64 protein-coding genes, 1 pseudogene and 1 riboswitch (1 of these 66 cut by a window edge) are annotated in these 56,103 nt (G+C 38.2%); of the genes and pseudogenes, 41 read left to right on the forward strand and 24 right to left on the reverse strand.

Going from position 1 to position 56,103, the window contains the following annotated elements:
- The 5 genes from MMB68_RS24090 to MMB68_RS24110 all read left to right on the forward strand — a co-directional run.
- A protein-coding gene (locus tag MMB68_RS24090; protein ID WP_028412593.1) for a glycerol-3-phosphate responsive antiterminator crosses the window boundary here: on the forward strand, positions 1-420 show its 3' portion. 135 nt of this gene lie to the left of the window's left edge; 420 of the gene's 555 nt are visible here — the last part of the coding sequence; the start codon falls outside the window, past its left edge; it ends in the stop codon at positions 418-420.
- Positions 421-599: 179 nt separating this feature from the next.
- Entirely contained in the window at positions 600-1,427 is an 828-nt protein-coding gene (locus tag MMB68_RS24095; RefSeq protein WP_028412592.1) for an MIP/aquaporin family protein, read from the forward strand.
- Between the two features lie 67 nt (positions 1,428-1,494).
- Entirely contained in the window at positions 1,495-2,985 is a 1,491-nt protein-coding gene (gene glpK, locus MMB68_RS24100) for a glycerol kinase GlpK (RefSeq protein ID WP_269871630.1), read from the forward strand.
- A gap of 186 nt (positions 2,986-3,171) precedes the next feature.
- Entirely contained in the window at positions 3,172-4,851 is a 1,680-nt protein-coding gene (locus tag MMB68_RS24105) for a glycerol-3-phosphate dehydrogenase/oxidase (protein WP_269871629.1), read from the forward strand.
- A 165-nt stretch (positions 4,852-5,016) separates the two neighbouring features.
- Positions 5,017-6,771 carry a phospho-sugar mutase gene (locus MMB68_RS24110; protein ID WP_221785171.1) on the forward strand — a complete coding sequence of 585 codons (1,755 nt, stop codon included), beginning with the start codon at positions 5,017-5,019 and terminating at the stop codon, positions 6,769-6,771.
- Positions 6,772-6,805: 34 nt separating this feature from the next.
- Here MMB68_RS24110 and MMB68_RS24115 read toward each other — a convergent pair whose 3' ends face one another.
- Both MMB68_RS24115 and MMB68_RS24120 read right to left on the reverse strand, forming a co-directional pair.
- Complete coding sequence (locus MMB68_RS24115) at positions 6,806-7,414, reverse strand: biotin transporter BioY (protein ID WP_221785170.1); 609 nt, start codon at positions 7,412-7,414, stop codon at positions 6,806-6,808.
- A 210-nt stretch (positions 7,415-7,624) separates the two neighbouring features.
- Positions 7,625-7,876, reverse strand: coding sequence for a YhdB family protein (locus MMB68_RS24120; RefSeq protein WP_013055267.1), 252 nt, complete (start codon positions 7,874-7,876; stop codon positions 7,625-7,627).
- A gap of 321 nt (positions 7,877-8,197) precedes the next feature.
- Between MMB68_RS24120 and MMB68_RS24125 the strand changes: the two genes are divergently transcribed.
- The 3 genes from MMB68_RS24125 to MMB68_RS24135 all read left to right on the forward strand — a co-directional run bounded on the left by MMB68_RS24125 (position 8,198) and on the right by MMB68_RS24135 (position 10,561).
- A complete protein-coding gene (locus MMB68_RS24125; protein ID WP_013055269.1) occupies positions 8,198-9,607 on the forward strand; it encodes a SpoVR family protein in 1,410 nt (469 codons plus the stop codon).
- 126 nt (positions 9,608-9,733) lie between these two features.
- Entirely contained in the window at positions 9,734-10,063 is a 330-nt protein-coding gene (locus MMB68_RS24130; protein ID WP_264408858.1) for an antibiotic biosynthesis monooxygenase family protein, read from the forward strand.
- Positions 10,064-10,129: 66 nt separating this feature from the next.
- Positions 10,130-10,561, forward strand: a complete 432-nt coding sequence (locus tag MMB68_RS24135) for an Rrf2 family transcriptional regulator (protein ID WP_013081642.1) — start codon at positions 10,130-10,132, stop codon at positions 10,559-10,561.
- Positions 10,562-10,613: 52 nt separating this feature from the next.
- Here MMB68_RS24135 and MMB68_RS24140 read toward each other — a convergent pair whose 3' ends face one another.
- Entirely contained in the window at positions 10,614-11,609 is a 996-nt protein-coding gene (locus MMB68_RS24140; protein WP_221785166.1) for an NADPH:quinone oxidoreductase family protein, read from the reverse strand.
- A 179-nt stretch (positions 11,610-11,788) separates the two neighbouring features.
- On the opposite strand from MMB68_RS24140, the gene MMB68_RS24145 reads away from it, so the two are divergent.
- Positions 11,789-12,733, forward strand: a complete 945-nt coding sequence (locus MMB68_RS24145) for a nucleoside hydrolase (protein WP_221785165.1) — start codon at positions 11,789-11,791, stop codon at positions 12,731-12,733.
- A gap of 33 nt (positions 12,734-12,766) precedes the next feature.
- Here MMB68_RS24145 and MMB68_RS24150 read toward each other — a convergent pair whose 3' ends face one another.
- From MMB68_RS24150 to MMB68_RS24160, 3 genes are read right to left on the reverse strand one after another with little or no spacing between them, the layout of a single operon-like run.
- Positions 12,767-13,501 carry an amino acid ABC transporter ATP-binding protein gene (locus MMB68_RS24150; protein ID WP_221785164.1) on the reverse strand — a complete coding sequence of 245 codons (735 nt, stop codon included), beginning with the start codon at positions 13,499-13,501 and terminating at the stop codon, positions 12,767-12,769.
- 30 nt (positions 13,502-13,531) lie between these two features.
- Complete coding sequence (locus MMB68_RS24155; protein WP_277549447.1) at positions 13,532-14,236, reverse strand: amino acid ABC transporter permease; 705 nt, start codon at positions 14,234-14,236, stop codon at positions 13,532-13,534.
- Positions 14,220-15,041, reverse strand: coding sequence for an amino acid ABC transporter substrate-binding protein (locus MMB68_RS24160; protein ID WP_269871628.1), 822 nt, complete (start codon positions 15,039-15,041; stop codon positions 14,220-14,222). Before MMB68_RS24160 ends, MMB68_RS24155 begins: the two co-directional genes overlap by 17 nt.
- A gap of 341 nt (positions 15,042-15,382) precedes the next feature.
- Here MMB68_RS24160 and MMB68_RS24165 point away from each other — a divergent pair, with 341 nt between their 5' ends.
- The 9 genes from MMB68_RS24165 (at position 15,383) to thiD (ending at position 21,371) form a co-directional block, all read left to right on the forward strand.
- Positions 15,383-15,781 (forward strand): fluoride efflux transporter FluC, encoded by a 399-nt coding sequence (locus MMB68_RS24165; RefSeq protein WP_269871627.1) that lies wholly within the window; start codon positions 15,383-15,385, stop codon positions 15,779-15,781.
- Entirely contained in the window at positions 15,782-16,171 is a 390-nt protein-coding gene (crcB, locus tag MMB68_RS24170; protein WP_269871626.1) for a fluoride efflux transporter CrcB, read from the forward strand.
- 47 nt (positions 16,172-16,218) lie between these two features.
- A complete protein-coding gene (locus tag MMB68_RS24175; protein ID WP_013055279.1) occupies positions 16,219-16,434 on the forward strand; it encodes a hypothetical protein in 216 nt (71 codons plus the stop codon).
- A 158-nt stretch (positions 16,435-16,592) separates the two neighbouring features.
- A riboswitch (TPP riboswitch) is annotated at positions 16,593-16,694 on the forward strand.
- A 121-nt stretch (positions 16,695-16,815) separates the two neighbouring features.
- Positions 16,816-17,439: a thiamine phosphate synthase gene (locus MMB68_RS24180; protein ID WP_221785207.1), complete on the forward strand. Its 624-nt coding sequence runs from the start codon at positions 16,816-16,818 to the stop codon at positions 17,437-17,439.
- Entirely contained in the window at positions 17,423-18,550 is a 1,128-nt protein-coding gene (gene thiO / locus MMB68_RS24185) for a glycine oxidase ThiO (protein ID WP_221785163.1), read from the forward strand. Before MMB68_RS24180 ends, thiO begins: the two co-directional genes overlap by 17 nt.
- Positions 18,547-18,750 carry a sulfur carrier protein ThiS gene (gene thiS / locus MMB68_RS24190; RefSeq protein ID WP_028410259.1) on the forward strand — a complete coding sequence of 68 codons (204 nt, stop codon included), beginning with the start codon at positions 18,547-18,549 and terminating at the stop codon, positions 18,748-18,750. The genes thiO and thiS overlap by 4 nt, the downstream gene beginning before the upstream one ends.
- A 5-nt stretch (positions 18,751-18,755) precedes the next feature.
- Positions 18,756-19,523 (forward strand): thiazole synthase, encoded by a 768-nt coding sequence (locus tag MMB68_RS24195; protein ID WP_013055283.1) that lies wholly within the window; start codon positions 18,756-18,758, stop codon positions 19,521-19,523.
- On the forward strand, positions 19,520-20,539 hold the full coding sequence (locus MMB68_RS24200; RefSeq protein WP_221785162.1) for a thiazole biosynthesis adenylyltransferase ThiF: 1,020 nt from the start codon (positions 19,520-19,522) through the stop codon (positions 20,537-20,539). Before MMB68_RS24195 ends, MMB68_RS24200 begins: the two co-directional genes overlap by 4 nt.
- Before the next feature lie 22 nt (positions 20,540-20,561).
- Entirely contained in the window at positions 20,562-21,371 is an 810-nt protein-coding gene (gene thiD / locus MMB68_RS24205) for a bifunctional hydroxymethylpyrimidine kinase/phosphomethylpyrimidine kinase (RefSeq protein ID WP_269871625.1), read from the forward strand.
- A 30-nt stretch (positions 21,372-21,401) separates the two neighbouring features.
- Here thiD and gpmA read toward each other — a convergent pair whose 3' ends face one another.
- Entirely contained in the window at positions 21,402-22,127 is a 726-nt protein-coding gene (gene gpmA, locus MMB68_RS24210; protein ID WP_264408861.1) for a 2,3-diphosphoglycerate-dependent phosphoglycerate mutase, read from the reverse strand.
- Between the two features lie 181 nt (positions 22,128-22,308).
- Between gpmA and MMB68_RS24215 the strand changes: the two genes are divergently transcribed.
- Complete coding sequence (locus MMB68_RS24215) at positions 22,309-22,506, forward strand: hypothetical protein (protein WP_050689457.1); 198 nt, start codon at positions 22,309-22,311, stop codon at positions 22,504-22,506.
- A 38-nt stretch (positions 22,507-22,544) separates the two neighbouring features.
- On the opposite strand, the gene MMB68_RS24220 is transcribed toward MMB68_RS24215, so the two are convergent.
- Positions 22,545-23,165 carry an NAD(P)-dependent oxidoreductase gene (locus MMB68_RS24220; RefSeq protein WP_221785160.1) on the reverse strand — a complete coding sequence of 207 codons (621 nt, stop codon included), beginning with the start codon at positions 23,163-23,165 and terminating at the stop codon, positions 22,545-22,547.
- 185 nt (positions 23,166-23,350) lie between these two features.
- On the opposite strand from MMB68_RS24220, the gene MMB68_RS24225 reads away from it, so the two are divergent.
- Complete coding sequence (locus MMB68_RS24225) at positions 23,351-24,616, forward strand: hemolysin family protein (RefSeq protein WP_221812719.1); 1,266 nt, start codon at positions 23,351-23,353, stop codon at positions 24,614-24,616.
- A gap of 65 nt (positions 24,617-24,681) precedes the next feature.
- Here the strand turns inward: MMB68_RS24225 and MMB68_RS24230 are convergent, their stop codons facing one another.
- Positions 24,682-24,900 (reverse strand): alpha/beta-type small acid-soluble spore protein, encoded by a 219-nt coding sequence (locus MMB68_RS24230; protein WP_013055290.1) that lies wholly within the window; start codon positions 24,898-24,900, stop codon positions 24,682-24,684.
- A 371-nt stretch (positions 24,901-25,271) separates the two neighbouring features.
- On the opposite strand from MMB68_RS24230, the gene MMB68_RS24235 reads away from it, so the two are divergent.
- Complete coding sequence (locus MMB68_RS24235) at positions 25,272-25,436, forward strand: hypothetical protein (protein ID WP_013055291.1); 165 nt, start codon at positions 25,272-25,274, stop codon at positions 25,434-25,436.
- A 25-nt stretch (positions 25,437-25,461) separates the two neighbouring features.
- On the opposite strand, the gene MMB68_RS24240 is transcribed toward MMB68_RS24235, so the two are convergent.
- The 7 genes from MMB68_RS24240 to MMB68_RS24270 all read right to left on the reverse strand — a co-directional run bounded on the left by MMB68_RS24240 (position 25,462) and on the right by MMB68_RS24270 (position 32,851).
- Positions 25,462-26,571, reverse strand: coding sequence for an ABC transporter ATP-binding protein (locus MMB68_RS24240; protein WP_013055292.1), 1,110 nt, complete (start codon positions 26,569-26,571; stop codon positions 25,462-25,464).
- A gap of 138 nt (positions 26,572-26,709) precedes the next feature.
- Positions 26,710-27,612, reverse strand: coding sequence for a PucR family transcriptional regulator (locus tag MMB68_RS24245; RefSeq protein ID WP_269871624.1), 903 nt, complete (start codon positions 27,610-27,612; stop codon positions 26,710-26,712).
- 29 nt (positions 27,613-27,641) lie between these two features.
- On the reverse strand, positions 27,642-27,851 hold the full coding sequence (locus MMB68_RS24250) for a YheE family protein (protein ID WP_013055294.1): 210 nt from the start codon (positions 27,849-27,851) through the stop codon (positions 27,642-27,644).
- A 66-nt stretch (positions 27,852-27,917) separates the two neighbouring features.
- A complete protein-coding gene (locus MMB68_RS24255; protein ID WP_221785156.1) occupies positions 27,918-29,078 on the reverse strand; it encodes a YheC/YheD family endospore coat-associated protein in 1,161 nt (386 codons plus the stop codon).
- Complete coding sequence (locus tag MMB68_RS24260) at positions 29,075-30,424, reverse strand: YheC/YheD family endospore coat-associated protein (RefSeq protein WP_221785155.1); 1,350 nt, start codon at positions 30,422-30,424, stop codon at positions 29,075-29,077. Before MMB68_RS24260 ends, MMB68_RS24255 begins: the two co-directional genes overlap by 4 nt.
- Before the next feature lie 4 nt (positions 30,425-30,428).
- Positions 30,429-31,508: a YheC/YheD family endospore coat-associated protein gene (locus MMB68_RS24265; RefSeq protein ID WP_221785154.1), complete on the reverse strand. Its 1,080-nt coding sequence runs from the start codon at positions 31,506-31,508 to the stop codon at positions 30,429-30,431.
- Positions 31,505-32,851: a YheC/YheD family endospore coat-associated protein gene (locus MMB68_RS24270; RefSeq protein ID WP_221785153.1), complete on the reverse strand. Its 1,347-nt coding sequence runs from the start codon at positions 32,849-32,851 to the stop codon at positions 31,505-31,507. Before MMB68_RS24270 ends, MMB68_RS24265 begins: the two co-directional genes overlap by 4 nt.
- 187 nt (positions 32,852-33,038) lie before the next feature.
- On the opposite strand from MMB68_RS24270, the gene MMB68_RS24275 reads away from it, so the two are divergent.
- The 6 genes from MMB68_RS24275 (at position 33,039) to MMB68_RS24300 (ending at position 39,312) form a co-directional block, all read left to right on the forward strand.
- Positions 33,039-33,389, forward strand: a complete 351-nt coding sequence (locus MMB68_RS24275; protein ID WP_013055299.1) for a YlbF/YmcA family competence regulator — start codon at positions 33,039-33,041, stop codon at positions 33,387-33,389.
- Positions 33,390-33,568: 179 nt separating this feature from the next.
- On the forward strand, positions 33,569-34,447 hold the full coding sequence (locus tag MMB68_RS24280) for a Cof-type HAD-IIB family hydrolase (RefSeq protein WP_013055300.1): 879 nt from the start codon (positions 33,569-33,571) through the stop codon (positions 34,445-34,447).
- 442 nt (positions 34,448-34,889) lie between these two features.
- Positions 34,890-36,389 carry a coproporphyrinogen III oxidase gene (locus MMB68_RS24285; protein ID WP_264408865.1) on the forward strand — a complete coding sequence of 500 codons (1,500 nt, stop codon included), beginning with the start codon at positions 34,890-34,892 and terminating at the stop codon, positions 36,387-36,389.
- A 115-nt stretch (positions 36,390-36,504) separates the two neighbouring features.
- A complete protein-coding gene (locus MMB68_RS24290; RefSeq protein ID WP_269871623.1) occupies positions 36,505-38,118 on the forward strand; it encodes a long-chain fatty acid--CoA ligase in 1,614 nt (537 codons plus the stop codon).
- Between the two features lie 5 nt (positions 38,119-38,123).
- Positions 38,124-38,927, forward strand: coding sequence for an enoyl-CoA hydratase (locus tag MMB68_RS24295; protein ID WP_013055304.1), 804 nt, complete (start codon positions 38,124-38,126; stop codon positions 38,925-38,927).
- 112 nt (positions 38,928-39,039) lie between these two features.
- Entirely contained in the window at positions 39,040-39,312 is a 273-nt protein-coding gene (locus tag MMB68_RS24300) for an HU family DNA-binding protein (protein WP_013055305.1), read from the forward strand.
- A 40-nt stretch (positions 39,313-39,352) separates the two neighbouring features.
- Here MMB68_RS24300 and MMB68_RS24305 read toward each other — a convergent pair whose 3' ends face one another.
- Positions 39,353-39,538 (reverse strand): YhzD family protein, encoded by a 186-nt coding sequence (locus MMB68_RS24305; protein ID WP_269871622.1) that lies wholly within the window; start codon positions 39,536-39,538, stop codon positions 39,353-39,355.
- Between the two features lie 141 nt (positions 39,539-39,679).
- Here MMB68_RS24305 and MMB68_RS24310 point away from each other — a divergent pair, with 141 nt between their 5' ends.
- The 5 genes and pseudogenes from MMB68_RS24310 to MMB68_RS24330 all read left to right on the forward strand — a co-directional run bounded on the left by MMB68_RS24310 (position 39,680) and on the right by MMB68_RS24330 (position 43,508).
- Positions 39,680-40,579 carry an ABC transporter ATP-binding protein gene (locus MMB68_RS24310; protein WP_029320779.1) on the forward strand — a complete coding sequence of 300 codons (900 nt, stop codon included), beginning with the start codon at positions 39,680-39,682 and terminating at the stop codon, positions 40,577-40,579.
- Positions 40,572-41,825, forward strand: coding sequence for an ABC transporter permease (locus MMB68_RS24315; RefSeq protein ID WP_221785149.1), 1,254 nt, complete (start codon positions 40,572-40,574; stop codon positions 41,823-41,825). The genes MMB68_RS24310 and MMB68_RS24315 overlap by 8 nt, the downstream gene beginning before the upstream one ends.
- 148 nt (positions 41,826-41,973) lie before the next feature.
- A pseudogene (locus MMB68_RS24320) lies at positions 41,974-42,187 on the forward strand (hypothetical protein).
- A 131-nt stretch (positions 42,188-42,318) separates the two neighbouring features.
- Positions 42,319-43,260: a 3'-5' exoribonuclease YhaM gene (gene yhaM, locus MMB68_RS24325; protein ID WP_013055309.1), complete on the forward strand. Its 942-nt coding sequence runs from the start codon at positions 42,319-42,321 to the stop codon at positions 43,258-43,260.
- Between the two features lie 65 nt (positions 43,261-43,325).
- Positions 43,326-43,508, forward strand: a complete 183-nt coding sequence (locus tag MMB68_RS24330) for a sporulation YhaL family protein (RefSeq protein ID WP_013055310.1) — start codon at positions 43,326-43,328, stop codon at positions 43,506-43,508.
- A gap of 42 nt (positions 43,509-43,550) precedes the next feature.
- On the opposite strand, the gene MMB68_RS24335 is transcribed toward MMB68_RS24330, so the two are convergent.
- Positions 43,551-44,474: a peptidylprolyl isomerase gene (locus MMB68_RS24335; protein ID WP_221785148.1), complete on the reverse strand. Its 924-nt coding sequence runs from the start codon at positions 44,472-44,474 to the stop codon at positions 43,551-43,553.
- Positions 44,475-44,781: 307 nt separating this feature from the next.
- Here MMB68_RS24335 and MMB68_RS24340 point away from each other — a divergent pair, with 307 nt between their 5' ends.
- Both MMB68_RS24340 and MMB68_RS24345 read left to right on the forward strand, forming a co-directional pair.
- The gene (locus MMB68_RS24340; protein WP_078081447.1) at positions 44,782-44,871 is read left to right on the forward strand and encodes a YjcZ family sporulation protein; all 90 of its coding nucleotides are present in this window, start codon (positions 44,782-44,784) and stop codon (positions 44,869-44,871) included.
- Positions 44,872-44,907: 36 nt separating this feature from the next.
- A complete protein-coding gene (locus tag MMB68_RS24345) occupies positions 44,908-45,003 on the forward strand; it encodes a YjcZ family sporulation protein (RefSeq protein WP_016762974.1) in 96 nt (31 codons plus the stop codon).
- A gap of 35 nt (positions 45,004-45,038) precedes the next feature.
- On the opposite strand, the gene MMB68_RS24350 is transcribed toward MMB68_RS24345, so the two are convergent.
- Complete coding sequence (locus MMB68_RS24350; protein WP_013055312.1) at positions 45,039-45,218, reverse strand: hypothetical protein; 180 nt, start codon at positions 45,216-45,218, stop codon at positions 45,039-45,041.
- Positions 45,219-45,693: 475 nt separating this feature from the next.
- Here MMB68_RS24350 and MMB68_RS24355 point away from each other — a divergent pair, with 475 nt between their 5' ends.
- On the forward strand, positions 45,694-46,038 hold the full coding sequence (locus tag MMB68_RS24355; protein WP_013081673.1) for a DUF1878 family protein: 345 nt from the start codon (positions 45,694-45,696) through the stop codon (positions 46,036-46,038).
- A 3-nt stretch (positions 46,039-46,041) separates the two neighbouring features.
- Here the strand turns inward: MMB68_RS24355 and MMB68_RS24360 are convergent, their stop codons facing one another.
- The gene (locus MMB68_RS24360; RefSeq protein WP_014461677.1) at positions 46,042-46,638 is read right to left on the reverse strand and encodes an HTH-type transcriptional regulator Hpr; all 597 of its coding nucleotides are present in this window, start codon (positions 46,636-46,638) and stop codon (positions 46,042-46,044) included.
- 113 nt (positions 46,639-46,751) lie between these two features.
- Positions 46,752-47,147, reverse strand: a complete 396-nt coding sequence (locus MMB68_RS24365; protein ID WP_221785147.1) for a YtxH domain-containing protein — start codon at positions 47,145-47,147, stop codon at positions 46,752-46,754.
- A gap of 118 nt (positions 47,148-47,265) precedes the next feature.
- Between MMB68_RS24365 and yhzF the strand changes: the two genes are divergently transcribed.
- On the forward strand, positions 47,266-47,439 hold the full coding sequence (gene yhzF / locus MMB68_RS27585; RefSeq protein ID WP_481861947.1) for a membrane protein YhzF: 174 nt from the start codon (positions 47,266-47,268) through the stop codon (positions 47,437-47,439).
- A gap of 257 nt (positions 47,440-47,696) precedes the next feature.
- Here the strand turns inward: yhzF and MMB68_RS24370 are convergent, their stop codons facing one another.
- A complete protein-coding gene (locus MMB68_RS24370) occupies positions 47,697-48,227 on the reverse strand; it encodes a tryptophan transporter (protein WP_221785146.1) in 531 nt (176 codons plus the stop codon).
- A 124-nt stretch (positions 48,228-48,351) separates the two neighbouring features.
- Positions 48,352-49,449 (reverse strand): 3-phosphoserine/phosphohydroxythreonine transaminase, encoded by a 1,098-nt coding sequence (gene serC, locus MMB68_RS24375; RefSeq protein WP_050689474.1) that lies wholly within the window; start codon positions 49,447-49,449, stop codon positions 48,352-48,354.
- A gap of 253 nt (positions 49,450-49,702) precedes the next feature.
- On the opposite strand from serC, the gene MMB68_RS24380 reads away from it, so the two are divergent.
- From MMB68_RS24380 to MMB68_RS24390, 3 genes are all read left to right on the forward strand, one after another.
- Complete coding sequence (locus MMB68_RS24380; RefSeq protein WP_025752934.1) at positions 49,703-50,257, forward strand: PadR family transcriptional regulator; 555 nt, start codon at positions 49,703-49,705, stop codon at positions 50,255-50,257.
- Between the two features lie 17 nt (positions 50,258-50,274).
- Positions 50,275-50,718 (forward strand): GNAT family N-acetyltransferase, encoded by a 444-nt coding sequence (locus MMB68_RS24385; RefSeq protein ID WP_195695444.1) that lies wholly within the window; start codon positions 50,275-50,277, stop codon positions 50,716-50,718.
- Positions 50,719-51,021: 303 nt separating this feature from the next.
- Positions 51,022-52,917, forward strand: a complete 1,896-nt coding sequence (locus MMB68_RS24390) for an acyltransferase family protein (protein ID WP_221785145.1) — start codon at positions 51,022-51,024, stop codon at positions 52,915-52,917.
- Positions 52,918-53,019: 102 nt separating this feature from the next.
- Here MMB68_RS24390 and MMB68_RS24395 read toward each other — a convergent pair whose 3' ends face one another.
- A complete protein-coding gene (locus MMB68_RS24395; protein WP_014461670.1) occupies positions 53,020-53,454 on the reverse strand; it encodes an HIT family protein in 435 nt (144 codons plus the stop codon).
- Between the two features lie 690 nt (positions 53,455-54,144).
- Between MMB68_RS24395 and MMB68_RS24400 the strand changes: the two genes are divergently transcribed.
- A complete protein-coding gene (locus MMB68_RS24400; protein ID WP_013055321.1) occupies positions 54,145-54,888 on the forward strand; it encodes an ABC transporter ATP-binding protein in 744 nt (247 codons plus the stop codon).
- Positions 54,881-56,086, forward strand: a complete 1,206-nt coding sequence (locus tag MMB68_RS24405) for an ABC transporter permease (RefSeq protein WP_221785144.1) — start codon at positions 54,881-54,883, stop codon at positions 56,084-56,086. The genes MMB68_RS24400 and MMB68_RS24405 overlap by 8 nt, the downstream gene beginning before the upstream one ends.
- Positions 56,087-56,103: the final 17 nt, after the last annotated feature.

The raw sequence follows: 56,103 nt of genomic DNA on the forward strand, positions 1-56,103 counted from the left end.
GTCCATAAGCATGAAAAAAAGCTAATCATTCATTTAGACTTAATTCATGGCTTAAAGCACGATGAATATGCGGTTGATTTTTTGTGTCAGGAGTTTAAGCCGGCGGGAATTATTTCGACAAGAACAAACGTTATTTTAAAAGCTAAACAAAGAGGGATTTATGCCATTCAACGGGTCTTTTTATTAGACAGCACGGCTTTGAAGAAAAGCTATGAGTTAATGAAGAAAGTAAAACCGGATTATATTGAGCTTCTTCCTGGAATTGTGCCCACTTTAATCCAAGAAGTTAAAGCTGAAACGGGCATTCCTGTGTTAGCTGGAGGTTTAATACGAACGGCAGAAGAAGTTCATAATGCTTTAGAAGCCGGGGCTTCTGCTGTTACAACATCAAATAGAGAACTGTGGAGTATTTCAACTTAAAAAAAACTGTTTGACAACGCTTTCATAATCTAGTAAACTTCTAGATAAGTTAATAGATGTGAGGGAGAATAGGAGATCCACGGTATAGCCTTTTAATGATTTTATTAGGGGGATGTATGGTGGATTTTCTTATTTTCTTGTTATTTTAATCGTTTTCATACAAAGGGGAGGTTATTTATATGCAAGCATTCTTAGGAGAAATAATTGGAACAATGATTTTAATTATCCTTGGCGCTGGTGTATGTGCGGGCGTCAATTTAAAAAAATCGTTTGCTGCTAATTCAGGATGGATCGTTATCACAATGGGATGGGGAATGGCGGTAGCGATGGCAGCATATGCGGTTGGTAATATGAGTGGGGCACACTTAAATCCAGCGTTAACCGTAGCGCTTGCTATTACAGGTGATTTTCCGTGGTCACAAGTACCGATGTACATTTTAGCTCAGTTTATTGGAGCCATTCTTGGTGCAACAGTTGTTTATTTACACTATCTTCCACACTGGAAAGAAACAAAAGATGCTGGTACAAAATTAGGCGTATTCGCAACGGGACCAGCAATTGCTAACCCATTTGCAAACGTTTTAAGTGAGGCAATTGGAACGTTTGTATTAGTTGTAGGAATCTTAGCAATTGGAGCAAATAAATTTACAGATGGATTAAATCCTTTAGTAGTAGGATTTTTAATCGTAAGTATTGGTTTATCATTAGGAGGAACAACAGGCTATGCCATCAACCCTGCTCGTGATTTAGGACCTCGTATTGCTCATGCTATCTTGCCGATACCTGGCAAAGGCAGCTCGAACTGGAAATACGCTTGGGTGCCAGTAGTGGGTCCTTTATTAGGCGGATCAATTGGCGCAGTATTTTATCAAGCGGCATTCTTAAATAAAATGTCTAGCAGCTTATGGATTGTCTTAAGCATTGCGGTGATTGTTTTAGCTGTTATCTACGCTGTTTCTAAACAAAAGGCAGCACAAATTCAATCAGCAGTAGTACCAAAAAAATGAATGCGCTTTACCATCTAACTATGTACAATAAAGAAACGACACTATACAGAGAATAGGGGATATTGATATGGAAAAATTTATTTTATCTTTAGACCAAGGAACAACAAGCTCACGAGCAATGTTATTTAATAAAAAAGGTGAAGTTGTACATGTAGCTCAAAAAGAGTTTACGCAGTACTTCCCAAAACCAGGTTGGGTAGAGCATAATGCTAGTGAAATTTGGGGTTCTATCCTTGCTGTTATTGCATCTTGTCTATCTGAGTCAGGTGTTCATGCTGATCAAATTGAAGGAATTGGAATTACCAATCAGCGTGAAACAGCAGTAGTATGGGAAAAAGCAACAGGAAAGCCAGTATACAATGCAATCGTATGGCAGTCTCGACAAACGTCTGGCATTTGTGAAGAGTTAAAAGCAAAAGGATTAAACGATACGTTCCGCGACAAAACGGGATTATTAATTGATGCATACTTCTCTGGAACAAAAGTAAAGTGGATTTTAGATAACGTAGAAGGTGCACGAGAAAAAGCGGAAAACGGTGAATTGTTATTCGGAACAATCGATACATGGTTAATTTGGAAGTTATCAGGTGGAAAAGCGCATGTAACGGATTACTCAAACGCATCCCGTACGCTTATGTTCAATATCTACGATTTAAAATGGGATGATGAACTGCTAGATATTTTAGAAGTACCGAAATCTATGCTTCCAGAAGTAAAGCCTTCTTCTGAAGTATACGCTCATACAGTAGATTATCACTTCTTCGGTCAGAGTATTCCAATTGCGGGAGCAGCAGGAGATCAGCAGGCCGCTTTATTTGGACAAGCGTGCTATGAAAAAGGAATGGCGAAGAACACGTATGGAACAGGTTGCTTCATGTTAATGAATACGGGTGAAAAAGCAGTTAAGTCCGATCACGGTTTGTTAACTACATTAGCATGGGGGATTAACGGTAAGGTAGAATATGCGCTTGAAGGCAGTATTTTTGTAGCAGGATCTGCTATTCAGTGGCTTCGCGACGGTTTAAGAATGTTTAAAAATGCGGCTGAAACTGAAAACTATGCAACACGAGTAGAGTCTACAGACGGCGTATATATTGTGCCAGCTTTCGTAGGACTTGGAACGCCATATTGGGATAGCGATGTACGTGGAGCGATGTTTGGATTGACTCGCGGTACAAAAAAAGAACACTTCATTCGTGCAACGCTTGAATCACTAGCTTATCAAACAAGAGACGTATTAAGCGCGATGGAAGCGGACTCCGGAATTACATTAAAAACATTGCGTGTAGACGGAGGAGCAGTTAAGAATAATTTCTTAATGCAGTTCCAAAGTGATGTGTTAGACGTTCCGGTTGAGCGTCCTCAAGTGAATGAAACAACGGCTCTTGGGGCAGCATATTTAGCGGGTCTAGCGGTTGGCTACTGGAAAGATTGCGATGAAATTGCGCAGCAGTGGAATATGGAAAAATCTTTCGAACCAAATATGGAAGAAGAAAAGCGTGAAGAATTATATAGCGGCTGGAAAAAAGCCGTGCATGCAACAATGGCTTTTAAGTAATTATTTGATGAAAATCCTTTAATTAAAAGTGCATGTATGATATAATTTACTCAAGTTAATAAATTGGTTGGAGAATCGGAGAGACCACAGATCCATATGTAGGCATACTATATATGTGATTTGTGGTCTCTCTTTTTGTATATTGGAAAATTTTGATATCTTTGAAAAATGAAAGGGGAATGACGTATGTTTTCAAGTCAAACACGTTCGAATAAATTGGTAGACATGACACAAAATCAATATGATTTACTAGTAATTGGTGGGGGAATTACTGGTTCAGGGATTGCCCTTGACGCAACTCATCGAGGCATGAAAACGGCATTAGTTGAAATGCAGGATTTCGCAGCAGGAACATCTAGTCGTTCAACGAAGCTTGTTCACGGCGGTCTACGCTATTTAAAACAGTTTGAAGTTAAAATGGTAGCCGAAGTTGGTAAAGAACGTGCCATTGTATATGAAAATGGCCCTCATGTAACGACTCCGGAGTGGATGCTGTTACCTTTCCATACGGGTGGAACATTCGGTAAATTCTCAACTTCAATCGGACTGCGCGTATATGATTTCTTAGCTGGTGTAAAACGCTCAGAGCGCCGCAAAATGTTTAGTGCACAAGAAACGCTTAGCCGCGAGCCATTGGTGAAATCTAAAGACTTAAAAGGCGGCGGTTACTACGTTGAATATAAAACAGATGATGCACGTTTAACAATTGAAGTAGCTAAAGAAGCTGCCGCAAAAGGAGCAGATTTAGTCAATTACACAAAAGTGGAAAACTTCATTTATGATAAAGGAAAAGTAGTAGGGGCTGTTGTTCTTGATCAGCTTACGAATAAAGAATATAATATCTATGCGAAAAAAATCGTCAACGCTGCAGGTCCATGGGTGGACACGCTGCGTGAAAAAGATAATTCAAAAAAAGGCAAGCAGCTTCAATTAACAAAAGGAATTCACTTAGTTATTGATCAAGAGCGCTTTCCGTTAAAACAAGCCATTTATTTTGATACACCTGATGGACGTATGGTGTTTGCAATTCCGCGTGATGGAAAAACATATGTGGGCACAACAGACACGGTCTATAAAGAAGACGCTAGACATCCGCGTATGACTGTAAAAGACCGTCAATATGTTATTGATGCGATTAACTATATGTTCCCAACGGTTGATATTACAGTAGACGATGTGGAATCAAGCTGGGCTGGTGTTCGTCCACTTATTCACGAACAAGGAAAAGACCCTTCTGAAATCTCGCGTAAAGATGAAATCTGGACATCGGAATCAGGTTTAATTACGATCGCTGGAGGGAAATTAACTGGGTACCGTAAAATGGCTGAAATTGTCGTAAATCGCGTAGCTGAAGATTTTAAAGCAGAAGGACGCGAATTTGAAAGCTGTCAAACTAAACATTTACCGATTTCTGGAGGTAATGTAGGAGGTTCAGGTGGATTCCCAACGTTTGTAGAGCAAAAAGTCAAAGAAGGCATCAAACTAGGGTTATCACGTGACGCTGCTGAAAAGCTTGTAAAACGCTATGGCTCAAACGTAGATAAAGTATACCGCTACATGATTGAACGTCCGGATCAGCTAAAAAACAGCGACCTTCCAGCTAGTGTATTTCTGCAAATTCAATATGGCATCGAAGAAGAAATGGTTTCAAAACCAGTGGACTTCTTCATTCGACGTACGGGCGCTTTATTCTTTGATATCAACTGGGTAAGAAGCTGGAAAAAACAAGTGATTGCTCATATGGCCGAAGAGTTAAAGTGGACGCCTGAGCAAACAAAAGCTTATACGGATGAATTAGAACAGCACCTTCATGACGCAGTTGTACCAGTAGATGAAAAAGTTAACCGTATGACAGGTATTTCATGATAAAATAAAAAAGTACCTCAAAATTTGTCAATACAGCCATAATATAATAGCAGGAAGTCAAATTTTGACGAAGAAATATAATATGACTGTTAAAAAAAGAGAAAGACGATTACTCGTTTTTCTCTTTTCATACATATTTACATTTATATAAGGGGGCTTTTTTTTATGAGTTGGAAAGAAACGTATACATCTTGGGTTAATCATCCAAATTTAGATCCTGAATTACGTCAAAATTTAGACGCAATCAAAGGTGATGAAAAACAATTAGAAGATAGTTTTTACAAAACATTGGAATTTGGAACAGGCGGAATGCGTGGGGAAATTGGAGCGGGTACAAACCGTATGAATACGTATACAATCCGAAAAGCTTCTGAAGGCTTTGCTGAGTACATTAAACAAGCTGGCGAAGAAGCTATTAACCAAGGAGTAGTCATTGCATATGATTCTCGCCACAAATCCCCTGAATTTGCAATGGAAGCAGCAAAAACATTAGCAAGTCACGGAATTAAAACATATGTATTTGAAGAGCTAAGACCAACACCTGAACTTTCATTTGCAGTGCGTGAGTTAAACGCATTTGGAGGTATTGTTATTACAGCAAGCCACAATCCTCCTGAATATAATGGATACAAAGTATATGGTCCAGACGGTGGTCAGCTGCCGCCAAAAGAAGCTGATGAACTAGTTGGCTTTGTAAATGCTGTGGAAAATGAACTTACATTAGCTGTTCAATCTGAAGCGGAGCTAAAAGAAAAAGGTCTTATTGAAATGATTGGTTCAGCGATTGACGAAGCATACAATGAGAAACTAAAAACGATTTTAATTAATCCAGAGCTAGCTTCTGAAACAGGTAAAGACTTAAAAGTGGTTTTTACACCTCTACATGGTACAGCTAATAAGCCAGTTCGCAACGCGCTTCAATCCATCGGTTACGAAAATGTCACGGTTATTGAAGAACAAGAACTTCCTGATCCAAATTTCTCGACGGTTAAATCTCCGAATCCTGAAGAACCGGCTGCATTTGAATATGCTGTTCGTAAAGGAAAAGAAATTGATGCAGATATCTTAATCGCAACGGATCCAGATGCAGACCGTTTGGGAATTGCTGTCAAAGATCCAAGCGGCGAATATGCGTTATTAACAGGAAACCAAACGGGTGCTTTATTGCTTCACTATTTGCTTTCTCAAAAGAAAGAAAAAGGCGTGCTGCCTGCTAATGGCGTTGTGTTAAAAACGATTGTAACGTCAGAAATCGGCGCACAAATTGCTCGTTCATTTGGACTGCAAGTTGTTGACACTCTAACAGGTTTTAAATTTATCGGTGAAAAAATTAAGCAATATGAGCAAACGGGCGAGTATACATTCCAATTCGGTTATGAAGAAAGCTACGGCTATTTAATTGGTGACTTTGCTCGTGACAAAGATGCTGTACAAGCAGCCATTCTAGCAGTAGAAGCTTGTGCTTATTATAAAAAGCAGGGCATGACGCTATATGAAGCACTTCAGCAAGTGTTCACTAAATATGGTTTCTATCGTGAAGGTCTGAAATCTTTAACGCTTAAAGGAAAAGAAGGATCTGAGCAAATTAAGCATATTTTAGCTACATTTAGAAATGAGCCTCCTACGAATATTGCAGGATTAAATGTTTCGGTTGTAGAGGATTATACATTAAGTGAGCGTCAGCATATTAAAGCAGGAAAAGTAGAAGAAATTACATTACCAAAATCAAATGTATTAAAATATATCTTAGAAGACGGTTCTTGGTTCTGCCTTCGTCCGTCTGGTACAGAGCCAAAGGTGAAGTTCTATTTTGGCGTCGTGTCAGAAGATGAAGCGACGAGCATTGCCCATTTAGAAGCTGTACAAACAGCTGTAATGGGTGAAGTAGAACGTGTATTAGATAAAGTGAAAACGGTATAAAAGTAAAGCCTGCTCAAACTTGAGCAGGCTTCTTTTATGATACTTTATTTGATTGCGTATTTGACAAGTACGAAGAAGATCGTAGGGCTTTATAAATTCTCGGAGCAAGCATAGCCCCAAGAACAGTAAAAATAAGATCCTTTACCGCAAACCACGACATAATCTTCCAAGCGGCTGCATATGTCATTGCAGGAGCTTCAAGCCAGTAATTAACCGCTACATACATATACGTAGTACCAATTAAATAAATAACTGCAATACCAACTAGCGATGAAATTAAAAAGATAGAAAAAGTCGGCTTGCCGCGCATTTCCATAATTTTTCCTGTGATAAATGCAGCGACAATATAAGAAAGCAAAAAGCCGCCGGTGCTTCCAAATAAAATACTAATTCCTGCTTTAAATTGAGCAAATACCGGAGCGCCGGCAATGCCAATTAATACGTATACAATCATTGAAATAGAACCCATTCGACTCCCAAGTAAAAGTCCTGCTAATATAACAAAAAAAGGCTGAAGCGAAAGAGGCACGCCGCCTACTTGTAAAAAAGGTGCCCAAGAAGTAATATTTGCACCAATAGCCATAAGAGCTGCAAACATACCGGCTAATGTTAAATCTAATGTGCGAAACCTTTTAGTACTCATATATGTTCCTCCCAGTATGTACTGAAATATCTTAGCGTATGTACTGAAGATTGTACGTCGAATTCACTTTTATGTCAACGGTAAAAATAAATATGTTTACATATATTATTTGATGCTTTTTGAAATAAAGTATGCATATTTTTAGTGCAACATAAAAAAATAAAGAAGGGAATTCATCCCTTCTTTGTCCAAGTGTGTGTATCAAAAATACTAGTACAATGATTCTTCCAGAAGCTCCGGGTTGTGCTCCGAATATTCCGTTGCATGATCAATGTAGCGTAGTAAAGAATAGAGCTCTTCTTGAATGATGCGGTAGTTTCGTTCAAAATTGTAGGCGTGCAAAAAATGTTCAATCTTTTTTGAAAGAAAATCGTCGTCTGTTCGAACCATTAAAATTAATAAGTTATCCCATTGTGAACGGTGTGTGTAATATAAAGCTCGATCATAATCAATTACATCCATTAATAACGTTCCTCCTTTTGAGGAGTTGAAATTAGTGTATGATATTTGCAGGAATTCTTACGCTGTAAATGTTGGGCAAAAGACCAGTGCATAATTAAAAGAGGTTGTAGTCATTATGCAAGAAGAATAAACGTACAGCACCGGATAAATGATAAGAAGAGCAAAGAATGATGCAGCGTAACAGTTATATTACATCCATTATTTAAGACAACTAAGTAAAAATCCCCTTTTCTTGAAAAAATAAAGCTTCTTTTTGATGAAAACACATGAATTGACATGTTTGTACATAGATTGAAGTAAGGAGTGAAAGGGGGAGCTGTCGTGAAAGAAGCAGATTATAAGCAATTATACCGTGCGATTGATGAAATTACGGAAATAGCTAGCGGTTTCGGCTTAGATTTTTATCCGATGCGCTATGAAATTTGCCCGGCAGATATTATTTATACGTTTGGTGCATATGGGATGCCAACTCGTTTTTCACATTGGAGCTTTGGAAAACAATTTTACAAAATGAAATTACACTACGATCTTGGATTGAGTAAAATTTATGAATTAGTTATCAATTCAGATCCTTGTTATGCATTTTTATTGGATTCCAATGCGCTTATTCAAAATAAATTAATTGTAGCTCACGTGTTAGCCCACTGTGACTTCTTTAAAAATAACAGCCGTTTTGCCAACACTAAACGGGATATGGTAGAAAGTATGGCAGCGACCGCTGATCGAATTAAAGAATACGAAGTAAAGCACGGTAAGCGTGAAGTAGAAAAGTTTTTGGATGCTGTCCTATCGATTCAGGAACATATTGATCCGTCTCTTATGCGTGCCAAGCTTTCTTGGAGCATAGATGATGTAGAATCATCGGAAGAAGAAATCATTTCTCCTTACGATGATTTATGGAATTTGGATTATAAAGAAAAGAAAAAACCAAAACCTCCAAAATCTTTTAAAAAATTTCCGCCTCAGCCTGAAAAAGACATCTTATTATTTATCGAAGAATACAGTCCTTATCTAGAGGATTGGCAGCGGGATATTTTAACGATGATGCGAGAAGAAATGCTTTATTTCTGGCCGCAGCTTGAAACAAAAATTATGAATGAAGGCTGGGCTTCTTTCTGGCATCAGCGCATTATTCGAGAAATGGACTTAACGAGTGATGAAGCGATAGAATTCGCCAAGCTAAATGCAGGGGTTGTGCAGCCGTCTAAGACGGGAATTAATCCATATTATTTAGGATTAAAAATCTTTGAAGACATTGAAGAACGCTACAATAATCCAACAGAAGATATGATTCGCAGGGGCGTCGAGCCCGGATCAGGAAGAGAGAAGATGTTTGAGGTACGTGAAGTTGAATCAGATATTTCCTTTATCCGCAATTACTTAACAAAAGATTTAGTCATGCGGGAGGATATGTACTTATTCCAAAAACAAGGAAAAGATTATAAAATCGTCGACAAAGAGTGGACAGAAGTTAGAGATCAGCTTGTTAATATGCGCGTAAACGGCGGATTTCCTTACATCACAGTAACCAATGGAGACTATTTAAAAAATGGAGAGCTCTATTTAAAACACTGGTATGAAGGAATTGAATTAGATGTCAAATACTTAGAAAAAGTGGTACCGTACGTTCATCAGCTTTGGGGCCGCCCCGTTCATCTAGAAACGGTAATGGAAGGCAAGCCAATCGCCTTTACGTATGATGGAAAAACAGTGCATAGAAAACATTTGTAAAAAAGAAGACCGCTTAAACAGCGGTCTTTTTGTACTTCTGTAACTTGTTATCCGTATAAATTGAAAAAATAAAATGAGCATGCGATAATTAAATGAGAATTATTTTCATTTAGAAAGGAAGATAAGATGTTTGTTGTAAACGCAAGTTTTGAAACAGAAAAGAAATTTGAAGAACAGCTCAAGCAAAAAGCTAAGAAAAACAAAACAGAAATTGAGGCAGCCAAAGGAAATTTATCGTTCGAATGCTGGAAAAAAGATTCCGCAGATAAAGTTGAATATGTCTTTGTATCCAAGTGGGAAGATAAGCAGTTCTTTCAAGCGTGGATCTCAAGAGAAGAACATGTGAACGAACATAAAGAAGCGAATAAAAAGAAAACGAAAGCATTTTCTGAAGCTATGGAAATCAAGAAAACGCTGCGTTTTTATGAGGCGGTAGAAGAGGACATTCTTTGCTAAAAAAGCATGCTTGACTTTCATAAATGTTGTAACTATAATGATTACAACAAAATAGGAGTGAGAGCAATGAAAATTAGCAGTCGATTCACCGTGGCCGTTCACATACTATCTTTAATTAAAGTAGATAGCAGTCACCCTAGTACTTCAGAGTGGATTGCTAGCAGTGTAAATACAAATCCTGTTGTTATAAGACGAGTAATTGGGATGTTAAAGAAAGCTGGACTCGTGGGTGTAAAAGCCGGAGCTGGCGGAGCGTATCTATTGAAAGATTTAGAAGAGATAACGTTGTTAGACGTTTATCGAGCGGTGGCGGCAGTGGAAGAAGGAGAATTGTTTCAAATGCATGAAAATCCGAATGTGGAGTGTCCTGTAGGAGCCAATATTCAAAGTGTTCTTGAATTGATTTTAAAACGTTCTCAAGATGCTATGGAACAAGTCTTAGCCGATGTGACGATGAAAGAATTAGTGACGGATTTAATAGCAAAAATAGATGCGTAATAACATGCTTCTGTTCGTAAAAAAATGGAGAAACCTAGGTTTCTCCATTTTTTTATAGCTTCACAATTGTTCGTCCTCGAGCTTGTCCTTTTAATAAAGTCGGAAGTACCTCAGGGAGCTGTTGTAGTGAAATTTCCTGCTGAATGAAAGGTTCGAAGCTTTCAGGCTTAAAGTCATTAGCGAGTCTATTCCAAATCTCTTTTCGAGTAGGCATTGGACAGTAAACAGAATCGATACCTAATAAATTAATCCCTCTTAAAATGAAGGGAAAGACGGTTGTTGGCACTTTACCTCCAGCTGTTAGCCCGCTGACAGCTACAGAGCCTCCGTACTGAATTTGACTGAGAACAGAAGCTAGAGGCTCTCCGCCCACGGGATCCACCGCAGCGGCCCATTTTTGCTTGCCTAATGCTTTTAATTTGCCGTTATAAACATCTTCACGCGCTACAATAGAGGAAGCGCCAAGCTCTTTCAAATAAGCTGCTTCCGAGCTTTTTCCCGTACTTGCTTCCACTGTGTAGCCTAATTTTGAAAGAATGGCAACCGCAAAGCTTCCTACACCTCCCGTAGCGCCTGTTACAAGCACAGAGCCATTAGATGGACTAGCATGGTTTTCCTCTAAGCGATGCACAGATAAAGCAGCTGTAAAGCCAGCTGTTCCGATAATCATTGCTTCTTTTAACGTTAAATTTTGAGGAAGAGGGACAATCCATTCGCTGCGTATGCGCGCATACTCACTATAGCCTCCAAAGTGTGATACGCCAATGTCATAGCTTGTTGCAATGACACGATCACCTTCTTTAAAATCAGGGCTGTCAGAAGATACAACAACTCCTGCTAGGTCGATTCCTGGGACAAATGGGTAGCTTGTCACAATATTGCCGTTTGCGATGCTGGCTAAGCTATCTTTATAATTCACCCCTGAATAATGAACGCGAATAAGTACATCGCCTTCTGGCAAATCGTTTAGCGTCAGTTCTTGGACGGACGCCTCCACTTGCTCTTCACTTTTTTTATCTACTATTAATGCTGAAAATGATTGCTCCATTTTATTTCTCCTTTCTATAATGAGATGTATATATCTATACATAGATTACCTTATTTCTATACCCATTATAGAAAATAGTAAAAGAAGTTCCCAATACTTTCATTACGAAAGGGATTATTTCATTATAAAATAGCGGTATAGCTATTAGTTAGCAATACATAGAAAAGAGGAGAAGAGAAATGAGTACAAACATATATTTTAACCATGATGCAGGCATTGATGATTTAGTATCGCTTTTTTTACTGCTGCAAATGGATGATGTAAAGGTAACGGGGGTATCTGTTATTCCTGCTGACGGATACCTAGAACCGGGCATCAGCGCAAGCCAAAAAATTATTGATCGTTTTGGAATTTATGATATCGAGGTAGCCAAATCTACTTCACGAGGTATGAACCCATTTCCAAAAGAATGGCGCATGCATACGTTTTATGTGGATGCGCTGCCGATTTTAAATGAAAAAGGGAAAGTGCAAACAAAAATAAGTCAGCTGCCTGCTCACGATCATTTAATTGAAACATTGCAGCACACAGCCGGGAAAACGACTTTATTATTTACAGGACCGTTAACTGATTTAGCAAGAGCACTTGAAAAAGCGCCGGAAATAGAAGAGAAAATTGATAAATTAGTGTGGATGGGCGGTACATTTCAAGAAGTAGGAAATGTGCAGGAACCTGAACATGATGGAACGGCGGAGTGGAATGCTTTTTGGGATCCAGAAGCAGTAGCGAAAGTATGGAAAAGCAAAATTAAAGTTGAGATGGTTGCTTTAGAAAGCACGAATCAAGTTCCCTTAACGCCCGCTATTCGTCAAATGTGGGCTTCACTTCGAAGATATGAAGGAGTAGACTTTGTAGGGCAGTGCTATGCGGCTTGCCCGCCGCTTGTACACGTTGAAACCAATTCAACATATTATTTGTGGGATGTACTCACAACAGCATTTACAGGGAATTCAACACTTGTGAAGGTAAAAACCGTTTCGAGTATTGTGCATACAGAAACACCGAGCCAAGGAAGAACAGAAATTTCCGAAGAGGGACGACCTGTAGATGTCGTATATGATGTCACAGCTGAAGCATTCTTTACGTACATTACAGATTTGATGAAAAAAGCAGTAGCCAAATAAAGAAAAGGTTGCACATGAAAGTGTGCAACCTTTTTAATGAATCATATTCAAGAATTGACGTGTCCGCTCTTGTTGAGGATTTGAAAATATTTGATCCGGTGTCCCTCTTTCCATAATGACACCTTGATCCATAAAAATAACTTCATCCGCTACTTCACGGGCAAAGCGCATTTCGTGAGTTACCACCACCATCGTCATTCCTTCTTTTGCCAAGTCTTTCATGGCTTGAAGAACGTCTCCTACAAGCTCAGGATCAAGAGCTGAAGTAGGCTCATCAAACAGCATAACTTTTGGGTCCATCGCCATTGCTCTGGCGATGCCAACACGCTGTTGTTGTCCGCCAGACAGCTGGAAAGGATAAAAGTCAAGCTTATCTCCTAAGCCAACTCGTGTTAATAATTCTTTCCCTCTTTTTTCTGCTTCTTGAGTAGGAACACCTTTTACAATTACAGGCCCTTCCATAACATTTTCAAGCGCATTTTTATGAGGAAACAAGTTATAGTTTTGAAAGACCATACCTGTTAGACTTCGAAATGAGGTAATGTCTTTTTTGCGAACAGGCTTGGTAAAATTCATGCTTTTTTTATCAAGTTCAATCGTGCCGTCTGTTGGGATTTCTAAAAGATTTAAGCAACGTAAAAAAGTAGTTTTACCCGATCCAGAAGGACCGATTAATACAATTACCTTGCCCTGTTCAACTTCCAAATCAATCCCTTTTAATACTTGCAAATCACCGAATGATTTATGCAAATTTTTGATATTAATCATATGAAAAACTCCTTTAGCTACTCGAAACGGTTATTTAGATACGTAACGATCTAGTCTTATTTCAATGCGTTCTTGGATAATGGATAAGATTGTACACATAATCCAGTACAAGAGCGCTGCTTCACTATAAAGAAGTAAAAATTCATAGTTAGTCGAAGCAATTTCTTGAGCTTTACGGAACATCTCAGAAACAAGAATAAGCGATGCAAGTGACGTATCTTTAATAAGGCTAATAAAAGAGTTAGATAATGGCGGAATCGATACACGTGCTGCTTGCGGTAAAATAATCCGTCTTAACGCTTGGGAATAGGTCATACCAAGTGAGTAGCCAGCTTCCCACTGTCCTTTAGGAATAGATTGAATCGCTGCTCGAATAATTTCAGATGCATACGCACCTACACTTAATGAAAATCCAATAATAGCAGAGATAAATGGGTCAATTGTTATATCTAAATTGGGTAAGCCGTAGAAAATAATAAATAATTGCACAAGCAGCGGTGTACCTCGAATAATCGATACATAGATGCGCGCAATTATATTTAAAACTTTTATAGATGATAAACGAGCCAAGGCTGTTAAGACAGCTAAAATGATACCGAGTACAAACGTGATTAATGTTAGTGGAATAGAATATTGAATAGCTCCCTTTAGCATTGGTAAGAGAGATGATTGAGCGATTGAAATCAATTGATTCAATCGCTCTCCATCAGGAAAAATATTATTTAGGAGAAACATCTTCGCCAAACCATTTCTTAGAAATTTTTGCGTATGTTCCGTCTTTTTTCATATCTTTCAATGCTTTGTTTACTTCATCCACTAACTTACCGCTGTCTTTTCTAAACATAAAGCCGCTTGCAGCACCATCGGATTTTTCATCCGCGATTTTGATAGGTGCGTTAGGGTGCTTTTTCTTATAGTCAAGGAACGATAATTTATCGTTGATTGTAGCATCAACACGGTTTGCGCTCATTAGTTCTACTGCTTGAGCAAAACCTTCAGCACTCGTAATGTTTGCACCATAAGATTGAGCCATGTCTTTATAGTTACTTGTTAATGACTGCGCTGATTTTTTTCCTTTTAAATCTTTAAATGATTTGATATCTTTTTCGTCTTTACGAACAATTAATACAGCGCCTGACTGGATGTATGGATCAGAGAAATCGTATTTCTTTTGACGATCTTCACGAATACCAACTTCATTAGCAATCATGTCAAATCGTCTAGCATCTAATCCAGCAAACATGCCATCCCACTGTGTTTCTTTGAACTCAGCTTTTACGCCAAGGCGTTTAGCTACTTCTTGAGCCAATTCTACATCAAACCCAGTTAGCTTTTGTTTGTCATCATGAAAAGTGAACGGAGGGTATGTACCTTCAGTTCCAATTGTTAATACGCCATCTTTTTTCACTTTATTATATAAATCTTCTTGTGAAGATTTATTGTCTCCATTGTTTGCTTCATTTTTTGAGCTAGAACCGCATGCGGCAAGCACAACTGTGAAAGCTAATAGTAGCGACAAAAGTGCAGCAAATTTCTTCATTTTCTAAACCCCCTAGTATTCTGATAGGAAATGATACTCTGTGATACTAAACAAGAACACAGCAAAAGTCAACAAAAAAAACTTATACGATTAATGTGACTTAAAATAAGGGAAATATACCTTCTATACACGGTTTGTCATAAGGATACAGAAAGATTTTAAAATTTGGATTAAGTGGATTTTTAAGGGAGATTTGAGGAGGAAAAAGGAAGTTTCATGCGACGATTTTCTCTTTCATTTTTTCATGACTTTTGGTGCAATAAACATATAGTTAAATGTTAAGGTAGAAATAAATTCCTTATGGTACACTTAAAGAAGAATTTATGAAACGGAGCGATATGATGAAAGCCATAAACTTAATCTCAATTGCTTTTGGTGCTATCGCTGGTACATATGCACGTTATTTTCTAAATCTTTCCTTATTATATACGGGGTATCCAATAGGAACAGTAATTGAAAACCTATTAGGTAGCTTCATATTAGGACTATTAACGGGATTTTTTGCATGGAAACAGCCAAAGGAATGGATCAAGCTTGGACTAGGCGTGGGCTTATGCGGCGGTTTTACCACGTATTCAACGTTTGCAGGAGACGTCATTTCCCTCACACAGCACCATTTATTTTGGGGAGCCATTTATGTCATTGTCTCTTTAGTAGGTGGAATCCTTCTTGCCTTAGCAGGCTATCTATGCGGTGAAGCGGCAGGGAAAAATTTAGTAAAAGTACATGAGGTGAAGTAAATGAGCATAGTGAGCTTGGCACTTGGGGGGGCAGCTGGAGGCATATGCCGTTATCTTTTGGGATTAAAGGTTACAAAAACAGTTTCAAATCCTCCTTTTCCAGTATCAATGCTGTTTGTTAACTTGCTTGGTGCGTTTGGCCTTGGTCTTTTTTACGGTAGTTATTATGGAAAGGTTCCGAGTCATGCTTATAATGATTCAATATTTCTAATGATCGGCATTGGTTTTTTCGGGGCTTTTACCACTTTTTCAACGTTTAGTGTGGAAACCGTGCAGTTAATTCGAGAAAAATCTTATCGGAAAATGTTGGCGTACGTGGGGATTTCAGCATTTGGAACAGTTGGTTTATTTACAGTCGGTTTACTGGCAGGAACGTTTTTATTTAAGTAAAGAGAACGTTTCTAGTAGGGAAAAACAAAAAGACGGAGAAGTAGAGAATGGATAGAAAAGCAGAAGTTTGGAAATACATTTTGTTGATTGTAGCTGTTGCAGGTCAGATCATCGGTTTTTTATTTTTATTTATAAATGTTGTGGCGGCATTTATTTTTTACGGTTTTTATATTCTAACTTTTATTATGTTACTCCTGCTGTTTATATGGGATCGGAAAAAGGAAAAAGACAAAGAAGAATTTGACGACTATACCGATTACTAACCATATAAAAAGCAGAATGATGTGGTGCGCCGGGCCTCTTAGTAAAGAAGCTTAAAAGATACATCTATAAAAGGAAGAGAGCCGTAAGAGCATAAAGAGATATTGTATTTACATCTAGTTGTGTTATAATTTTAAGTGCAAAAACAAAATCAATAAATAGCAATCACTAGGGGAGCTTTTTGAAGCTGAGACGAATGTATTTCGGACCCTTTGAACCTGATCTGGTTTGTACCAGCGTAGGGAAGTGGCGATCATGTTTACATAACGATACATGCTAACCACTCTACGTTGTAGAGTGGTTTTTTGTATGTAATAAAGCCCTCTACACAAGATGAAGTGATTGAAATTTCTCTTTATTCTGAAAGGAAAGGTTTCGATCATATGGATATTCCTAAATTTCATGTCATTACAACAGATAAGCAGCCAATTGAAGAGGTTCGAGACATTTTAACGGCTATTGAGCCTTTTGCGGGTGCCATTCATATTAGAGAAAAAAAGAAAACGGCAAAGCAGATTCAATGTTTGCTAGAAAGCCTGCCATTTTGTCTCTCTAAAATTATTGTAAATGACCGAGTTGATGTAGCGCATGCTTTAAAAGCAAAAGGCGTACAGCTTGCCTATCATAGTTTAGATGTTTCGTGTGTTAGAGACGCATTTCCTTCTCTTATTGTCGGAAAATCAGTTCACTCTGTGGAAGAAGCTCTAGAAGCTGAAAAAGATGGCGCTCATTATATTCTATACGGACATATTTATTCAACTCATTCAAAAAAAGGATTAAAAAGTCGAGGGATAGCAGCGCTAAAAGAAGTAGTAGACGCTGTGGAGATACCAGTTATTGCGATTGGTGGGATTACACCTGGAAATGCCAAAGAGGTACTGCAAACAGGAGCACACGGTATAGCTGTGATGTCTGGTGCCATGCTTGCGCAAAATCCCCTTGAAGCGATTAAACAATATTCTCATATATGGACATCTGGAGGTGGAGAAAATGAAGCAGCATTATGATGTACTGTTAGTCGGAGGAGGCATAATCAGCTCTTCTATCGCTTATCATTTGTCAAAACAAGGAGCATCAGTGGCCATTCTTGAGCGCAATCAAATTGGTTGTGAAGCTTCAAGTGCAGCCGCTGGTATTTTAGGTGCCCAAGCTGAAATTGATGAAGAAGGTCCTCTTTTAGACCTTGCTATTAAGAGCCGAAGCATGTTTCCTGAGCTGGTGAAGGAACTAAAAGAAAAAACGGCCATCGACGTAGAGCTCATTCAAAAAGGCTTATTAAAAGTCGCTGTAACAGAAGAAGATGCACACGTATTAAAGAAAAAAGCCGCTCAGCACCACCGGTGGGATGAACATGTAAGATGGATCGATGTAAAAGAAGCGCGTTTGTTAGAACCCGGGCTCTCTCCAGACATATACGGAGCCATTACAATACCGGGGGACGGCCAGCTAGCTCCAGCTAAGTTAACGCAAGCTCTTGCTCATGGAGCCTTGTATCACGGAGCAGATGTATTTGAATACTGTGACGTTCATTCTCTTATTATGGAAAATGAAACAGTAAAAGGTATACAGACGTCCAAAGGCTCTTTTTATGGAGAAAAAGTAGTTATTGCAGCAGGCTCATGGGCTAAACGCTTTATTTCTTCTGAACATTTAGGTCAGGTGTTTCCTGTAAAAGGGGAGTGTATTGCTCTGCAAAGTCATAAGCCGCTGCTTTCTAAAACGATTTTTTTAGATGAAGGTTTTTACTTAGTGCCAAAGACTGGTGGAAGAATCGTAATAGGGGCAACTAAGCTAAAGCATGACTTTACCAAGACGGTTTCTGCACAAGGTATTCAATTTTTGCTGAATAAAGCTTCTGCGCTTCTGCCGGCTATTAAAGAAGCCACATTTGAAAAAGCATGGGCAGGTCTTCGTCCACAAACAAATGATGGCTGGCCTTATTTAGGAGAGCATCCTGAAATAGCGAATCTACACATGGCGTTTGGCCACTACCGAAACGGTATTTTATTAAGTGCTGCAACTGGAAAAATTATGGCTGATGCTTTGTTAGGGAAAAAGCCGAATCATTCATTTTTTACATCATTTCAGCTAACTAGAGTAATGGAGGGAGTTCATTGAATCTAATCATTAATGGTAAGACCGTTACTGTTGGAGATGAAATTGAAACGGTTCAGCACTTGTTGCAGGCTCAGAACCTGCACGAACGAGTGGTAATTGTTGAGCTAAACAAGAATATTTTACAAAAAGAAGAACATAGTGATGCAAGTTTAAAAGATGGAGATGCGTTAGAAGTCGTTTCATTTGTAGGAGGAGGATGAAGAGTATGTTAAAAATTGGACAATATACATTTAATTCACGTTTATTATTAGGAACAGGAAAATTTCCGGACTTTACGACTCAGCGTCAAGCGGTAGAAGAGTCGGAAACAGAAATTTTAACATTTGCTGTTAGACGAATGGATATTTTTGATCAAAATCAGCCTAATTTACTAGAAGCGCTTGATGTGAAGCGTTTCACTCTTTTGCCTAACACTGCTGGAGCAAAAAATGCAGAAGAGGCCGTACGTATTGCTAAATTAGCAAAGGCTTCTGGACTTTGTGACATGGTGAAAGTAGAAGTAATTGGATGTGATAAGACGCTTCTTCCTGATCCAGTTGAAACATTAAAAGCTAGTGAAGAACTGTTAAAAGAGGGCTTTACCGTTTTACCTTACACATCAGATGATGTTTTACTTGCGCGTCGTTTAGAGGAGTTAGGCGTACATGCCATTATGCCAGGAGCTTCGCCTATCGGTTCAGGTCAAGGTATTATCAATCCGTTGAACATGCGTTTTATCATTGAACAATCAACTGTTCCAGTAATTGTAGATGCAGGTATTGGAACGGCTTCAGACGCAGCTCAAGCTATGGAGCTAGGAGCAGATGGTGTGTTATTAAATACAGCTGTTTCAGGAGCAAAAGATCCTGTGAAAATGGCTCGTGCTATGAAGCTAGCGATTGAGGCAGGAAGAGCAGCATTTGAAGCAGGACGTATTGAAAAGAAACAATATGCCACGGCAAGCAGTCCAACAGAAGGGATGAGTATCGGTTGATTAATCGTTATTCCCGCCAAGAACTGTTTCAACCTATTGGAAAAGGCGGACAGCAGCTAATTCAAGAAAAGCATGTTCTGATTGTAGGAGCAGGTGCTCTTGGAACAGGGAACGCCGAGGCCCTTGCGCGAGCGGGGGTAAAGAAAATAACGCTCATTGACCGGGACTATGTAGAGTGGAGCAACCTTCAGCGTCAGCAATTATATAGTGAAAAAGATGCTGATAAAAGAATTCCAAAAGCAATTGCTGCTAAAAAAAGGCTTCACGATATTAATCATGATGTAAAAGTAGAAGCGCACGTAGCAGACGGTACCCCTCAAGTTTTAGAACAGCTTGTTGAGGGGGTAGATGTTATGATTGATGCGACCGATAATTTTGACACACGCCTTGTAATGAATGATTTATCACAAAAATATGATATTCCTTGGATTTACGGAGCTTGTGTAGGAAGTTATGGAATTAGTTATACTATCATACCAAGTGAAACACCGTGTTTATCCTGTTTGCTTGAATCTGTACCGCTTGGAGGGTTGACATGTGATACAGTGGGGATTATTAGTCCTGCTGTACAAATGGTAGTCGCTCATCAAGTAACAGAAGTGTTAAAAATATTAGTCGGAGACTGGAATGCGCTCAGGAGGGAACTTGTTTCGTTTGACGTATGGAAAAATGAGTATACGAGCATCAATGTGAACGTGTTTCGCAAATCTGCTTGCCGCTCATGCGGCGGTGAACAAACGTATCCCTTTTTACAATATGAAAATCAAACGAAAACAGCTGTGCTATGCGGAAGAAACACGGTACAAATCCGTCCGGGCAAATCAGCTAAGCAGCCGCTGCAGTCTTTAGGTGAACGATTAAAAGAAAAAGGATATAAAATTGAACAAAATCCGTATCTGCTTTCTTTTTATGTAGATGATTACCGTTTAGTTATGTTTCAAGATGGGCGCGTCTTTGTCCATGGAACAAATGATATAGTAGAAGCAAAGTCACTTTATCATCGGTATATTGGGTAAGAAAGAGATGGAGGTTTCAAGCATGACAGTACCAAAAGCATTAACCATTGCTGGATCAGACAGCGGTGGAGGAGCAGGCATTCAAGCTGATTTAAAAACATTTCAAGAGCGTGACGTTTTTGGCATGTCTGTTATTACAGCTGTGACTGCACAAAATACAGTTGGCGTTCAAGGAGTTTATCCTTTAGAAGTAGAAGCAGTTGAAACGCAGTTAGATTCAATTGCCACTGACTTATTTCCTAATGCAGTGAAGACAGGTATGTTGTTCAGTGCTGATATTATTTACGCAGTGGCTCGTAAAATCAAACAGTACGGACTGCAAAATGTTGTAGTTGATCCCGTTATGATTGCAAAAGGCGGTCAGTCTCTTCTTCAAAGAGAAGCCGTACAGGCTCTAAAAGAATTATTGCCTCTTTGTGAAGTCATTACGCCGAACATACCTGAGGCAAAAGTCATCACAGGCAAAGAAATTCACACGATTGAAGACCGAAAAGAAGCAGCAAAACAGATGCATGCGCTAGGTGTAAAACATGTAGTGATTAAAGGCGGACACGATCAAACACATCAAGAGATGATTGATTTAGTGTATGATGGTCATACGTACGTTAAAATTAAGCATGAAAAGATGGATACAAAGCATACACACGGAACGGGATGCACGTTTGCTGCTTGCGTCACGGCTGAACTAGCGAAAGGCAAAAGCGTGGTTGAAGCAGTTCAAACCGCCTCGGATTTTGTTCACTATGCGATTAAGCATACGCTTGAAATTGGTTCCGGACACGGTCCTACTAATCACTGGGCGTATAGAAAATACTTTCGTTCAAACATATAAAAAAACGTGCCTACAATCTAGGCACGTTTTTTATGAAGAAGGAATATGTGTAGGAATCTCTCCGTCGATGCCTAAATAATAATGTCTAATAGGTTTTAAATTATCATCAAGCTCATACACAAGCGGCACGCTTGTCGGAATATTCAAGTTCGCAATGCCATCAGGCGAAATGTTATCCAAATACTGCATCAGAGCTCTAATCGTATTACCGTGAGCGGAAATAATAACTCTTTTGCCAGCTTTAATAGAAGGAGCAATAGTTTCGTTCCAATATTCTAGAACCCGCTTTTCTGTATCAGCTAAGTTTTCCGTTACAGGAAATTGTCCCTTAGCTAATTCTTTATACTTAGGGTTGGAAGCCTCATAGCGAATATCTGTTGTCTTTAAAGCAGGAGGACGTTCGTTCATCGACCTTCTCCACAAATGTACTTGTTCTTCTCCAAATTTTTTTGCGGTTTCTTCTTTGTTCAAACCTTGAAGAGCCCCGTAGTGCCGTTCGTTCAATCTCCAAGATTTGTATACAGGAATCCACATGAAGTCCATTTGATGTAAGACAATCCACAGAGTGCGAATGGATCGTTTTAAAACAGAAGTATAGGCAATATCAAAAGTATATTCGTTTTTCTTTAGCACTTTTCCAGCTTCTCGCGCTTCTTGCAATCCATTTTTAGAAAGATCTACATCCGTCCAGCCTGTAAATTTATTTTCCAGATTCCACACGCTTTGTCCGTGCCGAATCAACACAAGTTTTATCATCTTGTTCTCCTTTCAACAGTGACTAAGGACTCTATTCTTTTTTATTATGAGAAGGAAAGAGTTTTTTATCCTAAAGCCAGGGAAAGGAGTTTTTATCATTTAGAAAAAGTGATGCTGAAAAGTAAAGCTTTAACTTTTTTACGCATATGATAAAAATAAAAAAGGGAAGGGAAGATAGTCGATGAGTGACCAAGAACGTCAGATTCAAGCGCTGCACGACCAGGTTGAAGATTTAAAAGAAGAAATGTATCAGATGAAGCTTGATATTAGCGCATTAGAGAAAGAAAAAGGAAAGCCTGTTTTGACACCGGCTCTCGTTGGTCAAATAGGAGGTTTTGTTCTAGGTGGATTAGCTATAATTGGCATTTTCTGGATGTAGAACTTCTCGTTTTGAAAACGAAAAGTTCTCCTGATTTTTCAATAAGCAATTCCAACGCGGCATTTGGGAAATTTTTGAGCCCATATCTCATGGTAGGTAAAGTGAGCGGTATCTCCCGTTGAAATTTTAACCGCATCGGCTGGTAAAATATCTTTTTCCACTCGATAAGTGCCTGTTACTTCACCGTCAGGCAAGTATGTTGGGCATATAACAGTCCAGTTTAGATCACTTTCCTTCAAGTGTAAGTATCCTTTTAAATGATCTTCTGCTGCTCTGGTCGTTTTACGCTTTGATTCATTGGATTGAAAACGATACTTTTCTGGTTCTGTTCGTGATTGTAAGATGCCCGCAGTTCCAATAGTAAGAATACGATGAACGCCGTAATGCTTCATGCTGTTTATAATAAGCGGCATACTTTTTGAAATTGTTTCTGCACCATCTGTATTTAACGCGCTGACTACGATATCTTGGTGCTTGAGGGCAAAGTTGATATTTTCTTGATGCAGGACATCGCCTTGTAAGATATGTAGGTTTGGATGACTAATCTTTAGCTTATTGCGGTCTCTAACAAGTACAGTAACGTCGTTTTCATCTTTTAGCATCATTTTTAATAAAGACTGTCCAACTCGCCCTGTTGAGCCTAATAGTAAAATTTTCATTGGCTGCACCCCTCTATAAAAGATAGTATCTATTCTTTAGGATATACAATCTGTATACTTATTCATAATAAAAAGCATGCGTAGCATAAAGTAATACAAAGTTGATGAATGAAATATTCAACAACAAAAAAATTTGATATGATAAAAAGACAGAAAAATCAAAAAAATAGGAGAGTGAATGTCTTTTGGGAGACTTGCCTCTGAATCAAATGATGATATTAGTCGTTTTGCTTATGTTATCAGCTTTTTTTTCATCTGCTGAGACAGCCTTTTCAAGCGTAAATAAAATTCGTTTAAAACATTACGCTGAGAAAAAATATCGGGGAAGTAAAAAAGCGCTGCATATTGCTGAACACTTTGAGCAGACGCTATCGACAATTTTAGTAGGAAATATTGTCGTAAACATCGCTGCGTCCTCTTTGGCAGCTAAAATTGCCCTCGATATGTTTAAAGGAAACCTAGCACTTGTGATTAGTATCATCGTTATGACCATCATCATTTTGATTTTTGGTGAAGTCTTGCCAAAATCGTTAGCGAAAGAGCATGCCGAATCTTTTGCGCTGATGATTTCTTCCTTGTTATTTCTTATTATTAAATTGTTAACCCCGATTTCCTTCTTATTTTTACAGGTGAAAAAAGGAACTTCTCACTTGTTAGCGTCTGCTCCTACACCAACGATTACAGAAGATGAAATTAAAGTGATGGTAGATTTAAGCGAAGAAGAAGGAACGATTAATAATATTGAAAAAGAGTTAGTTCATCGTTCACTCAATTTTAATGACATTGTGGTGGGGCAAATTTTAAAACCTAGAATAGATGTCACAGCAGTTGACGTAAATGCCGATATTGATTCGGTTTGTCAAATGTTTCTTGAAGAGAGATATTCAAGAGTCCCTGTATACGAAGATCATATTGATAATATTATTGGCATTTTATCAGAAAGAGAATTTTTAACCTGTTTAGTCCAAAGAAAAGAGATTTCTATTCGTGATTTGTTGAGACAACCTATTTTTGTAGTAGAATCCATGAAAATATCTGTTCTATTGCCAGAGCTTCAAAAAAGTAAGGTTCACATGGCAATTGTAGTTGATGAGTTTGGGGGAACGGCCGGTCTTGTGACCTTAGAGGATATATTAGAAGAAATTGTAGGAGAGATTTGGGATGAACATGATGAAGCTGTTAAGTATGTACACCAGATTGGGGAAAAGGAGTACGAATTTAACGCCGACATCCCTATTGATGAATTTTTAACCTATATAGCGGTTAGTTCTCCTGACAGTACGTGTCATACCTTAGGGGGATGGATATATGAGCAGTTTGATCATATTCCTGCTAAAGGAGACTTTTTTTCATATGAAGAGATATTGTTTACCATTAAGGAAGTAGAAAATCGACGTATTCGCAAAGTTTCCGTAAAATCATTTGCGAATAAGAATGAGGAAGCTGATTAAAAGAAACTAGAAAGCGCTCCAAGAAATCTTGGAGCGCTAAAGCCATAATATGAAATTAGTTAATATTAGTACTTGCCGCCTAGGTTTTGCTCAGCTAATTGTACTAAACGTTTTGTGATTTCGCCACCAACAGATCCATTCGCACGAGCTGTTGCATCTGGTCCTAAGTTTACACCAAACTCACTAGCGATTTCGAACTTCATTTGATCGATAGCAGCTTGAGCACCAGGCGCTACTAACTTGTTTGATGAATTTCTGTTTGATGCGTTTTGATAATTTGCCATGTGTATTCATCTCCTCGTTAGATAAAATAGATTGTAATGGTTGAGTTAGCTGGAGTTGAACCAGCCGAGCAGATGCATCGATTAGATCTGCTTGCCCACCGCGGCGTAACTCAATGCTTGCGAGCTGTTGTGCTCGGTTGTTACTAGTATTATGGCGAAAGGGAAAAAAACATATACATAGAAATTTGTTGGTAATTTATAGAAATTTTTGTGTGGAGTTTGATAAAGAGTAAGAGAGTTTTATTCCGTGCATATTATAGGTACATATTGATCAGGTAAAGCGAGGTGTGCGGATGTCGATTTGTTCCTTATGTAATGGGTTTAGTGATGTACAAATGACGTGCAAAACATGTGGAGGAGTGCTGGGGGATATGGGGAAAGTCAGCGATTATTTTGATGATTACAGTGCTTACATGGAAATTGATCAGTTAAAAGTAGAAAATGGGTATCCTAGTGATTTAGCAAATCACCAATGTATTCATCTCTTTTACTGCTCTACTTGTCACAGTGAAGAATTGAAGCAAATACAGGAATAAAAAAAAGACCCCTAGGGGTCTTTTTTTATTCGTGTTCAGCACGGATGCGCTGTTCAGATTCTGCATCAAAGAAATGCGCTTTGTTCATATCTAATGCTAAGTCCAGAGACTGAAGCGGTTTAATATCTGTTCTTGAATCTACGCGTGCTACAAAATCTTGTCCGCCAAGTTTAGAATAAAGCATGGTTTCAGCTCCCATTAACTCGGATACATCGACTTTGATTGTAACTTTTGTGCCAGGTGAAGATTCAATAAATACAGGCTCATCATGGAAATCTTCAGGACGGATGCCTAAAATAATTTGTTTGTTTAAATATCCTTGCTCGCGAAGTATTTTCATTTTACCTTCCGGAACTGCAAGAAGAGAATCGCCTACTTGAACCTTTCCGTCTTTTAACGTTCCGGTTAAGAAGTTCATAGCAGGAGAACCAATAAACCCGCCTACAAATACATTTTCAGGTTTTTCATATACTTCTTTTGGTGTACCAACCTGCTGGATAATCCCATCTTTCATAACAACTAAACGAGAAGCCATTGTCATTGCTTCGGTTTGGTCATGCGTTACGTAAATTGTCGTTGTACCCAAACGCTGGTGAAGCTTCGCAATTTCAGAGCGCATTTGCACACGTAATTTCGCGTCTAAGTTTGATAAAGGTTCGTCCATTAAGAAGACCTTAGCATCACGAACGATTGCACGACCTAGAGCTACACGCTGACGCTGTCCGCCGGATAATGCTTTTGGCTTGCGCTCTAAGTATTGCTCAAGTCCTAAAATACGAGCGGCATCTTTTACGCGGCGGTCGATTTCATCTTTTGGTAATTTGCGAAGTTTTAAGCCGAAAGCCATGTTGTCATATACGCTCATATGCGGATACAATGCGTAGTTTTGGAATACCATTGCAATGTCGCGATCTTTTGGAGCCACGTCATTTACACGCTTGCTGTCAATATAAAAATCACCTTTAGAAATTTCCTCTAGACCTGCAACCATACGAAGCGTTGTCGATTTCCCGCAGCCTGAAGGCCCAACAAATACAATAAATTCTTTATCTTGAATGTGAAGGTTAAAATCTTTTACCGCCGTCACATCTTTATCATACATTTTATAAATATGTTCTAAACGTAATTCAGCCATTTCCATTTCCCCCTTGTATGTACTCTGTGAAACCGTTTTCTTAACTCTAGTGTAATTTTTTTAAATGAAACGGTAAATGGCAAACATGCACAAAAAAAGAAAGAGTTTTCGTGCACTATTTACGAAAACCCTTTCATTTTATTTTTCATCCTGCGAATTTTTTAAAGCAAGAATAGCTAAGTAAGCAGACACAGCTCCTGTGAAGTGTTTGATATCAAGGTGTGTGCGATCAATAAATTTCTCAATTCTATACTGCAAGCTGTTGCGATGCATGTACAATTTCTTAGCAGCAAGAGATACGTTTAAATTACATTCTAAATAAATTTTAATCGTTTCTAAAAGATCTCCATCATCTTTTACTAAGTCAAGTAAATGTATCATATGATTTTGGATTGCCCCTGAAGACTCTTGCAGAACCAAATGGGGTAAAACGTCGGTAAAATGGATAACATGTTTTTGTTCGACTGTATGCTTAATTTCATAAAACCATTTCTTTTCACGTTCAAAAATTAATTGCGGTGAAGACGGAAAAAAATGAATTTGCCCTTCAAAGAACTGAATCGAAGTTTCAAAATCATGACATAGCACCTCAATAGAGTCTGATAAATTTTCAGTTAAGTCATTAGGATCATCAAAGGTTTCGATAACCATACCTGATTGCTTATCGATCCACAACACAGTAATGGAGGTAGAATACAAGGCGTGGAGCGCATTTTCAAACTCTATTTTTTGTTCAAACAAACGTTTAATTAAAAACTGGGTAAAGCGAAAAGAATGGTGCGTATGATGAGAGTGAATGACTTTTTCAGGTGCTTTAAATAACAGGTTTGACCAATACAATTGTTCTGGCGTCAGGAAAGAAACTTCCTCATCATAAGGCGTTAAAAAAGCAGAAAGTAATGCCTGCTCTTTTTGAGATAAAGCCGTGTGTTCAATTCCAATGAAGCCTTCATCACATGAAAACCATTTGTAACGCTCAAATTGAGAAGGGATTGTAGCCTTAATCATTTTATCCCCAAATAGTGTGTGCAGCTGTTTCATCTGTGCTCGTTCCCTTCGGTGAAAGCTTACTATTCATAAACGTGAAAAAGCATAAGCTCATGAATATAATCAATTAATTGTGTTTCATCTATTTGATTAGAAAGCGCAGTTTTCCATACAATTTGTCCATCTTTTAAATAATCAGCCTCATAATAAACCCGATTCATATAAAACGAGATGTGCCAGCCCGGCATTCGATTATTTTGATACAGTGGTTTAACCTGAAAGTGTGAAACCATAAAGAAAATCTCCTTTCTCAATTAGTTATTATAAGCTTACCATGAGAAAAGGAGATGAAAAATCATTTAATCTAAAAATTTTGTTAATTTGTAAAATATGTTGCATATGTGTTTAGCACCTTGCGTTTGAATATCTGTTTCATCAAAAATCATCGGTTTTGCATTCACTTCAAACAAGTAATACTGTCCTTGGGCTGACTTTGCCATATCAAGAGAAAATTCTTCAACTAGAGGGAAGGACTTTTGAAGGACTTGCCCGCACGTATTTACAAAGGACGAAAGAAAGGAAGTATCTACTTCATCTTCAAGATCTTGAAAAGATGAAATGCTGCCGCCGTTTAACGTATGTGTTGTAATGGATTGATAGGGACTATGTCGAATACCGACGCCGCTAATAACATATCCGCTATCTTTGTGATGGGCTAAAATACGTAAGTCATAGCGCCTGTCTTTGAATGGTTGCGTCTCAATAGCTTCTTGAATGAGATAAGCAGACCTGGGAAGATCAATTGCTTGTAAAGAAGAAAATTCTTCTTTGCGTTTATGATCTTGATAAATAATCGTATGCTTATGGGAAGATAATCGGAAAATTCCAGCACCTTTACTGCTGTTAATAGGCTTAAAGTAAAGGGAAGAGTGTTTTTGCAGAAGCTTAGCAATATCAATTTCTGGTGTTAAACGATAGGTTTTAGGAAGGTGAGAAGATAGCAGTGGATCCTTTGAAAATAATTGATATACTTTCCATTTTGAAAAAAAAGCGGAATTAAAAAGTGGGATGTGCTTGCCTTTAATTTTTTGATGTAAAGATGTCAACTTCTTGGTTTCTGATTTTCTTCCTGGATAACGATTATATATAACGTTTGGCAGCGGCAAGGTTGTTTTGATCCACTGCTTTTTTGCACCGTCAAAGCAATACCCTTCAAAGAAGTGATGAGACATTGTTTCTTCAGCGAATAAAGCAAGAAGCCCTCCTTTTTCTTGCAGGGTATGATGTAAGAGTTCTAATAAAGGACGCTGTTTTACATTCAGTTGTTCTAAAACAGCTTTGTTCGTTAAAACCCCCACAATAGGACCAGCTTTTTCTCCTTTTAAACGAAGAAAAGCTTGAGTAGAAGAAATGTTTTGAGTAAAGGGAAGTTCAATTTCTTGAACTCCCCATGTGTAAGATGCTGAAGGGTTGTGATGAAACCACTGCTGCTTTTCTTTGTGATAGTAAATTGTAATCATATGCTGATGCCTTCAGGTGTATTTAGATAGTATCCAGATAAGTAAATCGCGTATTCTAGAGAAAGTTTTCTAGTTTGTTGGTCCGCTTTTCGTAAGGCAGGGTGTGAAAAAATAGAGCGACCGGGCTTAGAATTAGCTTCAAACAGCCATACGTTTCCTTGATAATCCACTCCAAAATCGAATCCAAGCTCTCCAATTAATCCGTTCAACTCCTGTTCAAGCACATGACTAATTGAGATAGCGGCATCTTTTAGCTTATTTTCAATTTCTTTTTTGTAAGAAGGGTTAGTGAATATTTTGGCTGTAGCTTCAATTTCTCCGCCGTAATCAAGATGCGTAGTGATGCTGTTGGGACCGGCCACTTTAGCAGCTAGAGCAGTAAGCACCCATTGGTTATTCCCGTCTTTATTCGTATGCACGCGAAAGTCTACACAGCGCTTTTCTTTTTTGATTAATGAAATACCTTGCTGAGCAATGTAGGAAGGATTAGTAAGTAAATATTCAAATTCTGATAATAGATCCTCTAAGGTTTCTTTTGCTTGAACATGAAGACCTTTTTCTCCTTTGTAAGTCAGCGTGTACATGGAATCCTTAAAAGATAGGGTATAGATGCCGCGGCCTAAGCTTCCGTTTTTCGGTTTTAAATAAACGGTTTGATGAAGAAGCAGAAGTTTTTTTATTTGCTTACACGAAGGACTTTCAACCGTGTAAGGTAACAAATAGGCTGTCTGCTCGTTCAGTTTTAAAAGCTCATGAATTTCCCACTTGTTGAAAAAATCAGGATTAAAAAATGGAATGCCGTAATCAGTCATCATCTTTTCTTTAATGAACTTAAAAGGAGCTAATCCCTCTGTTTTTCGATTTGGCAAACGATTATATACAACGTTAGGAAGCGGGATTTCATGCTGTGTCCAGCCGCTTTCTTCATAAAAATAGCCGTTTATGGTCCCGGCCTCCCAGTTGATATGATGAGTTCCAAAAATAAAAGGCAGGCCCCCTGTTATACTTGCAGTAGAAAGAAGTTTAGCTAAGTGAAGGGAACGCTTTCCAATTGGCCGCAGCAGAGAACCAGTAAAACCAGCGGATAACACACCGATTAAAGGTCCTAAGTGAATGGTCTCATTCACAATAATAGGATGCATCATATGGGCGAAAGGAATTTGAAGTTTTGTCATTAGCTCAGCTGAAATCTGAATTTCTTCACGTTCTGAAGGTTGTATAAGGCATGGAGCTGTCATTGTTCCAAAAGCTGCTTGTTTCAAGGAGTCTTTGTAAAGAGTTGCAGGAACAGAAAGATCGCAGCCTAGCTGCTCTACTACAACAAGGCGAGTAAGAGTTTTTTTCATAGCATTACTCCTTACGATACGATAGTGTGTTAGCTAAATAGACGCAGTAAGACAGGACATTTTTATACATGACTTCTTTTTGTTCAGGTGCTGTCTCCATTACTATTTTTCTTCCCGGTTTCGAATTTAAATCTAGAATCCAGATGCTGAAGTCTCTCGAGATACATAAATCAATACCTAATTCAAAAAGAGAAGGAAAGTGATTTTCCAGCACGGACGGAATCGTTTTACAAATGGTGTTGATTTCATCCATTACATATTGACGATGAACGCGTGGGATGCGAGGCAGCAAGTTCTCAAAAGGTACAATAGATGCTCCTGAACTTACATTTGTTACGATGGAGTCCCGTTCACCTTGTCTAATTCCTCTTCCAATTTCTTTCCAATTACCATCGATTCCTTTTTGTAATAGCAGTCTTATATCAAAAGGAGTGCGTTCATAAGGGAAAAATGAAATATGGGGCTGAGCAATATACAGTACATCACGGGTCGTTTTCGTAAACCAGTTCTTAAACTCTTGAAAAGAGGAAAATAGAATGGTGTTTACAATGTCATTTTGTTGATAAGAAGCTTCAATTTCACGTCCGCGCTGTCTTAATTTCACAATCCCTTTACCTTGTGAGCCATTGGCAGGTTTAATCATTAGGCTATCGTTTGTTCGAAGCAGCTGAACAAGTTGCTCTACACTTTCGATTGGAGTGGTAGGAGGAATATATGAAGATAAATAGCTATCTTTTTTAATTACTTCATAGACATCTAGTTTATTGGGTAATCCATGGCCTAAAAATGTCACATCTTCCCGCTGTTTAAGCCAGTTTACAATAGGGCGAGCCTTTTTAGACAGAGAGTCTTTTCGATAAAAGCAGCGATCGTAAATAAACGAAGGAAGTAAGAAGGAATCTTCTATCCATTTCTTTTGTTGTAAATCGTAGCGGAAGCCTTCAATATTTTCGGTGTTAGGATGAATGTTAAAAGGAGTAAAACGGTATATTTCAATCGAAAACTCAGAAGCATGTTTAGCAATTTCGGTCACGTACTCCACTTCTTGCTGTGGGTGAATCGTTAAAAAGCCTAATGAAATCATCGTAAATCCTCCTTGGGAAATTGAAAATTCGTTGCATGCAGACAATAATCAAGCAGTGCTTTTGTTGATGGACGGACGGAGAAAGCGCTTGAATCGGATTGTTTGGAAGGTTTGACATTTACTTCAATAATCCAAGGCTTTCCTTCTTGATCAATCGCTAAATCAATACCGAATTCCGCATAAAGTTCAGACGGATGAGAAAGCTGTGTGCAAATTTCAATCGCAATCTCTTTTAGAAGTGAAAGGATATGGCGCGTAGTTTTTGAATCGTAGAGCTGATTTAACACTTGATGAGGAGGATGAATATCTCCTCCACGGGCAAGATTTGAAACGAAATTGCCGGGTTTTGATACACGTGTGACAATGGACGTGATTTTCCACGTCAAGTCGTCTTTTTTATGACAGAGAATGCGGAAATCAAAAGGGCACTGTTTGTATGTCTGCAGGGAAATTCCTTCTTGGATGAGGAATCCTTGCCTTTTTAATTGACTATAAAGCGTTTCAAATAAGTCATAAAGAGATTCATATTCTTTTTCATACGTCTGCGTAAACGTTGTATAGTCTAAAATATACTTCTCTTTTTTTGAAATTTTAAAAATGTTTTTTCCTTGGCTACCATGAACAGGCTTCAAAAAAACATCGTCATGAAGTTCCAAAGCGTCAAGAAGATCTTGCCGTGAACGAAGCTGATACGTTTTCGGCAAATATGGAAGCAAGTGTACGACATCTTTAAGCTGTTGAAAAACCGTCCATTTATTTAAGTAGCGTGCGTTAAAGAAAGGAACGTCATGTTCTTTTAAAAATGTTTTAAAAGTTTGAAAATCAGCGGTTTGCTCCGTTTTCCTGGCATGAATCCGATTGTGTACGATTCCCGGAAAGGGAACGTCTGAATAAACCCATCGATCAGCGCGATAAACATATCCTTTAGGGGATAATGACTTCACGTCGCTTAATTTGCTCACATAGCAAAAACACCCTAACTCCTTGCAAGCTTGAACAAATTCCTTACAAAATACAGAAATGGAGCCAAAGAGTTCTTCATCTTCTCGAACTTCTGTTACGATGCTAATTACGGGTCCCAACCTAAACGAGTTCTCTTCATAAATGCCTCTCAGCTGATGCGTTTCATACGGAAAGCGAAAGTCTGTAAATAGAGCTTCTGACATCATGAAACAGCACTCTCGATGCTGAAACACGGTGGCTTCGACTTCTTTCGTGATGGAACCTACTGTTAACGTAAACTCCTGCTTGCACTTCACACGGGAGAACAGAGCAGAACTAATGTAAATGTCGCTGCTCATATGGTTCTCTAGTGGTTTTAGAGAAATGGTAAAAGTATTCATAAACGAATCCTCTTTTTCTTTCCTTTAGTAGGCGAATGCTGATATATACTATGAGGAATTAGCCCAATCTGTGAAGAGAATTTATCGTTTTCTGAGAAAATAAAGGTCTTAAGCTGAATTTTATATAATAATTTGTTATAGTTAGGGAAGTCAAGAAATTATAGAACTTAATTAGGAGGAACTTAACGTGTCTGTAAACTTACATGATGTAGCAAATGATTTAGAAAAAGCAATTCGTCAAAGCGACGATTACACAAACTTAAAAAACTTATATGCAGCAGTAAACGCTGATCAAGGTTCAAAACAATTATTTGAGCGTTTCCGTACAATGCAAATGGAGCTGCAACAAAAGCAAATGATGGGCCAAGAAATCACTGAAGAAGAAGTTCAGCAAGCTCAACAAACAGTTGCAATCGTTCAACAAGATCAAAATATCGCGAAGCTAATGGAAGCTGAGCAACGTATGAGCATGGTAATTGGTGAATTAAACAAAATTATCATGAAGCCACTTGAAGAACTTTACGGTGCGGCTGAATAAGAAATAGAGGAAAGAGGAAAAGAGAAATCTTTTCCTCTTTTTTTATGCGGAAATTCCTTCTAATTGTGCAGTTCTGCTCATAAGCTTAGTAACAAGGCTACACATGCCGACTATCATGAAAAGGTCATTTATAACCGTATCCTAACGGATTAGACATCTATGAAAGAAGGGGTTCTCATATGGCTTATCGATTGCTAGCGTTGAATATTGATGGAACCATTTTAAATAGCCAAGGGCGCGTTACAAAAGAAACGAAAGACGCAATTCAATTCGTTAAAAATAAAGGGGTTTACGTTACATTAGTAACAAACAGGCATTTTCCGTCTGCTAAAAAAATTGCTCGGTCACTTAAAGTTCATCCAGCAATGCTAATTACTCATAGCGGTGCCTTTATCGGAACATCGATAGACAAACCGATACTAGATAAGAGAATTAGCGAGGAAAAAACATTTAATCTCATTCAGCTTTTTGAAAATTTTAATTGTCATGTCCGCATTTTGCATGAAAGGTTTTCAATTGGAAATCGTGTAAAGCTTCCTAATAATATTGTAGCTAAAAGCGTGTTAAAAACGGGAGAACCGCTCTTTTATCCTGTGCAGTTTGTAGATTCATTAGGAGATACGCTTCGTGATGAACCTGTTTCTACGCCAAAAATAGAAGTGTATTTTGCAGATCGTAGAGAAAAAGAATACGCCGAGCAAACAATCGCTAGTGCAGTTCCGGATATTGAATGGTTTTCGTATCCAAATGAAAATAGATGTTATATTACGCCAAAAGGAGCCACAAAAGCTGCCGGCGTTCGTTATGTAGCAAATCGTCTAGGGATACCAATGGAAGACGTAGTAGCAATTGGAAATTGCTACGATGATTTAGAAACGATTGAACATGCAGGAATGGGTGTGGCCATGGGCAATTCACCAACAGAATTAAAAATGCTTGCGGATTGGGTTACTCGTTCTAATAATGAAAATGGTGTAGCCTATATGGTAAAAGAATTATTTAGAAAGCAGCAGCGCCTTGGTTATCTTCATCAAATTGACAGCTTTCGTTTAAAATAAATAAAGGAAAAAAGAGGCTAGTACAAAAGTAGTTTAGCCGAAGGAAGATCCGAACGATGAATCGAGATTCTTGATAGAGAATCCAATTCGTTCGGATTTTTTTATTGGAAGAGTGAACGTAGGTTTCATATATGTAGGTGCTTCTAGCTGTTGACTGGAGGGCAAGGCGAAGACTTCTGCGCGAAAAGCGCAAGCGACGAGAAGGCTCATCGGCCGCCCGCCGAAAGCAAAGCCTTGCATGGAAATCAACAAAGTGTAACAAGCGGTTCAGCTCATGTATCTCATTTGTTCGTCTTTAGATTGAATGAATGTAGTTATGGCTCAATCTCTTTTTCCGTTTGTTTCCTGTCCGCGCATTCCCTTGAGCTGAGCACCTTGACCGGACATACGTAGGTTTTGTAAACTGATTACTTAGATAGAATTGATTTGAAAGGTGATTATATTGAACATTTATATAAAAGGTATAGAAGATGAGCGTTTTTTACGTCCGCTTCACCGAATTTCAGATTTGTTTTTTGAAGAAAGCAATGTCTCCTTTGAGGATGATAACGAAGCTCAGCTGAAGGTCGAAGTAGAGCTAAAAGTTCATGAAGAAATTTATGCGAAAGCAGTGCTGCATGACGCTGAAACGGACAAGGTGTTTACAGAAGAGCTTTCTAAATCGTTTACGCCGTATGAAACAGAAAAAGAAGAATTTAAGCAAATAAAAAATGTGGTGCTTCGCGTCTACTTATCTGTATTACAGGAGTATACAAGCATTGTTCAAAAATGGGGTATTTTGACCGGTATACGTCCGACGAAGCTGCTTCATATGAAACTGCAGTCAGGCAAAAGTAAAGAACAAGCGCATCGTGAGCTAAAGGAAGAATATTTAATTACCGATGACAAAATTAATTTAATGCAGCATATTGTAGATCGTCAACTAGCAGCTATTCCCGATTTACATGAGTTAAAGAATGAAGTCAGCATTTATATAGGCATTCCGTTTTGTCCGACGAAGTGTGCATACTGTACATTCCCAGCCTATGCGATTAACGGACGTCAAGGATCCGTTACGTCATTTTTAGGCGGCTTGCATTATGAAATGCGTGAAGTAGGAAAATGGCTAAAAGACAATAACGTCAACATTACAACCGTCTATTATGGCGGAGGCACACCAACGAGCATTACCGCTGAAGAAATGGATATGCTGTATGAAGAGATGTATGAATCGTTCCCGGATGTACAAAATATCCGTGAAATTACCGTAGAAGCAGGAAGACCCGATACGATTACGGAAGAAAAGCTAGCTGTTTTGAACAAATGGAATATTGACCGGATTAGTGTAAATCCGCAGTCTTATATTCAAGAAACCTTAAAAGCTATTGGACGCCATCATACAGTTGAAGAAACTATTGATAAATTTCATCTTTCTCGAAAAATGGGGATGAATAACATTAACATGGATTTAATTATTGGTCTTCCAAATGAAGGTGTAGAAGAATTTCAGCATACGCTAGACGAATCTAAAAAATTGCTTCCTGAATCTTTAACTGTTCATACGCTATCGTTTAAACGCGCGTCTGAAATGACTCAAAATAAACGGAAATACAAAGTGGCAGATCGCTATGAAATTGGTAAAATGATGGATTTAGCGACTGAGTGGACTCAAGAACAAGGGTATGAACCTTATTATTTATATCGCCAAAAAAATATTTTAGGTAATTTAGAGAACGTTGGATATTCATTCCCTGGTCAAGAGAGCCTGTACAATATTATGATCATGGAGGAAAAGCAGACGATTATTGGTCTTGGATGCGGGGCATCTAGTAAGTTCGTGCATCCAGAAACAGGCATTATTACAAGGTTTGCGAATCCAAAAGATCCAAAATCGTACAACGATGGATTCGAGCACTACACACAAGAGAAACTCAAGATTTTAGATGAATTATTTATGAAATAAAAAGGTCACTTTTTAGTGATCTTTTTTTATTTTCAGCAGGGAAATGTCGGAATCTGTTGAATATATAAAAAAGTTGTAAGCGTTTTCTTATTATGACGATGCGAGGTGCCGCTTAATGATGAATGTACAGTTAACCGTACCATCTATGATGGAAAGAGCTGAAAAGCTGTTTAGTAAAAAAGAAGTGGTTTCTAAATCTTCAAAAGGAATTCAGCGTTTAACTTATAATCAGTTAATAAAACGGACTCGGCAGCTCTCTAGTATGCTAGAACAAATTGGAGTGAAGCGAGGAGAAAGAGTCGGAACGTTTGCATGGAATCATCATAGACATCTAGAGGCTTATTTCGCCGTGCCTGGAATAGGCGCTGTTCTTCACACCATCAATATCCGGTTAGATCCTGAGCAGATTGTATACATCATTAACCATGCACGCGATAAAGTCATTTTATTTGATGAATGCTTTTTACCTTTATTTGAAAGTATTCATCAAAAGCTTCCACATGTTGAAGCCTATATCATTATGTCAGATGAAGATGAGCTGCCAGAAACAGACTTGCCAGTTTATCATTACGAAAATTGGATTGAGCAAGGGGATGCATCGCATTCTTTTGTTCAAGATTTAAACGAAGAAGAACCAGCAGGTCTTTGTTATACCTCTGCTACTACAGGAGAGCCAAAGGGCGTTGTATATTCTCATCGCGCTATTTATCTGCACTGTATGGCGCTAGGGCTTGCTGATAGTGCTGGATTATCAGAAGCTGATACCGCTATGCCTATCGTTCCAATGTTTCACGTGAACGCATGGGGAATTCCTTTTGCTGCCGTTTGGTTTGGAACAAAGCTCGTGCTGCCGGGTGCTTTTTGTACTTCAGAGACGATTGCTTCTCTGATTGAACAAGAGAAAGTAACTCTGGCTGCAGCTGTGCCTACCGTTTGGTTAAATTTTTTACAAGAGTTAGAAGAAAAACCTTACGCAGTTGATAGTTTGCGAGCTATTTTATGTGGCGGATCAGCGGCTCCAAAAAGCGTCATTCGAGAATTTCAGGAAAAATATCAAATTGAATTTATGCATGCATACGGAATGACGGAAACAAGCCCTGTAGTGACCGTCTCCCGTTTAAAAAGCTATCAGTACAGCGAAGACTTTGAGTATCAGCTCAGCGTAAAAGCAAAGCAAGGTTTCTTAGTTCCTGGGGTTGAAATGAAAGTAATAGGTCAAAATGGAGAAGTTGCTTGGGATGGAGTGGAAATGGGTGAGCTATTACTAAAGGGCCCATGGGTAGCTTCTGAATATTACAAAGATAAAAGAACAGAAGATACGTTTAAAGACGGCTGGCTGTATACCGGAGATATTGTGACGGTTGACGAAGAGGGAACAATCAAAATCGTAGACCGAACAAAAGATTTAATTAAAAGCGGAGGAGAATGGATTTCATCGGTTGATCTAGAAAACGCGCTTATTGCCCATGAAGCTGTTTTTGAAGCCTGTGTTATAGCAGTCCCTCATAAGGTGTGGCAAGAGCGTCCAGTGGCTTGTGTCGTGTTAAAAGATGCATACAAAGGTGTCGTTTCATCAGAAGAGCTGCTCGGATTTTTAGCGCCGCAGTTTGCAAAATGGTGGCTTCCAGATGACATTTTATTTATGAATGTAATTCCAAAGACAACGGTAGGAAAATTTTTAAAACGTACGCTTCGTGAACAAGTCCTCAATCATTATCAGAAAGGGTGAGTAAGATGACCGTCGAATTAAAAGTAGTAGAACTAGTTTTGCAAGAGCGTATCGCCACAATTTCGTTTAACAGGCCGGATGCCTTAAATGCATTAAACGAAGAAGTGCTAGAGCAGTTTATTCAATGTTTAAAAGTTGTCGAAGAAAGCGAAGCGGACTTTTTAATAGTAAAAGGAAACGGAAAAGTATTTTCAGCAGGCGGAGATATTAATATGATGATGTCACCTTCACAATCAGAACGTTTTGAGCAGGTGATGGATTTGATTAATGAAGCCGTACTGACTTTATACAGCCTTCCTCAAATGACGATAAGTGTACTGCACGGTGCGGCAGCAGGGCTAGGGCTCAGCATTGCGCTTGCTTCTGATTATATTATTGCAGAAAGACACACAAAAATTGCGATGAATTTTATCGGTATTGCTCTAATTCCAGACGGAGGCGGTCACTTTTTACTAGAAAAGCGCATCGGTGCTCATCGTGCAAAACAGCTGATTTGGGAAGGAAAGACATTAAAAGCAGAGGAAGCTCATCAATTTGGCATAATTGATGAAATAAAAGAAGGAGATTTGGCGAAGCATGTAGAAGATTATCTCTCATATTGGCTAAAAAAACCTTCACGTGCTTTGAAGGAAACAAAGCGAATTTATGTGGAGACATCTGTTTCACAATTAAAGCAAGTGCTTGCGCTTGAGAAAAGAAGTCAGTTTGCTATGAGCCAAAGTTCGGATCATAAGGAAGGTGTACGTGCGTTTCTGGAAAAGCGAGCGCCTGTTTTTAATCAAAGTGAAAAAGATATTTCCGAAAATTAAGTGAACTAGTTTAAAAGCCAATATTTTTGTCTATCATATTGATAGAGCATGTTTAAAAGTTGCAAAACAGTGGTAACACAAGATAATGTAGAAACTAATGAGGTGATTGGAAATGAACAAAACAGATTTAGTAAACGCAGTGGCAACAAAATCAGAGTTAACAAAAGCAGATGCATCTAAAGCGGTTGACGCATTACTAGAAACAATTTCATCAACGCTAGGTGAAGGTGAAAAAATTCAGTTAATCGGCTTCGGTACATTTGAAGTACGCGAGCGTGCTGCTCGTACAGGCCGTAACCCTCAAACGGGTGAAGAAATGCAAATTCCAGCATCAAAAGTACCGGCATTTAAAGCTGGTAAAGAACTAAAAGAAGCTGTAAAGTAATATAAAACGCCGGAAAGCTAAATCTTTCCGGCGTTTTGTATTAACGATGAAACAATACAAGCTTTCCGCTAGAGCTAACGCATCGATGTGTTTTTTCTAAATAGGCAAGCTCTTCTAACTTTTTGGTGCCTATAGTCTTTGCTTCTGTATCAGAAGCTGCTTCGAAACTTTCATCTATTAATTTTTCTCCAGTCTTTTCAAAAGCGGTTAATGTGTAAGTACTCATAAAATCTACTCTCCTCTTATAGTATAATTGTAAGCGTATTCAACATATTTCTCGTCCTATTCCCCTAAATCCTGCTAAGGTTTACAGATATCATTTTTTTCCATACAATAAACATAGGTTTATTTACAAAGGAGGAATTAAATGTCTCTTTCTATCCGTGAAGTTTCAAAAAGGTACGGTGAATTTACAGCTGTAAATGAGCTATCCTTGCAAATTCCAAAAGGCGAAGTGTTTGGTTTTTTAGGTGCAAACGGTGCTGGCAAAACGACGACGTTTCGAATGATTTTAGGGCTCATTGAACCAACCTCAGGTCACATCCAATGGAACGATAAATCTTTAACTTACAGTAGAAGTCATCTAGTTGGCTACCTTCCAGAAGAAAGGGGATTGTATCCGAAATTAAAAGTCAAAGATCAGCTTGTGTACCTTGGACGGCTGCGCGGAATGAAAAAAGCGAACGTGCTGCAAGAAATGGAGCACTGGTTATCTCGGTTTAATATTCCTCAATATGCTTCGAAAAAAGTAGAAGAGCTATCCAAAGGAAATCAGCAAAAAATTCAATTTATTGCCTCCGTTATTCATCGTCCCGAGCTGCTTATTTTAGATGAACCTTTTAGCGGCTTGGATCCTGTAAACGTAGAGGTACTAAAAGAAGCGGTACTTGACTTGAAAAAACGCGGAACGACGATTGTTTTTTCAAGTCATCGAATGGAACATGTGGAAGAACTTTGTGAATATTTATGTATTATGCATCATGGCACGCCTGTTGTGTATGGAAGGCTGCCGGAGATCAAGCGTTCATTTGGCAAGAAAAACGTCATTGTACACGGAAAAGGTCCGTTTGAGAGAATTACAGAGCTTGAAGGCGTTGTAAAGGTGAAAAAAACGGTTGAAGGCATGATTGTTCAAATTCAACATGAATCCGTATCGCAACTCATTTTTCAAGAACTTAAACACTTTTCATTTGTATCTAAATTTGCAGTGGAAGAGCCTTCATTAAATGATATTTTCATTGAAAAGGTAGGTGCTTCCTATGAATAAATTTTGGGTCATTGTCTTTCATACATATCTTAATAAATTAAAAACAAAATCTTTTATTATTACAACGATTATTACTGCTCTTATTCTAGTTGCTCTTACAAATATGGAGAAAATTATCGACGTTTTTAATTCAGACGATAACGGTACAAATGTTGGTGTCATCTATGAAGTGGAAAGCGTATATACGTTGTTCAAACAAAACGTAAATGCCATGGATAAAGACATTCATTTAAAAGAATTTACGTCTGAGTCTAAGGCAAAGCAAGCGGTAAAAAGCGGGGAGCTCGATAGCTATTTACTTTTATCTTTAAACGATAAGCAGCTGCCTCAAGCTGTGTACAAAGCTAACTCTTTGGCCGAATCAAATCTTTCTTCTACCTTAGAACAGGCGGTACAGCAAACCAAAGTGGCTATGGCTACAGTGAAAATCGGGTTAGAAGAAAAGCAAATTGATCAGCTTTACAGCCCTGTTTCATTTAAAAAAGAAGCGTTAGTTGAAAATGCCAAAACAGAACAAGAGCTAAATCAAGCAAGAGGTCTTGTGTATGTGCTGCTGTTTGTTATTTATTTTGCCGTTATCATGTATGGGAGCATGATTGCGATGGAAGTAGCTACTGAAAAATCATCCCGCGTTATGGAGATCCTTGTATCGAGCGTATCACCTATTACACAAATGTTTGCTAAAATCATTGGAATTGCACTGCTCAGCTTAACACAGCTTGCAGTGATACTGAGCGTGGGCTACACATCGTTAAAAGCCAGTGTAGAAACAAATCATAACGGCATCTTTTCTTATCTCGGATTTAATGATGTTCCGCTGACTACATTCGTGTATGCATTTGTCTTTTTCATATTGGGATACTTTCTTTTTGCTACGCTCGCGGCTTTTTTAGGTTCTCTTGTGAGCCGTATTGAAGATGTACAGCAAATGATTACGCCCATGACCCTTGTGATTGTGGCCGCTTTTTTAATTGCTATGTTTGGACTTGGTGATCCTGAAACCACAATCATTACGGTCACATCTTTTATCCCATTTTTTGCTCCGATGATTATGTTTTTACGTGTAGGTATGTTAAATGTTCCTGTGTGGGAAGTGAGTGTATCGATAGGGATTTTAGTTGTGACGATTACTGCTTTAGCTATATTTGGTGCCCGTGTGTATAAAGGAGGAGTCCTTATGTATGGGCAATCTACCTCTTTTAAAGATATTAAAAAGGCGCTGCAGTTAACGAAAAAAGAAACATAAAGAAGCGAGAGGCTGAGACAAAAGTAGTTTAGTCGAAGGAAGGTCCGAACGAACAACCTAGATTCTTGATTGAGAATCCAACTCGTTCGGATTTTTTTATTGCTATGGTAACCATAGTTTTCATATATGTGGCTGCTTCTAGCTGTGTATTGGAGAGCAAGACGAAGACTCCTACGGGAAAAGCGGAATAGGTGAGACCCCCGCAGGAGCGGAAGCGACGAGGAGGCTCAGCGCCCTCCCGTGGAAAGCGAAGTCTTGCACGGAAATTAACAGCGGTATCTCAAGCAGTTCAGCTCCTTTATCCAATTTGTTCATCTTTAGATTGCATTGATTTTGTTATGTTGCAATCTCATCTTGTGTGAAAAAGCGTCTACCCGTGCATTCGGTGCCAAGCGATGGTAAAATGAAATGTAAAGAGCTGTAAATAAGCGGACGAAGCGATAAGAGCTTTGCTATCAAATACATAGAATGAAGTGGTAAGGAGGAAAAGATCATGACAAAAGGAATTGCTCAATACGAAGTAGGAGAGCAAGTTGATCTTTATTTTTTAATTAAATCCTCAACGAGAGGAATTGCAAGCAATGGAAAGCCATTTTTAACGGTAATCCTGCAGGATAAAACAGGTGATATTGAAGCCAAGCTGTGGGATGCTTCCCCAGATGACGAGGAAAATTATGCTGCTCAAAAGATTGTGCGAGCTGCTGGAGAAGTAATGAATTACCGCGGGCGCAACCAGCTGAAAATACGCAACATTCGTCCTGCACAGCCCCAGGACGGAGTGCGCACATCTGACTTTTTAGAAGTGGCACCTTTATCTCAAGAAGAAATGGTCGAACATATTACAAAGAGTATATTCGAAATGAAAAATTCGAATGTCCAGCGCATTACTCGCCATTTGTTTAAAAAATATCAAACGGAATTTCTAGAATATCCGGCAGCAACTAAAAATCACCATGAGTTTGTATCGGGACTTGCCTACCATGTGGTGTCTATGCTGAAGCTGGCTGAGTCATTTTCAACCCTTTATCCAAGCTTAAACCGCGACTTGCTGTACGCTGGAGTTATTCTTCATGACCTTGGCAAAGTATTTGAACTTTCAGGTCCTGTTTCGACGATATACACAGTCGAAGGGAACCTGCTTGGCCATATTTCGATTATGGTGAATGAAATTGGAAAAGCGGCAGAAGAATTAGCGATCGAAGGAGAAGAGGTTATGCTTCTTCAGCACCTTGTATTATCGCATCACGGTAAGGAAGAGTGGGGAAGTCCGAAAAAGCCGTTAATTAAAGAGGCTGAGATGCTTCATTTGATTGACAATGTAGACGCTAAAATGAATATGCTGGACCGAGCATTAACAAAAGTGAAGCCCGGTGAGTTTACAGAGCGTATTTTTGCACTTGATAATCGCTCATTTTATAAACCAACGATTGATTAAAAAGGTATAAGTCTTTCTTCCTTCGCATATAGTGGTTGTAAATAACTGTGATGGGGGATCAATATATGGTGACACTACCAATTTGGATTTATTTAGTTGTAGCAGGCATTTTCTTTAGTGGATTTATGGCGATTCGTGCTGCACAACATGATAAGCAAGTGGATGATTCGTTTATTGAAAAAGAGGGACAAGTCTTCATCGAAAGAATGCAAGTGGAAAAAGAAAGACGCAACAGCGATTCCATCTGATTATATAAAAGAGCCTGTCACATGAGTGACAGGCTCTTAGCATTACTGCTGAGGAGTTTCTACGCCAGATTGACTATCTGTCGCACCTTCTTCGAAAATTGGTTTTACATTTTTATCTTTGACTTCCACTTTTGCTTTATCAAGCTCTTTTTGAATCTTCTTGTTTGCTTCTGCTTGATCTACTTTTGAACGTTTGATTTGCTGCTCAAGTTCGGGTTTCTTTTTCTCAAACGATTCTACTTTCTTTTTATCGACTAGTTTAATGATATGGTAGCCGTACTCTGTTTTGATTGGTTTACTTACTTCACCTTTTTTCAGCTTGTAAGCCGCTTCTTCAAATTCTTTAACCATTTGGCCTTCACCGAAGTAGCCTAAATCCCCGCCGTTAGCGGCAGACTGCTGATCCGTTGAATATTCTTTTGCCAGACTAGCAAAGTCCTCGCCTTTTTTGATTTTCGCTTCCACTTCGTTTGCTGTTTTCTCGTCTTTTACTAAAATATGACTTGCGCGAATTTGAGGTTTTTGAGCTTTATACTCATCATAAGCTTTTTTCACTTCTTTGTCCGATACTTTAATGCCTGCTGTAGCAGCTTTTTCACGGAGAATATCAACTTTTAGCATATCTTTGACTTCTTTTTCGCCTTTTTGCTTAATAACTGAATCCACCTGATCACCGTATTGTTCTCTTAGAATGTTCAGCTGCTGATCAAGCTCTTTATCCGTTACTTTATATTTTTTACTCAATACTTTTTCTTCGGTAACGCTTCGTACGAGTGTATTAAATTGGTCTTGTCCGATTGTATCTTTCATTTGCTTATACAAATCACCTTGAGTGATATTGCCTGCTTTTGTTTCTACAATTACTTTTGAAGAATCGTTTGCATTTGAAGCATCATTTCCCCCACTGCATGCTGATAAAGCAACGAGACTGGCTGCCGTTGTTAGTGCAACTAAGCTTTTTTTCATACGTAAACACTCCTACTCATCATTTTTACTTATGTAGCTTGACTCAAGATTTACTATATCACATTTCCTGATGTTAGCAAATGAAGTTAAAACCACGTAAATTTACATTTATTTTCCACTAAGCATGGAGTGATTATACGCTTATGATGGCTTTTTTATAAAGCGTTTTCAAAATGGTGGACAAACTCACAGAGTAATCTCCAAACGAGAAGCAAGAGAAATAAATTATGGAGTTTGGGCTAAAAGCCTAGACGTTTTTTGAGCTGATGCATAAGATGCAGTATTAGTAAACAAAGGGGGTGCTCAAATGAGCGGATGCGGACATGGAGGCGGTTTTGCACTATTAGTTGTACTGTTTATCTTATTAGTCATTGTTGGTTGTGCATGTTACCACTAGGAAACAGATGAATATAAAAGGAAAGGGGCGATAGATATGGGTTCTTACGGATGCGGATACGGCAGTGGATTTGCGCTATTAGTCGTATTATTCATCTTATTAGTTATCATCGGAGCTAGCTGTTTTTGCTAAGCCTATAAAAAAGCGGTGAGACATCTCACCGTTTTTTATGTAAATGATACTTCAATATAAGATGAAACTAATAAAATGGTAATTAATACATTAATCGTACGAAAAACTTTAGGCTGTTTTTCAGCTGGAATTTCTTTTTGAATACACAATGTATTTGTTAGTGCATTGATGTAGAATAAAATGAATAGTGCAAATACAATAAAGAATATGTACATAAAAATCCCCCTAACAAAATCAGTGTGACGAAGACAAAAAGTCTTATAGTCATTTATATAGTACAGCTTTGTATGAATTTACAAATATCTATATTAACATTACCAAAAAAGCGGTAAAATAGATAGTTATATATACAGTTGAGCAAAGAATTTCAAAAGGTATTTACACAGAAATGCGGTTTTTATTTTATAAAGGGTAGTTAAGAAGTTGAGAAATAGGTTTTAAACGAAATAGCAAAGTGAATGGATAAGAATGAGTAACAATTACCCATTGTGCAAAAGGATTGTTAAAAAGGACAGAGGGATTTATATTAATATATGCAGTGAGTACATAATCAGTATATGAAAATCTTTATACGGTGCTACTTAAACAGGAAATGTGAATGACGCAGAAAGAATTATTTGGAAGAACATGAATGAATCATGTACAATATGGAGTAGAGGTATATGAACGTTGAAGGAGTAGGGGAAGCGGATGGAAACTTTAGAATCTCGAGTATCACGTTTAGAATATTACATAAAACTGTTATCTGGGACATCTGAACAAGAAGCTAAACCATTTATTGATTTAGTGGTAAGAAATCAGCTTACAAAGAAGGAAGTAGAGGAAATTTTAATTCTGTGTGAAGATACAAAAAACGAATATATTGAGCAAAAAGCGGAAGGTCTAACAGACTTTGTTCCGCTTCTTACACAATTTGTTGGCATGCTGAATTATAAATTAACTCCCAGAGAGACGGTCGAATCGCTTCGTTATCAACCTTCTTATCAAGATGTGATGAATGAATTTTTTGAAATTATTCAATGGATAAGGGACTAACCATTAAGAGTTTGAAATAGTCTCCTGGTGGTTCTCTTTATCTTTCTTGACAAGCTTGCCATCTTCTTCAGTGAATTCTTCTTCGATATGATGGAAAGATCGCTCGAAGATATCCATAAAATCTTCACCGTAAATTTTGCGGATGACGGTCATTAGTTCCATAAACTCAGGGAATTTGCCGTACAAGTCGCGCAACGGAAGTGCGCCGCTGAACACTGAATTATTAGAAGGTTCGTAATGTTCCATTAAATCTAATAAAATGGCCTCGCCTTTATCTGTCAGCTGAATGTACGTATTTCGCTTGTCGCTTTCTTTTTTAGAAAACTCAAGTAAACCTCGTTCTTCTAGTTTTTTGGAGAAGTTAAATGCAGTAGAAACGTGCATAACTCCAAATTTGGCAATTTCGGAAATGGAAGCCCCGTTTAAATGATATGAAATCCATAAAATATGATGCTCGTTAATATTAAGGTCATAAGGCTTAATCCATTGCTGCCAATCTTTCTCTACGGTTTTCCAAAGGGCTTTACTTAATTGGGCAATGCGTTGGCTAAATAGAAGTGCTTCTTTCAAACTGTAATCTTGATCACTAGTCTTTTTCATCTTCTCCCACCTACTTAGTCTCTTTTTTTATTTATCTTCTATTATGCCAATAAAATAAAAAATTATAAAGATGTAAATTTACAAAATTTTAAAAAATTAAAAAAGAAGGCGTTTTAACCTTCTTTTTTGTCAATTTTTTCATTGGGATTTTTAGTTGTCTGTACATGTTCCTCTAGGTTTGACAAAGAATTTTGGATTTCTTTCAAATGATGCTGAAGGGATTCCTTATGAGGGACAATTTCTTTTTTAAACTGACCAAGGGTAGTGGAAAGGTCACTTGCGATATTTTTCACTATAGTATTTCCTTCTCTGGCGGTCATTTGTACTTGTTGAGAAACAGCTTTTATTTTTGTTGAGAGCTCTTGTTGTGAAGCGTTAACTCGGTCTTTTCGAGAGCTAACACGCTGTTTAAGTTCTCGTCCTGAATATGGGGTAACAAGAAGCGTTGTAATAGCGGCTACGGTGCTTCCGATTACTGCTCCAGCTGCTAGTTTTTTCATTCTACTCATTATTTATTTCCTCCTATGTAGTAAAGTAATTGCTAACACTTCCTTCTGACATAATCATAAAAAAATAGCATAGATTTATACAAAAGAAGGAGGTTATCAACATGGGGTAGCTTTATTCATTCTTTTGGTGATTAGCCTGAGTTTTTTTCTGGCTGCCTTTAAATGGTTTAGCCTTACGACTAGAACGGCATCATATCCACCTAAACATGTGCTGAAACAAAAGTCTCTTACATGTGCGACAGTGGCTTTTGCGAGTTTTTTATTGGCGCTTATACTTTATTATGTAACCTAGGATGGAGAACTTAAACCTTTATTACATAGTAAGTCTTCATACCTATTGTATGAGCTGCAAATGAAATTTAAGTGAAAAGCATTCTGTACCATTTCTTTTTTAACAAAAAGTTAAGAGCCGAACCGCAGGCTGTTTCTAAAAGATCAGCAACATACTATAAATGAATCGTTTTATCTAAAGGTCCGCCACGCTTTGGCGGGCCTTAGCTTTTGGTGTAAAAAAAGAGCCTGATTCTTAATTAAATCAGGCTCTTGACGTTACGATAATTTTGCTTTGATACTTGTGCGTTTTAGAACGGATTGAACAATTGGATAAATAACGATCATAACGATTGTATTTACTACTGTTGCAGGTAATACAACCGCAGCAACAAGTGCCATGACGCTATTTCCGCCCGGTAAGCCGACGATTAGCGCGGCAGCTGACAAGAATACGGTTCCTGATACGAGCGTGCCAACAGCTGTTAAAGCAGCAGCAACTGGTGTTTTCATGCCTATTGCTTTTTTCACAAGCATAAATAATGCAAAGAAAACAAATGCTGTAATTGGTTTATCAATCAAGTTTGCAATTTGTCCGCCAGGAAAGCTTGTTGTTAAAGCGGAAATAACCGCTGTGGTTAAGCTAACCAATGCAACATTTTTTACGCTAGGAAACAACAGGATTGCTAAAAACATCATCGTTAACATCATATCTGGTTTCATTCCAAATAAAATAGGAGGTACCACCGTGTGGAGAACCGCTCCAATTCCGACTAATAACGCTAAAGAAACTAAAACCTTTGTATTCATTTCTCATCTCTCCTCTTCTAAGCTAAGCTCGAAATATACCAATAGTGCGTCTATGCCCATTGCATATATTTACATACTGATTATAACATATTTATGTGAAAAAAGGATCAGTTAATTCTGCCAATTATGCGTTTGCCTGTGCAAATTCATCCATAAAGGCGGCAAGAGCTTCACACGCTTCAAGCGGTACAGCATTGTAAATAGAAGCGCGGCATCCGCCGATTGAACGGTGTCCAGCTAATCCTACGAAGCCTTTTTCTTTTGCTTGCTGTAAAAACGCAGCCGTTAACTCATCGGTTGGTAAAGTAAACGTTACGTTCATAATTGATCGGCTTTCCTCTGTAGCGTGAGGGGTATAGAAACCATTTGAACGTTCCATGCTTGTGTAGAGTAACTTAGCTTTTTTATGATTTTGGGCTTCAATTGCTTTAACGCCACCTTGTTCTTTAATCCAATCTAAAACAAGTGAAAGCATGTAAATGCCAAACGTTGGAGGAGTGTTGTAAAGAGAGTTGCTCTTTACGTGTGTCTCATAATTCAGCATTGTTGGTAAACCTTCAGGAATACGTTTAAGTAATTCTTTCTTCAAAATGACAACCGTGACACCAGATGGTCCGAGGTTTTTCTGAGCACCAGCATAAATGAGTGAGAACTTAGATACATCAATTTGACGGCAAAGAATGTCGCTTGACATGTCGGCAATTAAGTCTACTCCTTCGATAGAAGGATAGTCAGCCCATTGTGTACCAAAAATGGTATTGTTGGACGTGATATGCAAGTACCCAATCTCTTCTTTTGGAAGCTTTACATCATCTAAAGCTGGAATAGAGCGGTAGTTCTCTTCTTTAGTAGAAGCAACAACTGCTGTTTTTCCAAGTTTCTTTGCTTCTTTTAATGCTTTTTCCGACCATGATCCCGTTAGTACATATGCACCGACTTGATCGGGAGATAAAAAGTTCATTGGAATCATAGAGAATTGCAGGCTTGCTCCGCCCTGCAGGAATAAAATTTCATGCGTATCTGGAATGTTAAGCAATTCCGTGAGTGTTTCTTTAGCATGTGTTAATACATCTTCAAACTCTTTGCTGCGGTGTGATAATTCCATCACAGACATACCCGTATTTTTAAAATTAACTAGCTCCTCTTGAGCAAGTTGTAAGACAGGTAGGGGAAGCGCAGACGGACCTGCATTAAAATTATAAGCTCTGTTTAACGTAATCACATTAATTCCTCCTCAAATTAGTTCGAACACTCATCATACAAAATGGCTAATGACTGATGTCAGAAAGAATATCATTATACTATCATGAAAACCATTGATTGTGGAGGTAACTTTTCAAAAATTTAAATTAATCTGTAAAGAGAAAATAATAGAAAAAAGATAATTAAAAAGTATACGCAAACATGTTTTGGCAAACATGTAAATGAAATGTTTATATGCTATACTGATGGAAGAAATAATGTGGAGGAACAGAATGAGAGTATTAAAATATGCCATATTAGGGCTCTTAGATCAGAAGGAGCTCAGCGGGTATGACATTACCAGACTTTTTAAAGAAGAGGTCGGTAATTTTTGGAGTGCTAAGCACAGCCAGATTTATCCTGAGTTAAAGCGATTAACAGAAGAGGGATTTATTCGCTATGAAACCGTGATTCAAGGCAAGAAATTAGAAAAAAAGATGTATTCGATAACGGAAGAAGGAAGAGCCGAGTTAAGCAAGTGGCTCACTACGATTGATCCTATTCCTGAAACAACTAAAGATGAATTTATGTTAAAAGCTTATTTTGCTTCATCCATGTCAATAGAAGAGTTAAAGCAACAAATAGATAATCAGCTATCAAGCAGGAAAGTGAAGCTAACTTTTTTAAAGAAACGAATGGATGACCTTTTGGAACAAGTTAATCATCACATTACCGTTTCGTCTCCTCAATTTGGTCATTATTTGGTGCTATCTCGCGCTCAAGACCGGGAGACAAGCTATATCAATTGGCTTGAACGTACGCTGAATTTAATTGAAAAAGAACAATAAGAAAAGGTGAGCGGATCATGACTTGGTGCATAAAATCATTTCAAGAGCTGACAAACGATGAACTTTATGAAATTCTACAAGTTCGCACCGCTATTTTTGTTGTCGAACAGAAGTGTGCTTACTTAGAAGTAGATGGAAAAGACAAACTTGCTTATCACTTGTTCAAAAAAGAGAATGAGAAAATTATCGCATACCTTAGAGTTTTACCAAAAGGAATTAGCTATCGGGAAGCTTCTCTTGGACGCATTATTGTAGAACAAGCACAGCGCGGTACAGGTCTTGGAAGAGAACTAGTAGCAAGAGGAATTGATTTTTTAGAAAATGAGTTGCACGAGAAGACAATTAAAATTCAAGCTCAAAGCAGACTTCAAACATTTTATGAATCGTTTGGTTTTAGACCTATTTCCGATATTTATTCAGATGAAGGGCTTCCCCACCTAGATATGCTAAAGACACCTTAGAAACTTCACCAATTGTGTGAAGTTTTTCTATTTCTGAAACGGGTAAGGTGAAAGAAAGATGTTAGGCTTTAGTACTGCGCAGATAGAATCGATATGACTACTACTAAATTAGTAATTTATGAATAAGATAGATAGTGAATTTGTTTCTTTTTACTTATTCTTTGATTTTAAGTAAGTGATATATTGAAGAAAGTAATAATATTGTATATAATGATTTTTGTAACAAAAATGTAACAATTACGTAATATTCTTAATATTTATTAGGAAAGAAATTTGTTGTACATATTGCTTGGAGGCATTTTTATGAGTGCAAAAGAAAAGAAAAATAGGTATATATATAGTTTGGATGGACTTCGAGCTTTCGCTGTTATGTCTGTCATTGCCTATCACTTAGGATTTGGGTGGGCATCTGGAGGATTTCTAGGAGTTGACGTTTTCTTTGTATTATCAGGGTATTTAATTACCTCGATTTTACTCGTGCAATCTTGGGAAAATCCTTTGGGAAATTTGAAGCATTTTTGGATCAGCCGAACGAGAAGACTTCTTCCAGCTGTGTATGTGATGGTAGTATTAACTGCAGCGTGGGTTATTTTATTTAACCGGCCATTGTTAACAACGCTACGAGGCGATGCATTATCGTCTATTTTTTATATGAGTAACTGGTGGTTTATTTTTCATAAAGTTTCATATTTTGATAGTTTTGGGTCACCGTCACCATTAAAGAACTTATGGTCACTTGCTATCGAAGAGCAGTTTTATATTGTGTGGCCACTTGTTTTATTGTTGGGTTTAAAATTTATCAAAAAGAGAGGAATTCTTTCTCTATTCATTTTAGCTGGAGTAATGGCCTCCGCTATTCTAATGTCTTTTTTATATGAGCCAGGAGGAGATCCTAGCCGCATTTATTATGGAACCGATACTCGGCTGTTTGCCCTTTTAATCGGCTGTTTACTTGCATTTGTCTGGCCGATGTATCGTTTGTCATCAAAAAATCTTCCAGCCGTAGGCAAGCAAGTATTAAACGCGGTAAGTATGGTGAGTTTCTTTGTATTTATTCTCTGCGTATGGAGCGTTGATGAGTATACTCATGCATCTTTCCTTTATCAAGGTGGAATGCTGCTGATTTGTTTAAACGCTGCTGTACTGGTTGCAACGATTAGTCATCCTAGTAGTTTTTTAGGAAAAGCTCTGTCGTTTAAACCGCTTCGCTGGCTTGGTACTAGATCATACGGTATCTATTTGTGGCATTATCCGGTTATTGTTCTTACAACGCCTGTATCCGAGATTGGCCGCCCGGTCTATTGGCATGCGCTGTTACAAGTAGGCCTTACATTTATCATTGCTGAACTTTCTTACCGTTACATCGAAGTACCTATCCGCACACGCGGCTTTCGCTATTATTTCCGGCACTACCATCCGAGAGAGCTTTTTAAATGGCGTAATCTCTCTCGTTCGAGACAAGCGGTTTTGGGCAGTCTCATTTTCTTTTTGGCGTTGTTTACAGCGGATATGACAAGCTTTGCTATTAGTACGCAACAAAAGGATGAAACGGCAGCAAAAGAGACAGAGGTTAAAATTCAAACGAATCATAAAGAAAATGCTTCAACTTCTGTCAAAGACAAGAACAAAGCGGATGATAAAAAAGCAGAGAACGCGGAAAAGAGTTCCGGGGAAGAAAAATCTGATGCCAAAGAAAAACAGCAGCCGCATTCTTACAGAGATGTTCTTGCGATTGGAGACTCGGTCATGCTGGATATTGCTCCTAATCTTAAAGAGATGCCGCTTAGCATTACGATTGACGGAAAAGTAGGAAGGCAGCTCAATGAAGCACTGCAGCTAACTCCTAGCTATCAAGCATTTAATAACGCGAACAGCGCAGTGATTATTGAGTTAGGAACAAACGGCTATTTTACAAACGAAGAACTTGAACAACTGGTAAAAGCTTTTTCACACGCAGACGTTTACTTAGTGAATACGCGCGTTCCTCGTTCGTGGGAAAGCACCGTGAACAAGAACTTGAAAGCTGCTTCTGAAAAGTTTGATCACGTCACGCTCGTAGATTGGTACTCAGAGGCTTCTAAGCACCCTGAATACTTTACATCAGATGGTGTCCACTTGGTACCTGAAGGATCAAGAGCATTAACAAAATTGATTGAAGAACGTATGAATTTAGAAGTTAAGGCAGAAAGTCGTTCATAATAAGTGAAAAGCCGCACGATGTTTTATATCATAAACTGATTAAACATGTGTCAAATGAATAGATAAAATAAAAAAAGCTTACATGTGTAAGCTTTTTTTGTTTCAAGAAAGGCGAGAAGAAATATTGCCAGCGATTTCTTGAAGTTTTTCAGGCGTGTATTCGCTTGTATGCTCTTTCCATACAGCACCGAATCCATCGCCTTCCCCATAGCGAGGAATAATGTGCATATGATAATGAAACACGGATTGACCAGCTTTTTCACCATTATTATTTAAGATATTTAAGCCGATTGGGCTGTATGTTTCTTTAATTGCATTTGCGATTTGAGGAACCACTTCAAACAAATTGCGCGCAATTTCCGGCGTTAGTTCGTGAATGTCTTTTTTATGTACTTTTGGAATCACCAGCGTATGACCTTTTGTTACTTGACTAATGTCTAAAAAAGCTAATACATGTTCATTTTCAAATACTTTTGCACCTGGGATTTCACCGCGAATAATTTTGCAAAAAATACAGTTTTCATCATGTGTGCTCATTATGTTCACCTTCCGTTACCAATATAAATGTATGGGTATACATGTACGTTTATTTTACCACAAAGTAGAAATGCAATCAGCAGGCAAGAAATAGCTGCTGGCATTTTATACACAAAAACGGGATGCAAACGATTATGCATCCCGTCATGTGAAGAAGGAAAAAATAGCTTTTAATGCAGCATATGATCTTTAAGGAACACCTCATTTACGTAATTGCATTGCCTAATGAAACAGTAACTTGAAAAAGTATATGCTCTTTAACAAACACCTCATTTAAGCATTGAGCTAAAAAATATACAATGTGAACGAAATCCTTCTTGGTCTTTGACAAACACCTCATTTACACAGTAATAAATGAACATTATTGTCTACCCATTATATATATTCTTACTACGTTCATGATTACCATCCCCTTATGAATCAAACATACATCGATTTACAATAAGGTTTTCTGAAATATGCCTGCTGTAGACACCTCATCCCAAATGTAAGAAGCTTTGTAATGATTAGTTGTAATCAATAACTTGTTTTCCTTCTTCCCTATATAGAATGTCCCGATATTTTGATTATATTCTGGAAAAATTAACCGAAAAAAATTGAAAACGATGTGAGGAAGAAAAAGATTTGGTACAATAGAGCAAATAGCGCTTGCGCTTGGAGACAAAAAAGAACAAATAAAAGGAGATCGTGATGGGTTCTTTATTGCAAATTAATAATATTACAGGGGGATATACAAAAACTCCCGTCTTAAAAGATGTATCGTTTGATGTAAATGCAGGTGAATTAGTTGGGTTAATCGGGTTAAACGGAGCCGGCAAAAGTACAACGATTAAACATATCATTGGATTAATGGAAGCAAAAAAAGGAAGTGTATCCATTAATAATAAAACCTTTCAACAAGACCCAACAGGTTATCGAAGTCAGTTTACGTTTATTCCAGAAACTCCTGTGCTATACGATGAATTAACATTAAAAGAACATTTAGATATGACAGCTATGGCTTATGGACTTGAGCCTCAAACATATGAAGCCCGTCTGCAGCCGCTTTTAAAAGAATTTCGTTTAGACCGGAAGTTAAAATGGTTCCCTGCGCATTTTTCAAAAGGAATGAAGCAGAAGGTTATGATTATGTGCGCTTTTTTGGTTCAGCCGTCTCTTTATATTATTGATGAACCTTTTTTAGGTTTAGACCCGCTTGGTATTCAATCTTTACTTGATTTGATGACGGATATGAAAAAGCAAGGTGCAGGCATTTTAATGTCCACACACATTTTGGCGACCGCGGAACGCTACTGCGATAAATTTGTTATTTTACATAACGGAGAAGTAAGAGCGCAAGGAACGCTTAAAGACCTTCAAGAAGAATTTCAAATGCGCAATGCTACTCTTGATGAAATTTATATTGAATTAACAAAGGAAGAAGGCTATGAGTAAGATTGATGCATTATGGAAGCAACGGTTTCAGCAGTATTTAGTGGATATAAGAAGATATACAAAATATATCTTAAATGACCACATTAAATTAGTGTTAATTTTTGCGATTGGCGGTTTGGCCTACTATTATCAACAGTGGTTGAGTACATTAACACCTGCGTTTCCTTCGGCTGTAGTCATTGCGATACTTATGGGATTGATTTTAACCATGGGTCAAATTCAAACGTTTTTAAAACGACCTGATTTAGTCTTTTTACTTCCTTTGGAGACGAAGCTGCAGCCTTATTTTAAAAAATCTTTTTGGTTTACCTTTACGATTCAGCTTTATATTTTATTATTTGCAACTGGTGCAGCAGCACCTCTTCATGTAAAGGTAATGCATGATTCTTACTCAAACGTTTTTGTGTTTTTTCTGCTATTACTCATCTTGAAAGTTGTAAACTTAGGCATGTCTTGGTGGGCCGTATGGTTTGAAGAAAAGTGGGCAAAGTGGACAGATTATATCGTCAGGTTTTTCTTGAACGCAGTTTTTACGTACTTCTTATTTTCCCATGCATACGTATTGTTTACAGGAGTCGTAGCGGTGATTATGATTGCGCTAGCCATTTATTATCGCTCGCTTACAAAAAGAAAGCCGATTAAATGGGAAAAGCTAATTGACTTAGAAGAAAAGCGCATGGGCTATTTTTATCGATTAGCTAATTTATTTACGGACGTTCCTCAGGTAAAAGAGCGAGTTAAACGCCGTAGATATTTAGATTGGCTAGTAGCACGTATTCCATTTCGTCAAAGTGCCACTTACCATTACTTGTACACCAGAACATTTTTGCGATCAGGAGATTATTTAAGTTTGCTCGTTCGCTTAACTGTCATTGGCGGATTTTTAATTGTGGCTGCGCCGTTTCAATATGGCAATATAGTGGTTGTTTTATTTGTTGTGTACATGACGGGTTTTCAATTACTCCCGCTTTGGAAGCAGCACAAACAGATTTTATGGCTTTCTCTTTATCCAGTTGAAGCCAAAGAACGGAAAAAGGCATTTTTGGACGTATGGAAAAAAGCGCTGTATGTACAAATTCTTGTGCTCGCCATAGCGGTGGCTTTTTCTAATATAGTTGCTGCACTGCTTTCCGTGGCAGCAGGTGCTATATTTATTCACTTATTTATAAATGCATATGTAAATAAAAAATTAACGTAAAAAAGCTCCGAATGGAG

This window comes from Priestia sp. Y58, assembly GCF_029522095.1.
Taxonomy (GTDB): domain Bacteria; phylum Bacillota; class Bacilli; order Bacillales; family Bacillaceae_H; genus Priestia; species Priestia megaterium_E.

Bases quoted from the DNA above. Each gene is read 5' to 3' on its own strand.
- MMB68_RS24245 (WP_269871624.1), bottom strand. From the start codon at position 27,612: ATGAAACAGCTGCACACACTATTTGGGGATAAAATGATTAAGGCTACA.
- MMB68_RS24150 (WP_221785164.1), bottom strand. From the start codon at position 13,501: ATGATTAATATCAAAAATTTGCATAAATCATTCGGTGATTTGCAAGTA.
- MMB68_RS24370 (WP_221785146.1), bottom strand. From the start codon at position 48,227: ATGAATACAAAGGTTTTAGTTTCTTTAGCGTTATTAGTCGGAATTGGA.
- MMB68_RS24390 (WP_221785145.1), top strand. From the start codon at position 51,022: ATGAGTGCAAAAGAAAAGAAAAATAGGTATATATATAGTTTGGATGGA.
- MMB68_RS24215 (WP_050689457.1), top strand. From the start codon at position 22,309: ATGAGTGACCAAGAACGTCAGATTCAAGCGCTGCACGACCAGGTTGAA.
- MMB68_RS24105 (WP_269871629.1), top strand. From the start codon at position 3,172: ATGTTTTCAAGTCAAACACGTTCGAATAAATTGGTAGACATGACACAA.
- MMB68_RS24345 (WP_016762974.1), top strand. From the start codon at position 44,908: ATGGGTTCTTACGGATGCGGATACGGCAGTGGATTTGCGCTATTAGTC.
- MMB68_RS24145 (WP_221785165.1), top strand. From the start codon at position 11,789: ATGAGTACAAACATATATTTTAACCATGATGCAGGCATTGATGATTTA.
- MMB68_RS24260 (WP_221785155.1), bottom strand. From the start codon at position 30,424: ATGAAAAAAACTCTTACTCGCCTTGTTGTAGTAGAGCAGCTAGGCTGC.
- MMB68_RS24270 (WP_221785153.1), bottom strand. From the start codon at position 32,851: ATGAATACTTTTACCATTTCTCTAAAACCACTAGAGAACCATATGAGC.
- MMB68_RS24395 (WP_014461670.1), bottom strand. From the start codon at position 53,454: ATGAGCACACATGATGAAAACTGTATTTTTTGCAAAATTATTCGCGGT.
- MMB68_RS24165 (WP_269871627.1), top strand. From the start codon at position 15,383: ATGAAAGCCATAAACTTAATCTCAATTGCTTTTGGTGCTATCGCTGGT.
- MMB68_RS24255 (WP_221785156.1), bottom strand. From the start codon at position 29,078: ATGATTACAATTTACTATCACAAAGAAAAGCAGCAGTGGTTTCATCAC.
- MMB68_RS24220 (WP_221785160.1), bottom strand. From the start codon at position 23,165: ATGAAAATTTTACTATTAGGCTCAACAGGGCGAGTTGGACAGTCTTTA.
- MMB68_RS24135 (WP_013081642.1), top strand. From the start codon at position 10,130: ATGAAAATTAGCAGTCGATTCACCGTGGCCGTTCACATACTATCTTTA.
- MMB68_RS24240 (WP_013055292.1), bottom strand. From the start codon at position 26,571: ATGGCTGAATTACGTTTAGAACATATTTATAAAATGTATGATAAAGAT.
- MMB68_RS24380 (WP_025752934.1), top strand. From the start codon at position 49,703: ATGAGAGTATTAAAATATGCCATATTAGGGCTCTTAGATCAGAAGGAG.
- MMB68_RS24230 (WP_013055290.1), bottom strand. From the start codon at position 24,900: ATGGCAAATTATCAAAACGCATCAAACAGAAATTCATCAAACAAGTTA.
- crcB (WP_269871626.1), top strand. From the start codon at position 15,782: ATGAGCATAGTGAGCTTGGCACTTGGGGGGGCAGCTGGAGGCATATGC.
- MMB68_RS24305 (WP_269871622.1), bottom strand. From the start codon at position 39,538: ATGAGTACTTACACATTAACCGCTTTTGAAAAGACTGGAGAAAAATTA.
- MMB68_RS24115 (WP_221785170.1), bottom strand. From the start codon at position 7,414: ATGAGTACTAAAAGGTTTCGCACATTAGATTTAACATTAGCCGGTATG.
- MMB68_RS24110 (WP_221785171.1), top strand. From the start codon at position 5,017: ATGAGTTGGAAAGAAACGTATACATCTTGGGTTAATCATCCAAATTTA.
- MMB68_RS24335 (WP_221785148.1), bottom strand. From the start codon at position 44,474: ATGAAAAAAAGCTTAGTTGCACTAACAACGGCAGCCAGTCTCGTTGCT.
- MMB68_RS24140 (WP_221785166.1), bottom strand. From the start codon at position 11,609: ATGGAGCAATCATTTTCAGCATTAATAGTAGATAAAAAAAGTGAAGAG.
- glpK (WP_269871630.1), top strand. From the start codon at position 1,495: ATGGAAAAATTTATTTTATCTTTAGACCAAGGAACAACAAGCTCACGA.
- MMB68_RS24340 (WP_078081447.1), top strand. From the start codon at position 44,782: ATGAGCGGATGCGGACATGGAGGCGGTTTTGCACTATTAGTTGTACTG.
- MMB68_RS24175 (WP_013055279.1), top strand. From the start codon at position 16,219: ATGGATAGAAAAGCAGAAGTTTGGAAATACATTTTGTTGATTGTAGCT.
- MMB68_RS24295 (WP_013055304.1), top strand. From the start codon at position 38,124: ATGACCGTCGAATTAAAAGTAGTAGAACTAGTTTTGCAAGAGCGTATC.
- MMB68_RS24330 (WP_013055310.1), top strand. From the start codon at position 43,326: ATGGTGACACTACCAATTTGGATTTATTTAGTTGTAGCAGGCATTTTC.
- MMB68_RS24120 (WP_013055267.1), bottom strand. From the start codon at position 7,876: ATGGATGTAATTGATTATGATCGAGCTTTATATTACACACACCGTTCA.
- MMB68_RS24400 (WP_013055321.1), top strand. From the start codon at position 54,145: ATGGGTTCTTTATTGCAAATTAATAATATTACAGGGGGATATACAAAA.
- MMB68_RS24155 (WP_277549447.1), bottom strand. From the start codon at position 14,236: ATGTTTCTCCTAAATAATATTTTTCCTGATGGAGAGCGATTGAATCAA.
- MMB68_RS24310 (WP_029320779.1), top strand. From the start codon at position 39,680: ATGTCTCTTTCTATCCGTGAAGTTTCAAAAAGGTACGGTGAATTTACA.
- thiD (WP_269871625.1), top strand. From the start codon at position 20,562: ATGACAGTACCAAAAGCATTAACCATTGCTGGATCAGACAGCGGTGGA.
- gpmA (WP_264408861.1), bottom strand. From the start codon at position 22,127: ATGATAAAACTTGTGTTGATTCGGCACGGACAAAGCGTGTGGAATCTG.
- MMB68_RS24195 (WP_013055283.1), top strand. From the start codon at position 18,756: ATGTTAAAAATTGGACAATATACATTTAATTCACGTTTATTATTAGGA.
- thiO (WP_221785163.1), top strand. From the start codon at position 17,423: ATGAAGCAGCATTATGATGTACTGTTAGTCGGAGGAGGCATAATCAGC.
- yhaM (WP_013055309.1), top strand. From the start codon at position 42,319: ATGACAAAAGGAATTGCTCAATACGAAGTAGGAGAGCAAGTTGATCTT.
- MMB68_RS24290 (WP_269871623.1), top strand. From the start codon at position 36,505: ATGATGAATGTACAGTTAACCGTACCATCTATGATGGAAAGAGCTGAA.
- MMB68_RS24315 (WP_221785149.1), top strand. From the start codon at position 40,572: ATGAATAAATTTTGGGTCATTGTCTTTCATACATATCTTAATAAATTA.
- MMB68_RS24250 (WP_013055294.1), bottom strand. From the start codon at position 27,851: ATGGTTTCACACTTTCAGGTTAAACCACTGTATCAAAATAATCGAATG.
- MMB68_RS24360 (WP_014461677.1), bottom strand. From the start codon at position 46,638: ATGAAAAAGACTAGTGATCAAGATTACAGTTTGAAAGAAGCACTTCTA.
- MMB68_RS24365 (WP_221785147.1), bottom strand. From the start codon at position 47,147: ATGAGTAGAATGAAAAAACTAGCAGCTGGAGCAGTAATCGGAAGCACC.
- MMB68_RS24235 (WP_013055291.1), top strand. From the start codon at position 25,272: ATGGGGAAAGTCAGCGATTATTTTGATGATTACAGTGCTTACATGGAA.
- MMB68_RS24180 (WP_221785207.1), top strand. From the start codon at position 16,816: ATGGATATTCCTAAATTTCATGTCATTACAACAGATAAGCAGCCAATT.
- MMB68_RS24280 (WP_013055300.1), top strand. From the start codon at position 33,569: ATGGCTTATCGATTGCTAGCGTTGAATATTGATGGAACCATTTTAAAT.
- MMB68_RS24385 (WP_195695444.1), top strand. From the start codon at position 50,275: ATGACTTGGTGCATAAAATCATTTCAAGAGCTGACAAACGATGAACTT.
- MMB68_RS24350 (WP_013055312.1), bottom strand. From the start codon at position 45,218: ATGTACATATTCTTTATTGTATTTGCACTATTCATTTTATTCTACATC.
- MMB68_RS24265 (WP_221785154.1), bottom strand. From the start codon at position 31,508: ATGATTTCATTAGGCTTTTTAACGATTCACCCACAGCAAGAAGTGGAG.
- MMB68_RS24405 (WP_221785144.1), top strand. From the start codon at position 54,881: ATGAGTAAGATTGATGCATTATGGAAGCAACGGTTTCAGCAGTATTTA.
- MMB68_RS24130 (WP_264408858.1), top strand. From the start codon at position 9,734: ATGTTTGTTGTAAACGCAAGTTTTGAAACAGAAAAGAAATTTGAAGAA.
- MMB68_RS24300 (WP_013055305.1), top strand. From the start codon at position 39,040: ATGAACAAAACAGATTTAGTAAACGCAGTGGCAACAAAATCAGAGTTA.
- MMB68_RS24355 (WP_013081673.1), top strand. From the start codon at position 45,694: ATGGAAACTTTAGAATCTCGAGTATCACGTTTAGAATATTACATAAAA.
- MMB68_RS24095 (WP_028412592.1), top strand. From the start codon at position 600: ATGCAAGCATTCTTAGGAGAAATAATTGGAACAATGATTTTAATTATC.
- MMB68_RS24160 (WP_269871628.1), bottom strand. From the start codon at position 15,041: ATGAAGAAATTTGCTGCACTTTTGTCGCTACTATTAGCTTTCACAGTT.